Raw genomic sequence first — 53,363 nt, forward strand, 5'->3', positions numbered from 1 at the left:
GTCCGCGGAGCTGGGGGCGGCGAGGGCTGCGGACATGGCGATATCCTAAAGCGCGCCGCGCGGGTGCGCATCAAGGCGATCCCGCGGAGGACGCGGATCACCGCTCCGGTGGGCCGCCGTCGAAGGGATCCGATTGCGATCCGGCGTCGCCGCATGCGTCATCAAGCGTTTCCTCGGCTGGACTCTGCCTCAAGGCGACCGGGATCGCGGCCCTGGCCCAGTGCGGCAAGCTACGGCTGACCAGCTTTGTGTGGTCATTCTCGCGGCTCAAGATCAGCCTGCATCGCTTGCCGCTATTGTCAAACACCAAGCTCCGCTGAGCGATCCGCATGGCGTCTGGCAGGTGCGCCATGCTGCGTGCAAAACGGCGCTCGAGATCGGCGGCGGGAACCGGATGCCCCCCGCGTTTCACGCGCTCAGCTACGCGACTGCGCGATTGTATGATGCTGCCAATCCCTACGAAGACCAGATTGACCTTGAACCCGTGATTGCGGGTCTCGGCCATGAAGGCGCGCTCGCTGCAACCGGCCAGCGTCGTCTCGATGCCGAAGCTCTGGTGGGCATCTCGCAAGGCCTGCCGGCGTTCGATGGCGAGACGGCCCGCCCGGGCCGCCACACTTGGGTCACCACCCCGGCCGCGTGCGATCTCCCGTGCAATGTCGTCCGGACTTACCACTTCGATACGTCCGCACGCATGACGGCGCGCCAGGGTCGATTTGCCGGCGCCGTTCGGCCCGGCAAAAACCCAAAGCTGCGGCGTCATAGATCGCGGATGACTTGGTCGCCCGCCTCGTCGAATCGGACCAGCTCCCGCCGTCCGCCGGGGTATTCTTTCACGAGCAGGCCTTCGGGCGTATCGCCCTCGACGTAGTAGACCGGAAAGCCGGCTTGCAGATGCTCCCGCGCCGCCGCACCATCGTCGTGCCGCGCGTTCTGGAGGTCTCGCCAGAGGCTTTCGCTCGTATCAACGGGCTTCGTGGCTTTTATCGCTGTCATGGAGGGACCCTCCGACCGGATCTGCGACAAGCCTACCACGGAACCGTGAAGCGTGCCCTTGCGAGGTCGCCGAGAGCGCCCCTCAATCCTGCTCGGCGAGAGCGAGATCCAGGCTGGCGAAATCGGCGCCCGGGCCGTTCCACCACACGCTCGGATAGGTGGGCAGCCGGCCCATCACGCCGGCATAGGCGTCTGCCAGAGCCGTATCGATGATCACCAGCGTCGCGCCGGAGCGAGCCAGGCTGTCGGCGAGCGCCGCGCCGCGGCGGCTGCCGTCGAGGGCGAGGACGCGGACCCCGATCCGCGCCAGGCCGAGGCGCATCGCCTCCGCCTGGCTGAGGTCGCGGACCAGGAGGGCGACGGTCTCGCCGGCGCGCAGGCCCTCGGCGAAAGCCCAGTGGGCGACCCGGTTGGGGCAGATCGCCGGGGCGGCGCGCCGGTCGCCCGAGGCGAGGCCGAGCCCGGATCGGAAGCGCCGATTGGGATCACGCGGGCCCGGCGCCGGGACCGGAATGTCTGCGACAGTGGAGTTCACGCCAAACATACGCTGCGAACCGCCTGGATCTGGATAAACGGTGAACCTTGGCGTGACGCGCGCAGGTTAACACTCTGTCTCACGTTCGCAGATCTCCGGAACACTGGCCGTTTTTCAGGGCTCCGGACGGCGGGGACTGCGCCTATGCCGAATCGATGATGAACGGGGCAGAGCGATTTGGAGGCAAATTCGGTCGCATTGGCCTCGGGCGCGGGCCGGCCTATCTCCCGCTCGGAGCGGGCGACCCGGAAGAGGTTGCCCCGACTGAGGAAACGCCCACCCATGCGCCAGATCGCCCCCTACGCGGCCGCCTTCGCTCTCACGCTCGCAGCCCTGCCGGCGCAGGCGCAGATCCGCAACGCGCCGTCCCCGCGAGCCCTGGAATTTGCCGCCTATATCTTCGCGGCCTCGAATGTCTGCGGCTACCGGATCGGCAACGAGGCCTTCGAGGGTCTCCTGGCGAAGCAGAACGTGCGGGTCGACGACGTCCAGCCGCGGGGGCCGTTCGGCAACCGGGTGCAGACGATGTTCACCCTGATGTCGAACCAGATGGCCCAGAACCGCGACCAGGCCTGCATCGCGGTGGCCGGCGAGTACGGGCCGGAGGGTGCGATCACCAAGAACGTCCTGCTGCCGGCCGGTCCGACGACCGGCGCCCCGGCCCCGACGGAGCCCGCCAAGCCCGCGCAGTGATCGTTCAGCCCAGGCGCCACGCGATCGGCGACACCCCGCGCTCGGCCAGCCAGCCATTGGCGCGGCCGAACGGGTCGGATCCCGGGAAATCCCGGGCGCGGTTGAGCGGGGAGGGATGCCCGCTCTCGAACACGCCGTGGCGGCCTGAATCGATCAGCGCCGTCCGGGCGCGGGCCTGGGCGCCCCAGAGCAGGAAGACCGCCGGCTCCGGACGGGCGGAGACCGCGGCGACCGCCTCGTCGGTCAGAGCCGACCAGCCGTAGCGCAGATGCGCGCCGGCCTTTCCGGCCTCGACGGTCAGCGCGCTGTTCAGGAGAAGGACGCCCTGGCGGGCCCAGGGAGTCAGGTCGCCGCCGGCAGCCCGTTCCGAGCCCGCCTCCGCCAGGATCACGCGCAGGGATGCGGGCAGCCGGCCCGAGCCGACATACGAGAAGGCCAGGCCGTTGGCGTCGCCGGGTGTCGGATAGGGGTCCTGCCCCAGGATGACGGCGCGCACCGCCGGCAGCGGCGTCTCTGTCAGCGCGCGGAAGATGTCGGCCGGCGCCGGCAGCACCCGCGCGCCCTCGGCGATCCGGGCATCGACCCGGGCCGCTACGGCGTCGGCCGCACCGCCGGCGAAGAACGGCAGCGCCAGCCACGGCGATCCGGAAGCGCGGAAGGCCGCCAGCGCGGCGGCCACGGGTGTGTCGGTCATCGGGTCTCGCCGGGTCGGACGCTGCGCTCCGCGGTTGCGGGGCACCGGCGCCATGATTAGGGAGAATGGGTCGGCCCCGCGCCAGCGCGTACGGTCCAGCATGTCGCAGCCGGCCTTCGCTGAGCGGGCGGACACCCTACATGGGGCGGACGCGATACCGAACACCCCGGTTCAGGCCCAAGCGCGTGCGCCGGCTGCCGGGTATCCGAAGCCAGAAGAAGGACTCGGCGCGCGGCGCCGGAACGCTGCCATGAACGAACGCGTCGAACCCGCCGCGCTGGCGGATGGCCGGCCCCTCTCGACCCTCGTCCCCGCCGCGGGCGGCCTTCCGGCCGACCACCCGAAGGTGGCCTGGGGCCGCGTCGGCGTGCTGCTGATGAATCTCGGTACCCCCGAGGGCACCAGCTACTGGCCGATGCGCCGCTATCTCAAGGAGTTCCTGTCGGACCGCCGGGTCATCGAGGTGCCCCGGCTGATCTGGTGGCCGCTCCTCAACCTGATCATCCTGACCAAGCGCCCGGGGCCGAAGGGTCGCGACTACGCCAGCGTCTGGAACAACGAGCGGAACGAGGGTCCGCTCAAGACCATCACCCGCGGCCAGAGCGAGCGCCTGCAGGCCGCGATGGGCGATTCCGTCGTGGTCGACTGGGCCATGCGCTACGGCAAGCCGGAGGTGGCTGAACGCCTTCAGGCGCTGCTCGACCAGGGCTGCGACCGGATCCTGCTGGTGCCGCTCTACCCGCAATATGCGGCCGCGACCTCGGCCACCGCCTGCGACCAGGCGTTCCGGGCGTTGATGGACATGCGCTGGCAGCCAACGGTGCGGGTGTCGCCGCCCTATCACGACGACCCGGTCTACATCGCCGCCATGGCCGATTCGATCCGCGAGGGCCTGGCCAAGCTCGACTTCGAGCCCGAGGTGATCCTGACCTCGTTCCACGGCGTGCCGCGCAGCTACCTGCTCAAGGGCGATCCCTATCATTGCCAGTGCCACAAGACCGGACGTCTGATCCGGGAGGCCCTGGGCATGTCGCCCGAGCGGATGCGGGTCACCTTCCAGTCGCGCTTCGGCAACGAGGAATGGCTCAAGCCCTACACCGACGAGACCGTGACGGAGCTGGCGAAATCCGGCGTCAAGCGCATGGCGATCGTGGCCCCCGGCTTCACGGCGGATTGCCTGGAGACGCTGGAGGAGCTCGACGGCGAGAATCGCCACTATTTCGAGGGGAACGGCGGCGAGCGCTTCGCCTACATCCCGTGCCTGAACGATTCCGATCTCGGCATGAAGGTGATCGAGAACGTGGTGCGCCGCGAGCTTCAGGGCTGGGTCTGACGCGAAAGCGCCGCGACGCCGCTTGCGGTCGGGCCCGCCCGGCCTATCATCCTCCGAAGCTGGACGGTTTTCAGATCCGGCGTCGGAGGATCACATGGCGTTCTTCATCGGGATCGCGTGTCCCTGGCTCCTGATCGCGGTGCTCGACCGGATCGCCGAAGGCCGCCGCACGGCCGAGCTCGCCGCGCTGGGCGTCACCGCACCGACGGCCGCCGCCAGGTCCGCCTACCTGCATCCCGACCGGCCGTATTGAGGAATCCGGGCGTCCGGAATCGCCGAACGTCGGAGACTGTGAGAGTTCTCCGGTCGTTCGACCACCCGCCTCGTCATCCTGGGGCCGCGATGCGGAGCCCGGGATCCAGAAACGCAGGCTGAGCAGACCTTCCGCTGTCGGCGGCTCTGGATTCCGGGCTCGCCTGCGGCGCCCCGGAATGACACGGTGATTTATCTTGTCCCCCTCCTAACCGGAGGAGGGGGAAAACCGGTCGCCCCTACCCGATCACGGCTTCTTCGTCTCCGGCGCCGGCTGGGCCGCGGCGGGCGCCGCGTCGGTGCGGTCGATCTTGGCGTCGGCGCGCAGCTTCAGGATTAGGTCCTGCTGGGCCTTGCGGACCAGGTGCTGGTCGATCTGCTCCTTCAGTTCGTCGAAGGTCGGCTGCGGCTTCGTGCGCTTCTCCTCGACCTTGATCACGTGCCAGCCGAACTGGCTCTTGACCGGGTCGGAGACCTGGCCGGGCTTCATCGCGAAGGCGGCGTTGGCGAAGTCCGGGACCATCCGCTCCTTGGTGAACCAGCCGAGATCGCCGCCCTCGGCCTTGGAACCCGGATCCTTCGAAGTCTCGGCGGCGACCTTGGCGAAATCCTCGCCGCCCTTGATCCGCGCGGCGATCTTCTTCGCGTCGCCCTCGTTGTCCACGAGGATATGGCGCGCATGCACCTCCTCCTCGGGCTTCATCAGCTTGACGGTCTGGTCGTAGATCGCGTGCTCGGCCTCGGGGGTGACCGCGCGCTTGGCCTCCTGCTCCAGGTAGTCGTCGAGCAGGAGCTTGTCCCGAAAATAGGCGAGCTTGCGCTTGAACTCCGGCGTGTCGCCGATCTTGGCCGCCTCGGCGGCCTGCGCGCCGACCCGCAGGTCGACCATGTAATCCACCAGCAGGGACTTCTTCTGCGCCTCGTCGACGCCCGGCAGCGACAGGGCCGGATCGTCCGACGCGATGGCCAGGTCGCCCTGCGTGATCGGCTTGCCGTTGACGCTGGCCACCACGGTGTCGGGGCTCGGGGTGGCCGTGTTGGCCGCGGGCGTCGAGGTCTGGGCCGGGGCCACCTGGGGCGCCTGGGCCAGCGCGACACCGGGCATCGCGAGCATCAGGGCGAGCGCGCTCGCGCGCCGGAGGAGGGCGGTGTTCGGCATGCTGGCGTGGTCCTCGGCTGACGTCTCGGCGCCGCCCCGGTGAGGCCGGGCGGCGCGCCGCGGCACAGGTGGCGCGCGTCGCACGAGAAGGCAAGCGCTGCCGTTTCACCCGTCCGGAGCCCGATGGATCGGAGGCTGCCTCTTTCAGGTGCGCCGGCCGATGTTTACCTCTATAAGCCCGGCCAACTCCGCCAAGGCCGGCCCGCCACGTTCACCCGTGGGCGGGCTCGCGCGTCCGCAGGTCAACGATGCTCGGCTCCATCGCCAAGAAGATTTTCGGCTCCTCCAACGACCGGCGCGTCAAGGGCTATCGCCCGCGCGTGGCGCAGATCAACGCGCTGGAACCGGAGATCCAGGCCCTGTCGGACGACGCGCTCCGGGCGCGCACCGACATGCTGAAGGCGGAACTCGCCGCCGGCAAGAGCCTCGACGACATCCTGGTCCCGGCCTTCGCGACGGTGCGCGAGGCGGCCAAGCGCGTGTTCGGCCAGCGCCATTTCGACGTGCAGCTGATCGGCGGCATGGTGCTGCACGAGGGCGGCATCGCCGAGATGAAGACCGGCGAGGGCAAGACCCTGGTGGCGACGCTGCCGGTCTACCTGAACGCCCTCGAGGGCAAGGGCGTCCACGTCGTCACCGTGAACGACTACCTCGCCTCCCGCGACGCGGAGTGGATGGGCCAGCTCTACCGGTTCCTGGGGCTCACCGTCGGCACCATCGTGCACGGGCTCGACGACGAGCAGCGCAAGGCGGCCTATGCCTGCGACATCACCTACGGCACCAACAACGAGTACGGGTTCGACTACCTGCGCGACAACATGAAGTACGAGCTGTCGCAGCTCGCCCAGCGCGGACACAACTTCGCGATCGTCGACGAGGTCGACTCGATCCTGATCGACGAGGCGCGCACGCCGCTGATCATCTCGGGCCCGGTGGACGACCGCTCCGAGCTCTACGTCTCGGTCGACGCGATCATGCCCCGGCTGGTGCGCGAGCATTACGATCTCGACGAGAAGCAGCGCACGGTCTCGCTGACGGAAGCCGGCAACGAGTTCGTCGAGGTGACCCTGCGCGAGGTCGGCCTGCTCAAGGACGGCGACCTCTACGACGCCCACAACGTCAGCCTCGTCCACCACGTGAACCAGGCCCTGCGCGCCCACACGCTGTTCACCCGGGACAAGGACTACATCGTCAAGAACGACGAGGTGGTGATCATCGACGAGTTCACCGGCCGCATGATGCAGGGCCGGCGCTACTCGGAAGGCCTGCACCAGGCGCTCGAGGCCAAGGAGCGGGTGACGATCCAGCCCGAGAACCAGACGCTCGCCTCGATCACCTTCCAGAACTACTTCCGCCTCTACAACAAGCTCGCCGGCATGACCGGCACGGCCTCCACGGAAGCCGACGAGTTCGCCGAGATCTACAAGCTCGACGTGGTCGACATCCCGACCAACAAGGAGGTCGAGCGCGTCGACGAGGACGACGAGGTCTACCGCACGGTCGCCGAGAAGTACGACGGCATCATCGCGGAGATCGACAAGGCGCATAGCCGGCACCAGCCGATCCTGGTCGGCACCGGCTCGATCGAGAAGTCCGAGCACCTGGCCGAGATGCTCAAGAAGCACGGCTACACGCTGCTCGACTATTCCGATCCGAACGCGCTGACCGACGTCTACAAGGCCGCCCGCGAGGGCCGGGTCACCAAGCGCTTCGCCGTGCTGAACGCCCGCTTCCACGAGCAGGAGGCCTACATCGTCGCCGAGGCCGGCGTGCCGGGCGCGATCACCATCGCCACCAACATGGCCGGCCGCGGCACCGACATCAAACTCGGCGGCAACCTCGAGATGCGGATCGAGAAAGAGCTCGGCCACCTGCCGGACGGGCCGGAGCGCGACGCCGCCATCGAGGCGATCAAGGCCGAGATCGCCGACAATCGCGCCAAGGTGCTGGCCTCGGGCGAGCCGGCCGACCCGGCCGCCGGACGCAAGAAGGCCCTGCCGGGCGGCCTCTACATCATCGGCACCGAGCGCCACGAGTCGCGGCGCATCGACAACCAGCTCCGCGGCCGCTCCGGCCGCCAGGGCGATCCCGGCCGCTCGAAGTTCTACCTGTCGCTTCAGGACGACCTGATGCGGATCTTCGGCTCCGACCGCATGGACGGGATGCTGCAGAAGCTCGGCCTGGAGCAGGGTGAGGCGATCATTCACCCCTGGATCAACAAGGCGATCGAGAAGGCGCAGCAGAAGGTCGAAGCGCGCAACTTCGACATGCGCAAGAACGTGCTCAAATACGACAACGTCATGAACGACCAGCGCAAGGTCGTGTTCGAGCAGCGCCGGGACTTCATGGCTCAGGAGAGCGTGCGCGAGACCGTGGACGAGATGCGCGAGGGCGTGATCGACGACCTCGTCGCCCGCTACATCCCGCCGAACGCCTATGCCGAGCAGTGGGACGTCGCCGCCCTGCACGAGCAGGTCCGCGAGGTGCTCAACCTCGACGTCCCGGTGGAGGATTGGGCCAAGGAAGAGGGCATCGCCGACGAGGAGATGCGCGAGCGCCTGCTCAAGGCTGCCGAGACCGCCTATGCCGAGCGGGCCGAGAAGAACGGCACCGAGATCACCGCCTATATCGAGAAGCAGGTCCTGCTCCAGACCCTGGATCACCTGTGGCGGGAGCACCTCGTGACCCTCGACCACCTGCGTCAGGTGATCGGCTGGCGCGGCTTCGCCCAGCGCGATCCGCTCAACGAGTACAAGTCCGAGGCGTTCGACCTCTTCAACAACCTGATCACGGCCCTGCGCGAGCAGGTGACGACGCAGCTCTCCCGCGTCGAGATCGTGCACCAGCAGCCCGACCAGCAGGCCTTCCCGGGCGGCACCCCGGAACTGCCCCCGATGTTCGCCCAGCATCTCGACCCGGTCACCGGCGAGAACGAAATGGATTATGCCGGGCGCGGCTCGGGCAGCGATGGCGGCGGCGGTCCGGCCTACGCCTACGCCGCGCAAGGGCTCGCGGCCGACGGCGCCGTGCTGGAGCGCGATCCGAACGATGCCACCACCTGGGGCCGGGTCGGGCGCAACGAGCCGTGCCCCTGCGGCTCGGGCAAGAAGTACAAGCACTGCCACGGCACGTTCCAGGCCTGAGGCGGCCCGCCCCATGGCCGCCCGCGCCGTCTTCGTCGCCGGCGCCGGCACCGAGATCGGCAAGACCTACGTCACCGCGGCGCTGACCCGGCGCCTGCGGGCGCAGGGTCGGCCGGTGCGGACGCTGAAGCCGCTCGCGAGCGGCGTTCCGCCGCTGAGCGACCCGGCCTTCGCGGAGAGCGACACGGCCCGGCTGCTCGACGCGCAGGGCCTCGGTATCGACGACAAGACGGTCGAGGCCTGCTCACCCTGGCGGTTCGCGGCCCCGCTCGCCCCCGATCAGGCGGCGGTGCTGGAGGGCCGGTCCCTGGCGCTGCCCGACCTCGTCGGCTGGTGCCGGGCGCAGATCGCCCACGGTGACGGAACCCTGATCATCGAGGGTGTCGGCGGGGTCATGAGCCCGGTCACCGAGGCGGCCACCGGGCTCGACTGGCTCAAAGCCCTCGACGTGCCGGCGCTCCTCGTCTCCGGCAGCTATCTCGGCGCGATCAGCCACGCGCTCACCGCCCGCGAGACCCTGCGCCTCCACGGCATCCCGCTCCGCGCCATCGCGGTGAGCGAGAGCGAGGGGGCTCCGGCACCGCTCGCCACCGTGGCCGCGTCGATCACGCGCCATGCCGGCGTGCCGGTCTTCGGCCTGCGGCGCGGCGAAGCCTGCCCCGAGGCGTTGGCCGATCTGGTCTGACCGGGCCTCGTCCGTCGACCGGGCCAATACCTCTACCGTCATTGCGAGCGCAGCGAAGCAATCCAGTGTGGCGCGCGCTCTCAGTTCGTTGCGTATCCCTGGGTTGCTTCGCTCCGCTCGCAATGACGTGAGCGTCGACGACAAGCTCTTCCTCCGCAAACGGATCCGGTCGCGCCGGCTTTCACTTCGCCGGCCGGCGCTCTACCTGTCCGGCCAGGGCGAACGATGTAATCCCGCGGGAGCCGTGCGTTGAGTCAGTCCCTTGCCCCCGCGGCGGCGCCGGGTTCCCAGGCCGGTGCCGGCGACGAGCCCGCGTCCCAGAAGGGCCGGCTCAAGCCGGCGCTGATCTTCGGGGCGCTGGGCGTCGTCTACGGCGATATCGGGACGAGCCCGCTCTACGCCTTCAAGGAGGCCGTGAAGGCGGCGACCGCGGGCGGCGCCGCGGTGCCGGCGGCGGCCACGGGTGCGGTATCGCTGATCCTGTGGGCGCTGATCCTGATCGTGTCGCTGAAATACGCGGTGTTGATCCTGCGCGCCGACAACAAGGGCGAGGGCGGCATCGTCGCCATGCTGGCCTTGCTCGGCGCCCGGCAGGCCCGCCACGGGACCTGGAAGGCGGCGCTGCTGGTGGTCGGGCTGATCGGCGCGGCCCTGCTCTACGGCGATGGCGCGATCACCCCGGCGATCTCGGTGCTGTCGGCCATCGAGGGGTTGAAGGTCGACGCGCCGGCCCTCGGCCGTTTCGTCGTGCCGATCACGATCGCGATCCTGGTCGCGCTGTTTTCGGTGCAGCACAAGGGCGTGGCGGCGATCGGCCGGGTGTTCGGCCCGGTGATGCTGCTGTGGTTCGTGGTGCTGGCGGCGCTGGGGATCGGCGGCATCCTGCACAAGCCGGAGATCCTCGCCGCGGTGAACCCGCTGCGCGCTGTCGACTTCATGCTGCATGCCGGCTGGCACGTGAGCTTCGCCATGCTGGGCGCCGCCTTCCTGGCGGTGACCGGCGGCGAGGCGATGTATGCCGATCTCGGCCATTTCGGCGCCATGCCGATCCGGGCGGCGTGGTTCGTCCTCGTCCTGCCGGCGTTGGTGCTCAACTATTTCGGCCAAGGCGCCCTGCTGCTGGCCTCGCCGGACGCGATCGAGAACCCGTTCTTCCGGCTCTGCCCGGATTGGGGCCATTACCCGCTGATCGCGCTGGCGACGCTCGCCACGATCATCGCCTCGCAGGCAATCATCTCCGGCGTGTTTTCCCTGACCCAGCAATCGGTGCAGCTCGGCTTCCTGCCGGCCATGCGCATCGTCCAGACGGCCAAGGAGGAGCGCGGCCAGATCTACGTCCCGATGGTGAACTGGCTCCTTGCCGCCGCGACCCTGATCGCCGTGGTGATGTTCGGCTCCTCCGACGCGCTCGCCGGGGCCTACGGGATCGCGGTCTCGATGCTGATGGGCATCACCACCCTGCTCGCCGCGCTGATCGCGCTCCGCTGGGGCTACAACCCGATCCTGGTCTTCGCGGTCAACGGCCTGTTCCTCGCCATCGACACGGTGTTCTTCGCGGCCAACAGCGTGAAGATCCTCGAGGGCGGCTGGTTTCCCCTGGTGCTCGCCGGCCTCGTCGCCCTGATGATGCTCACCTGGAAGAAGGGCAACGAGCTGGTCGAGGAGGCCCGGGTCGCCCTGCGCCTGCCGGAGGATGCCTTCCTGGCCGGGCTCCAGCACCGCGAGCTGCTGCGCCTGCCCGGCACCGCGGCCTTCCTGTCGGCGGCCGAGCACGGGATCCCGCTCCACCTGTCGCGCTTCGTCGAGCGCAACCGCGCCCTGATGGAACGGATCCTGATCATCACCGCCCTCTACGAGGAGACCCCGACGGTCCCGGCGGAGCAGCGCGCCCACGTGACGATCCTGGCGCCGGACTTCTACCGGGTGATCCTCCGCTACGGCTTCATGGAAGAGGCCTCGATCCCGGAGGGGCTGGCCTGCGCCGTCGCCTCGCGCCACCTGCCCGCGCACGTCATCGAGGACATGACTGTGTTCGTCGGCCACGAGACCATCATCCCCCGGAGCGACAAGCGCGGGATGGCGCCCTGGCGGGAGAACCTGTTCGCCTTCATGCAGCGCAACGCCGAGCGCACCGGCGCCTTCTTCGGCGTGCCGACGCGGCAGGTGGTCGAGGTCGGCACCGAGATCGAGATCTGAGGCTTCGGAGAGCCGCCGGGAACCGCCGCGCAGACTGGAACGCATAAAGACATGTTTATGTCTTGATTGCTTCGTATCCCGCGAAGTGGTAGAGGCTGGCCCCGAACCGCAACGCGAACACACGGAGCCGCCGACTCATGGCCAAGGATTATATCGTCAAGGACATCGGGCTGGCCGATTACGGCCGCAAGGAGATCTCGATCGCCGAGACGGAGATGCCGGGCCTGATGGCGGTCCGCGAGGAGTACGGCGCTGCGCAGCCCCTGAAGGGCGCCAAGATCGCCGGCTCGCTCCACATGACGATCCAGACCGCGGTGCTGATCGAGACCCTGAAGGCGCTCGGCGCCGACATCCGCTGGGTCTCCTGCAACATCTACTCGACCCAGGACCACGCCGCCGCCGCCATCGCGGCCGCCGGCATCCCGGTCTTCGCCGTGAAGGGCGAGACCCTGGAGGAGTACTGGGACTACACCTCGCGCCTGTTCGATTGGCATGACGGCGGCATGCCGAACATGATCCTCGACGACGGCGGCGACGCCACCATGTTCGTCCATCTCGGCCTGCGCGCCGAGAACGGCGACACCGCCTTCCTCGACAAGCCGGAGAGCGAGGAGGAGGAGATCTTCTTCGCGCTGCTGAAGAAGAAGCTCGCCGAGAAGCCGAAGGGCTGGTTCGCCGGCCTCGCCGACAGCATCAAGGGCGTCTCCGAGGAGACCACCACGGGCGTCCACCGCCTGTACGTGCTGGCCAAGGAGGGCAAGCTGCTCTTCCCGGCGATCAACGTGAACGACTCGGTCACCAAGTCGAAGTTCGACAACCTCTACGGCTGCAAGGAGTCGCTGGTCGACGGCATCCGCCGCGGCACCGATGTCATGATGGCCGGCAAGGTCGCCATGGTCGCCGGCTTCGGCGATGTCGGCAAGGGTTCGGCCGCGTCCCTGCGCAATGCCGGCTGCCGCGTGCTGGTCTCGGAGATCGACCCGATCTGCGCGCTCCAGGCCGCCATGGAGGGCTACGAGGTCGTGACGATGGAGGACGCCGCCCCGCGCGCCGACATCTTCGTCACCGCCACGGGCAACAAGGACATCATCACGATCGATCACATGCGGGCCATGAAGGACCGGGCGATCGTCTGCAATATCGGCCACTTCGACAACGAGATTCAGGTCGCCGGCCTGAAGAACCTGAAGTGGTCCAACATCAAGCCGCAGGTGGACGAGATCACCTTCGCGGACGGTCACCGCATCATCCTCCTCTCGGAGGGGCGCCTGGTGAACCTCGGCAACGCGACCGGTCACCCGTCCTTCGTGATGTCGGCCTCCTTCACCAACCAGACGCTGGCCCAGATTGAGCTCTGGACCAACCCGGGCAAGTACCAGAAGCAGGTCTACACCCTGCCCAAGACCCTCGACGAGAAGGTCGCGGCGCTGCACCTGGAGAAGATCGGCGTGAAGCTCTCGAAGCTGCGCCCCGATCAGGCCGCCTATATCGGCGTGTCCGAGTCCGGGCCGTTCAAGCCCGAGCATTACCGCTACTGAGCCGGCCTCGGCCGGGGATGCTTCCGGTCGACGCCCGTCGAACCGGAAGTTGAATTCCCGACCGACGGGACGGTAGCCGGCGCGGCTTTGACCGCCGCGATCACGAACCAAAAAGGGCCCGGCGCGCTGCGTCGGGCCCTTTCGTTTGTCAACCCATTCCGGGCCCGACACACTGTGTCTTCTAAGTGTCGTTAACGGATGATTGTGAGCCGTCGGCGTATAGCCACGCTTCGTTCCCCTTCCGGGTGGATTCCGCAGCACGTTAAGGTGCGGGCGAATCTTAGATCGGTGGGTCCGCAACGGTTCGGGAGAATCGCCTGCGGGGACGGTGCGTTCTGCGCCGCGCGGTTGCACGCGCATTCGGATCGCCAGGGGTGGGGGCAGGGCTATCATGGGTGTCGGTCGTGCCGCGCACGTTCGAATCTGCGTGGGTGCGCTCACATTGACGGCGGCGAGCGCTGCGCTCGCCGAACTGCCCGAGACCGCGACCGCGCACGCGCCGCGTGAGATGCACGGCGTCGCCGCCCTGGCGATCTTCGGCGGCCTCGTCGCCTTCGCGGTGATTCTCTCACTGCTCCACCTCTACGAGCGCAGTCGCTGGACCCGCCGGGAGCGCGAGCTCGCCGGCGCCCTCGACGTGCTGCGCGGCGCCCATGACCGCGCCGAGATGCTGCTAAACGCCGAGCGCCAGATCATCGTCACCTGGGACCGGCGCAGCGAGCCCGTGGTCGAGGGCGATATCAGCCTAGCGATCTACGGCGAGCGGCCGACCTCCGGCTATGCCCGCCGGGTCCTGGCCTTCGGCACCTGGCTGGTCGCCTCGGATGCCGCCGCCGTCGAGGCCGCGGTCGAGACCCTGCGGGCCCGGGGCACGAGCTTCACGCTGAGCCTGCGCACCCAGACCGGGCGCAGCATCGACGCCCACGGGCAGGCGGTGGCCGGCCGGGCGCTCCTGCGCCTGCGTGAGACCAGCCAGGAGCGCTGCGAGATCGCCGACCTGCGCGCGACCCTGGACGAGACCCGCCGCGGCCTGTCGGCGCTGGCCGGCCTGCTCGACGCGATCCCGCAGCCGGTCTGGCGCCGCAACCGCGAGGGCGGCCTGAGCTGGGTCAACGCCGCCTACGTGGCGGCCGTGGAGGCGGAGAGCCGCGAGGCCACGTTGGACCGCGGCATCGAGCTGTTCGACCGTCCGGCCCGCGAGGCCATCGCCCGGGACGAGGCGGCGCGGGCTGCCGGCCTGTCCCGCAGCGTCCCGCGGCTCTCGGCGGTGATGGCCGGCAGCCGGCGCATGCTCGACGTCTTCGAGACCACCCTGGACAGCGGCCGCGTCGGCATCGCCATCGACGTCTCGGAGCTGGAGAGCGTCCGCGCCGACCTGCAGCGCCAGATGAACGCCAACGTCCGCACCCTCGACCAATTGCCCACCGCGGTGGCGATGTTCGACGTGTCGCAGCGGCTGATCTTCCACAACGCGGCCTATCGCCAGCTCTGGGACCTCGATCAGGCGTTCCTGGACAGCCGACCCTCCGACGGCGAGATCCTCGATCACCTCCGGGCCGAGCGGAAGCTCGAGGAGCATGCCGATTTCCGCGGCTGGAAGCAGGGGGTGCTGGCCGCCTACCGGGCCGCCGAAGCCAACCAGAGCTGGTGGTACCTGCCCGACGGGCGCACGCTCCGGGTTGTCGCCGACCCGAACCCGCAGGGCGGCCTGACCTATCTGTTCGACGACGTCTCCGACAGCCTGAACGCGGAATCCCGCTACAACGCCCTGCGCCGCCTCCAGGCGGAGACGCTCGACACCCTCGCCGAGCCGGTGGCGGTGTTCGGCGCGGACGGGCGCATGACGCTCGCCAACCGGGCGTTCTGCACCGTGTGGCGGCTCGATCCGGCGGCCGTGGAGGAGCGGCCACACGTCGATGCCGTCATCGAATCCTGCCGGTCGCTCGCACCCGCCGAGGAGCCCTGGCTCGACATCCGCGACGCGGTGGTCGGCCTCGAATCCCGCACCGCCCGGTCCTGCCGCCTGGAGGTGGTGGACGGCACCGTCCTCGATTGCGCCGCGCAGCCGCTGCCCGAGGGCGCGACCCTGCTCACCCTGATCGACGTCACCGCGAGCGTGAATGTCGAGCGGGCGCTCACCGAGAAGAACGACGCCCTGGAGAAGGCCGCGCAGCTGCGCGACACCTTCGTGCACCATGTCTCCTACGAGCTGCGCTCGCCGCTCACCAACATCATCGGGTTCACCCAGCTTCTCGGCGACGAGACGGTGGGCGCGCTCAACGACCGGCAGCGCGAATATTCCGACCACATCATGCGCTCCTCGGCGGCGCTGCTCGTGATCATCAACGACATCCTCGACCTCGCCTCGATCGATGCCGGCTCCCTGGAGCTTCAGCGCGAGGAGGTCGACGTCCAGTCCACGATCGAGGCTGCCGTGCGCGGGATCGAGGATCGGCTGGCCGAATCCCACATCACCCTCGCGCTGGACGTGCCGGAGGATATCGGCAGCGTCCACGCGGACGGGAAGCGCGTCCGCCAGATCCTGTTCAACCTGCTGTCCAACGCCGTCGGCTTCTCGGATGCCGGGCAGCGCGTCGAGGTCCGGGCCCGCCGGGAAGCCCACGATCTGGTCCTCAGCGTGCGTGACCACGGCCGCGGCATGCCGCCTGAGATCGCCGATTCGGTCTTCAACCGCTTCGAGAGCCACACCCTGGGGACCCGCCATCGCGGGGTCGGGCTCGGCCTCTCGATCGTGCGGTCCTTCGTCGAACTCCATGGCGGGCGGGTCCATCTGGAGACCGCGCCCGGGGCCGGAACCCAGGTGACCTGTACCTTCCCACTTTTCCCTCTTGAGGGCCCGCGTCTCGATCACCGTGAGGCGGGCCGTCCCTTCACCCTCCAGCCCGCCACCGCAACGCGCAAACCCGGCTTGGCACTCCACTAGCGGGTGCAGCGAACAGGCCCGGCCGTTTCTCCGATCCGGCCCCTGCGGCGGGCTTGATTAATCCCCCGCCCGGGATCAGCAGGGGGCATGTCCGCGCATGATCGTTCCGGCTGGGCCGTCTTCGGCATCGGCGATTTCCGCCTGTTCGGTTCGGCCCGCTTCCTCACGGGCCTCGCCTATCAGATGCAGGCGGTGGCGATCGGCTGGTTCGTCTACGACCTGACCCATTCCGCCCTGGCCTTGGGCCTCGTCGGGCTGGCGGGCTTCCTGCCCGCGGTGGTCTGCGCCCTGATCACCGGCCATGTGGCGGATGCCTATGACCGGCGCCTGGTCGGCGCCGCGGCCTTCGGCCTCCAGAGTCTGGCGAGCTTCGGCCTCCTCGCCTATGCGCTCGCCGGCCTCCAGGCGGTCTGGCCGATCTACGCCCTGGTGATCGTCGTCGGCACCGCCCGGGCCTTCGCCAATCCGGCCCTGCAAGCGCTTCTGCCGACCCTGGTACCGGGCCCGCAATTCGGCTCGGCGATCGCCTGGAACGCCTCGCTCTGGCAGAGCGCCTCGGTGATGGGCCCGGCACTGGGCGGGCTGCTCTACGCCCTCGGGCCGTCGGTCGTGTTCGGCGGCGCGGCGGCGAGCTTCGCCGTCGCCAGCCTGCTGACGGCCCTGATCCGCTTCCGGCCCGCCGCCGTGACCGAGCGGCCGCCGATCACCTGGGCGGCGCTTTCGGCCGGCATCGGCTACATCCGCTCGCAGCCGGTGGTGCTGGGCGCCATCAGCCTCGACCTGTTCACGGTCCTGCTGGGCGGCGCCACCGCGCTCCTGCCGATCTATGCCGGCGAGGTGCTGCATGTCGGGCCCCTGGGCCTCGGGGCGCTGCGGAGCATGCCGGCCTTCGGAGCCGTCGCCACGGCGGTGCTGCTCGCCTATCGCCCGCTCCGGCGCCATGCCGGGGTGCGGATGCTCCGGGCGGCGGCCGTGTTCGGCGCCGCGACGGTCGTGTTCGGCCTCTCGACCTCGCTGCCCCTGTCGATGGCCTGCCTGTTCGTCACCGGCGCCGCCGACATGATCTCGGTCTATGTCCGCCAGACCTTCGTGCAGGGCGAGACGCCGGACGCCATGCGCGGCCGGGTCTCCGCGGTGAACACCGTGTTCATCGGGGCCTCGAACGAGCTCGGCGAGTTCGAATCCGGCCTGCTCGCCGCTGCGATCGGGGCGGTCCCGGCGGTGGTGGCGGGTGGTGCCGCGACGATCGCCGTCGCGCTGCTCTGGGGCCGGTTCTTCCCAGCGCTGCGGGCGCGGGACCGGTTGCTGGTGCAGGGATAGCGGCAGTCCACCCCGTCTCGAGCACGACACGGCATACAACCGGATTTTTCAGGCCTATGGACGGCTCCGGCGAAGCTGCGCTCGATTATCCATTTCGCGCCTCCGATCAATCCGAAAATGGATAATTTGTTTCCAATCATGGACTTAGATGATACGTACCAAGCCCTGAACGTCGGCAGGGACGGGTACGATGCCCTACAGGGAACTCGACGACGAACAGGCCCGGCAACTCATCAACGCCGAGCAGGTCTTCGATGCCTATCGCGCGGCGCGCTCGACCTTGCAGAGCCGCTTCGCCGGTTCGATGGCCTGGAAAACCGTCGATGGGCGCAGCTACCTCTATCGTTTCAAGGATGGCGTCTGGAAATCCCTCGGTCCTCGTTCGGAGGCGACGGAGGCCATCCACCAACGCTTCGTCGATGGCCGTTCGCACGCGAAGATGCGCAGCACCGCGCTCGCACAACGGCTGGACAGGATCGCGGCCGTCAGCCGCGCGCAGCGGCTCGGCCGGATGCCGGTGATCGCCGCCCGGATCCTGCGGGCTCTGTCCGACGCCCGTCTCACGGAACCGGTGGTCGCCACAGTTGGGACCAATGCGCTGTTCGCCTATGAGCGGATGGCCGGCGTCCAGATCGACCAAGCGGTCCTCGAAACAGCCGATTTCGACCTGTTGTACGACGCGCGGGCCAGCCTGAAACTCATCGTCCCGGAAGTGGCGGCATCGGGAGTCGTCGGCCTGCTCCGGAAGGTCGATCATTCCTTCGAGGTCATGGGCAAGCGCGGGTTTCGTGCGGCAAACCGCGACGGCTACATCGTCGATCTGATCACACCCGCTCCGAAAGACCCCATTCGGCCGAGCGAAGCGAGGCAGATCGGGCGCGACCCCGACGACCTCGTCGCCGTCGAGATCGTCGGTCTGGCCTGGCTCGTGAACAGTCCCAAGGTCCGGGTCACGGTGCTCGATCTGCGCGGCTACCCGGCCGAGATGACCGTGCCCGATCCGCGAGCCTTCGCGCTCCACAAAGCATGGCTTTCGGGAAGACCGGATCGCAATCCCGAGAAGCGTCGCCGCGATGGCGCGCAGGCTCGGCTCATTGCGGAACTTGTCGCCCGCTACCTGCCGCATCTCGCCTTCGACGATCCCGCCCTCGGGGCTCTGCCGAAAGCGCTGCGGGATCAAGCCGCGACGCTCACATCTGCCGACACGGGCCGGGAAACGAACGACGCCCTGGAGCCCGACTGGTAGCCGGGCTCCAAGATCCCAAAAGACTCAGCGGCCCGCGAGCAGCGGCGACCAAGTCGGGTCGGAGGCGTAGGAGGGGGTCGGGATCGGCTGCTCCACCTTGCCGGTGATGTCGACCATGAACAGCTTGCCGCCGCCCTGGCCGCCCGGATCGCGGAAGAACAGCACGTACTGGCCGTTCGGCGCGAAAGTCGGGCCCTCGTTGTGGTAGCCCTCGGTGAGGACGCGCTCGCCGGTGCCGTCGGGCTTCGACACGCAGATGGCGAAGCCGCCGTTGCGCTGGCGGGTATAGGCGATCAGGTCGCCGCGCGGGGACCAGGCCGGCTGCGAGGCCGAGCCGGCGCCGAAGGTGATCCGGTGCGGGTTCGAGCCGTCGGCGCCCATCACGTAGACCTGCTGCGAGCCGCCGCGATCCGATTCGAACGCGATCTGCGAACCGTCCGGCGCGTAGGTCGGCGAGGTGTCGATCGCCATGCCGTTGGTGACCGAGTGCTGGGCCTTCGTGGCGATATCCATCGTCACGATGTCAGCGTTGCCGCCCTGCTGCACGCTCATCACCAAGCGGCGGCCGTCCGGCGAGAAGCGCGGGCTGGCGCTCATCGAATCGACGTTGCCCAGCGCCTGGCGGGCGCCGGTCTCGAGGTTGATCACCTGGACGCGGGGCTGGTGCCCGGTGGCCTGGGACATGAAGGCGATGTCCTGCGTGGCCGGCGAGTAGCGCGGCGCGACGATCGAGGTCTCGCCGCTGGTGATCGCCCGGACATTGGCGCCGTCCTGGTCCATCACCATCAGGCGCTTGCGGCGGTTCTCCTTGGGGCCGCTCTCGTCCACGAAGGCGATGCGGCTGTCGAACCAGGGGCCGAGGCCGGTGATCTTGGTGTAGACCGCGTCCGAGATCAGGTGGCCGGTGCGCCGGGCATTGGCGGTGTCGGTGCCGTATTGCTGGCCGGTCATCTGCTGGCCGGAGGTCACGTCCCAGAGGCGGAACTCGACCTTCAGCTTACCCGACGCGTCGCGGGAGACGCGGCCCGTCACGAGACCCTGAACGCCGGTGGCGCGCCACTTCTCGAAATTCGGCGCGGCGTCGAAATTCGGCTGCTCGGGGAAGCGCGCATGGTCGAGGGGCGTGAAGTAGCCGGAGCGGCGCAGGTTGTTGGTCACCACGCCGGAGACGAGGCCGCCGAGGCTCGGGTCGCCGCCGAAATCCGCGATCGCGATCGGCATCGGCTGGAAGCTGCCGCCACCGATGCGCAGCTGCAGCTGTGCCTGGGCCGGAGCCGCGAAGCCGAGGGCGATCGCGAGGAACGCCAGCAGCGCGACCAGGCGCGCGGCGAGGGGCGCCGGAAGAGGCCCGGCGGAGGGAAGGTTCTGCATGGGTCGGATCCGAGTGACGATCAGACGGGGGAGGGGGATGACGGCAGGCTGCGCGGACGGCGACCTCAGGTCGCCGTGAATTCGAACTCCGCGTTGATGGCCTTCCAGTCGTTGTAATACGGCGCGTAGGTGGCCGGAATGTTATACGGCGCGCAGCGGCGCACCGCCCGGAGCGCGGCTTGCGCGATCGACTGGTCCACGGCGCTCGAACCGCCCCGCATGATCCGCGGCTCGGTGCTGAGCGAGCCGTTCGGGTTCAGGCGGATGTCGAGCACCGGCAGGACCACCCCCTGGGCGGCGCCGGGGGGGGCGGAGTAGCAGCGCTCGATCTGCTGCTGCAGCAACCCGACCAGGGCGTCGCGCAGGGACGGCGACAGGCGCTGCGCGGTGCCGGTCGCGGCGCCGAGAGCCGCCACCTTCTGCACCGTGTGGCCGGTCGCGCCGGTGGATTGCGACGGCACCTTCGACGCCAGCATCGAGCGGATGTCGCCCGCGTTGAACTTGTTGGCGAGCTCGGCCTGCTTGCGTGCCTTGGCCTCGCCGTCGGCCTTGGCCTTCGCGTCCGCCATCGCCTTGGCTTTCGCCTTGGCGGCGGCCTCGGCCTTGGCGGCGGCTTCCGCCTTCTCCTGCGCGGCCTTGGCCTCGGCCATCTCCTTCTGCCGCTCGGCTTCCGCCTCGGCCTTGGCTTCGGCGGCCTTCCGGGCCGCTTCCCGGGCGGCCTCGGCCTTGGCGGCATCCGCCTTGGCCTTGGCCTCGGCTTTCGCGGCGGCGGCCTTCGCGGCGGCGGCCGCAGCTTCGGCCTCCTGCCGCTCGATCAGCTTGTCGAGCTGCTCGCGCTTCTCGGCTTCGGCCTTCGCGGCCGCCTTCGCCTCGGCCTTGGCGGCCGCGGCCTTCTCGGCGGCGGCAGCCTTGTCCGCGGCGGCTTTCTCGGCAGCTTTCTCCGCAGCCTTGGCGGCGGCCTTCTCGGCCTCACGCTTCTCCTGGGCGGCCTTGGCGGCTTTGGCCGTCTCCTGCGGATCCGGCTCGGCGCGCAGCGGCATCTCCTCCGCGTTGGCGAGCTTCATCTCGGCCGTGCGGGTCGGAGCGGTCGGCGCGTCGGTCTTGGCGTTCTCGGGCTCGCGATCCTCGACCTTCTCGGCCTGGCGGTCGGCCCGCGGCTGGGCGTTCGGCATCGGCTTGTCGGCCTGGCGCTCGCCCTTGGTGATCTCGGAGAACTGGTTCTCGGTGATCACCTCGACCGGCACGCCCTCCTGCGCCTCGGGCAGGGCCGGAGCCGCCACGCTGAACAGCGCGAAGGCCAGCAGCGCCACGTGGGTGCCGGCGGAGATCCAGACACCCGGTTCCTTGCGGTCGAAGTGGAACTCCACGGTTCAGACCCTACTGATGCTCAGGCTCGGTCACGAGGGCGACCTTCTTGAAGCCGCCGCCGGTCACGATCGCCATCACCTGGGCGACGCGGCCGTAATCGACCCGCTTGTCGCCGCGTACGAACACGCGCTCCTCGGTGCCGGTCTTGGCCGTCTCGAGCAGCTTCGGGATGATTGTGTCGTCGGTCAGCTCGTCCTCGCCGAGGAAGACCTGGCCGGTCTGCCGGATCGAGAGCGTCACCGGCTTCACGTCGGAATTGAGCGGCGACGCCTTGGATTGCGGCAGGTCGAGGGGGACGCCCACCGTCATCATCGGCGCCGCGACCATGAAGATGATCAGCAGCACCAGCACGACGTCGATGAACGGCGTCATGTTGATCTCGTTGATCGGCCCGCCGCGCCGGCCTCTGCGCCGCCGCCGCTTGCCGCCGTGGGATGCACCCGCCGCCATGCTCATGGATCAATCTCCTGGATCGGCCCGGTCAGGCGGCGAGCGAGAGGCGCTCGTCGATCTGGCGGGAGAGGATCGCGGAGAACTCGTCGGCGAAACCCTCCAGCCGCGATTGCGACTTCGAGACCTCGGCCTGGAGCTTGTTGTAGGCGAGGACCGCGGGAATCGCGGCGAACAGGCCGATCGCGGTGGCGAACAGGGCCTCCGCGATGCCGGGCGCCACGACGGCGAGCGAGGTGTTCTTGGAGGCCGCGATCGAGGTGAACGCGGTCATGATGCCCCAGACCGTGCCGAACAGGCCGATATACGGGCCGGCCGAACCGATCGAGGCGAGGAACAGCAGGCGCGATTCGAGCCGCTCGACCTCCCGCTGGATGGTGACGTCGAGCTGCTTCTCGATGCGCTGCGACAGGGACTGGACCTGACGGCCCGAGCCCTCGAACGAGCGCTTCCACTCGCGCATGGCGGCCACGAACACCGCGGCGAGCCCGGTGGCCGGGCGGTCGTTGAACGAGCGGAACAGCTCCTCGAGGGAGCGGCCGGACCAGAACGCATCCTCGAACGCGTCCATCTCGGCCTTGGTACGGCGGAACAGCAGCGTCTTGTCGACGATGATCGACCAGCACCAGATCGAGGCGCTGAGCAGCCCGATCATCACGATCTTCACGACGAAATGGGCTTGCAGGAACAGCCCGAGCAACGTCATGTCGGCGACAGGCGCGGCCTGCATCGCGTCGGCTGGGTTCATCCGTCGAGATCTCCTGCTCCGGATCGCGATGCGCCGGGCGAGGCCCGCGTCCGCCGGATCCGTGAGCGATATCAATGCTATCGCCCGCGAATCTGTCGAAAGTAAGGGCCGTCTTCGCGCCGGGACTCACGGCATCGCGCGGTCTTCGTTAAGGCCGCGACAGGGTTAAGGATCGGTTTCGATCCGGGCGATCCCAAGGCATTCGGAAGTATCGGCCGGGGGGCGCAACGCAAGGCTGGACCTCGCGAAACCGACGCCCTTATTCTCCCGGGGCCAGAGTGCCGCGCGCACCGCGAGTCTCAGTACAGGAAGCGCCATGACCCTGCCCGTCCCGAGCCTCCACGGCCTGCTGCCCGCCGAGCCCGCCCGATTCCTCGGCTGGTCCTGTATCGCCGACCCGGCCATCGCCGGCGCCCTCGCGCGGTCGGGCTTCGACGCCGTGCTCCTCGACCAGCAGCATGGCGCGCACGATTACCATTCGTGCTGCGCGGCGATCACCGAGGTGGCGCTCGCCGGCAAGCCGAGCCTGGTCCGCATCCCGGTGGGCGACTTCGCCATGGCATCGCGGATGCTGGATGCCGGCGCCTCGGGCATCGTCGCGCCGATGATCAACAGCGTGGCCGACGCGCAGGCGCTGGCCGCCGCCACCAAGTACCCGCCGGTCGGTCAGCGGAGCTGGGGGCCGGACCGCGCCATGTGGATGTCGGGTCAGAGCGATGCGACCGAGTTCCTCGCGGGCGCCAACGCCCGGGCGCTGACCATCGCCATGTGCGAGACCGCGGAGGCGATCGACGCGCTGGGGGCGATCCTGGCCCTGCCGGGCATCGACGGCATCCTGGTCGGCCCCGCCGACCTGTCGATCGCCCTGTCCAAGGGCACAACCATCGACCCGGCCGGCGCGGCGGTCACGGCGGCCCTCGGCGAGATCGTGCGCAAGACCCGGGCGGCCGGCAAGCTGCCCTGCGCCTTCTCGCCGTCGCCCCTGCGGGCCCGGGAGATGGTCGCCATGGGCTTCCAGCTGGTCTCGGTCGAGTACGACGCGATGACCATCGTGAACGCCTTCGCCAAGCTCCTGCGCGACACCGACCCGACGCGGGTCGCCTAGGTTTCGCCGGGCGTCAGGAGTCGACGCAGGACCTCCGGCAGGCGAATGGCACGGCCGTCGCGCACGCAGGCGACCGTGACCTCGGCGGCGACCAGGAGCTCGTCGGCCCGGCGGACTTCCTGCGCCAGCTGCATCGAGGCGCCCCGCAGCTGCTGCGTGCGGGTCACGATGGTGAGCTGGTCGTCCATGCGGGCGGGCCGGATGAAGTCCAGCGTCATCCGGCGGACTACGAAGACGAGGCCGCTTGCCTCCCGGTGCAGCTCGGACTGGTCGCCCGCCAAGCCGCGCAGCAATTCGGTCCGGCCCCGCTCCAGGAAGCGCAGGTAGCTCGCGTGGTAGACGAAGCCCGAGAAATCGGTGTCCTCGTAATAGACCCGCACCGCCAGGCGGTGTGGCTTCGTACCGGCAGGGTTCGCTTCGCTCATCGGCGTCGTCTACGGCATGGCGCGGAGGCGGGGAAACCCCGTCGCCGGAACAGTCGCGGCGGCTTGCCGCCCGGCCGGGGGGCCGACATGACGAGGGCCGCTCTGGGGCGGCCCTCGCATGGTCAGGTCTGTGCGGTCGGATCAGCCGCCGATGCGGGCGGCCAGGCTCGCCGAATGGGCGTGCTCGTCGGCGATGTAGGGCAGTGCCTCGCTGGCGAAGCGGCGGCCCTGGGCGCTGTCGCCCGACTTGGCATAGGCGTCGTAGAGCGCCAGGGTCTGGGCGTCGGACCGGGCCTGCTGGTCGATATAGGCGCGATCGAAGGACCGGCCGTTCGGGGCCGACTGCAGCCGGGCCAGACGGGCCTGACCGCGCTTGCCCAGCGCCACGCGACGACCCGGCTCGGTCGGGCTGTTGTCGACGATGCCGACCGCGCCGAGCGCGCCGCCGACGATGCTGGTGCCGAGATTGGCCGCGATGGTCACCGGGGCCAGCACGAAGCCGACCGGGTTGCTCAGATCCGTCTTGATGCCCTGGTTGTCCGACACCACCGTGCCGTTGCGCGACAGGGAGGTGTTCGGCGGCAGCAGCGCGTCGGTGGTGGCCTTACGCTCGACCAGGACGCGGTTGGCGTAGTTGCGGACCCGCGGGTTGCGCGAACGCTGGAGGGCGATGCGGCTCGCCTCGATGCTGGTGGCGTCCGAACGCAGCGCCTCGGCGCGGAAGGCCGGGGTCTCGGTCGCGGCGGCGCCGACATCCTGCTGGTTGGCGAAGGGCTGGATGCGGATCGGGAGCGCGTCCTGCGCGAAAGCCGGCGTCGTGAGCGCAGCAGCGGAAAGGCCGAGGACGGCGAGCGTGAGTGTCTTCATATCGGAAGGTGGTCCTTGGTGTTCTTATTGATGGCTCAAAGATCTCTCGAGATTCCGTGGCCGCGGCCACAGTCCCGCAATCTTGCCAGCGCCACGCGGACTGGGCGCGGTCGCGAGCACAACTGTCGCGTTTCCCCACTGTTCCGCAGGCGGGATCGCTTTTGCGCGATCGGATCCCGGGGCGCGACTACGTAAAAGCTGGGCAATAGCCTCAGCGCATCCGGTGCGAAAACCGTGACCGGACAAGCCTTTGCCGGCTGAGCAGCCGGGCCCGGCCGCGGGCTGGCGACCCGTTATCGATGCGGTTTCCTATGAGGAGGGCGTGAACCAGCCCCGTTCCGACCGCATGGACATTGACGAAAAGCAGGTCAGACGGCGTCGCCGTCATCGAAGAGCAGGTTCTGTTCCCGCTTGGGCTCGGCGAAGCCCATGTGCCGGAAGGCGTGCCGGGTGAGCACCCGGCCGCGCGGGGTGCGCTGCACGAAGCCGCGCTGGATCAGGTAGGGCTCGATGATGTCCTCGATCGCGTCGCGCGGCTCGGACAGGGCGGCGCCGATCGTCTCGATGCCCACCGGTCCGCCGCCGAACGAGGTCGCGATCAGCGTCAGGTACTTGCGATCCATCACGTCGAGGCCGACCGAATCCACGTCGAGCAGCTTCAGCGCCCGGTCGGCGATGGCGCGCGTCACCGTCTCGGCCTCGGCCACCACGGCGAAGTCGCGCACCCGCCGCAGCAGCCGGCCGGCGATGCGCGGCGTGCCGCGCGCGCGCCGGGCGATCTCGTTGGCGCCTTCCGGCGACATGCCGAGCCCGAGCACCCGGGCGCCGCGGGCCACGATCTTCTCGAGCTCGTCGATCTCGTAGAATTCGAGCCGGATCGGGATGCCGAACCGGTCGCGCAGCGGCGTCGTCAGCAGCCCCGCCCGGGTGGTGGCCCCGACCAGCGTGAATTTCGGCAGCTCGATCTTCACCGAGCGGGCCGCCGGGCCTTCGCCGATGATGAGGTCGAGCTGGTAATCCTCCATGGCCGGGTAGAGGATTTCCTCGACCGCCGGGTTGAGGCGGTGGATCTCGTCGATGAAGAGCACGTCGCGCTCTTCGAGATTGGTCAGCTGCGCGGCGAGGTCGCCGGCCTTGGCGATGACCGGGCCCGAGGTCGAGCGGAAGTTGACCCCGAGTTCCCGCGCCACGATCTGGGCCAGCGTGGTCTTGCCGAGGCCCGGCGGCCCGACGAACAGGACGTGATCGAGGGCCTGGCCGGTCATCTTGGCCGCCTCGATGAAGATCTGCATGTTGGCGCGCGCCGCCTTCTGCCCGATGAACTCGGCCAGGCTCAGCGGCCGGATCGTCTGGTCCACGTCCTCGGCGCGCTTCTCCGGCGTCAACAGCACGTTGGTCGGGGGCTTCGGCTTGCTCATGGACCTTCGCTCGTGGACCGGCCCGCCTGACCGCTGATCGAGGGTCTACGGGAGCCGTCGCGTCCGGCCGCTCCTCCTAATACGCGCAGCCGGCGAAGTCTAAGCGCGTCGTGCGGTGCGTGCCGCAGCACACCGTCACGCCCATCGCCGTGGGTCGGGCGCCAAGAACCGTCGCACCGGATGAAACCGAAATGCTGCGCCGCGCATTCCGTTGAGGAATCCCTAAACTCGGCCGCAGGGCGCTGTTTCACCATGATGATCCGATCGACCGCATTGGGCGCGGCCAGCGCCCTCCTGCTTCTGGCCGGCCTGGCGACTGCCGAGGCCGCGCCGGCCCCGAACGAGACCAAGGTGGCCGAGGCCGCCCCGTCGCAGGTTCACCCGGTCGCCGCCGTCGAGCGCGACGACGAGTCCAGCTGCAGCCGGGCGCGTCGGCGCCTGTGGATCGAGGGCGAGGGCTGGGTGGTCCGCCGGATCACGACCTGCCGTTGAGATAGCGCGTCGCCAACCATACGCATTCTGCGCGGCTGGCCGGTCGGAACGGCCGGTGATCGTGTGGGTTCCCCAGGATCGTTCCTGACGTGTTCCCCCGAGTATCGGAGCCGGCCGCATGAGAAACCGGAAAGCCGTCACCCTCGCAGGCTTCCTCTTCGCGGGACCGGCCTGCGCGCAGAGCGTCTATCCCTACGGCCCGGCCGGGGCGGGCGACTTTGCCGGCCCGTTCGTGCGCGGCACCTATATCGGCGCTCCGCTGACCCGGGTGCCGCGGCCGACCGAGATCGTGCCGTCACCCTGGAGCTACGGGACCTACGGGGTCCCGACCGTCACCGGCATCGTGGCCCCGCCCGCACAAATGCCGACGATCACGGTCATCAACGCGACGAACCCCGCACCCCGGTCCACGCGCGAGCGCCGGGCCGAGCGGACGATCGAGAGCGGCCGCACGGCCGGCGCCCAGATCATCACGGTTCAGGTTCCCCGTCGCTGAGCGCGGCGAACCAGGCGGCGTAGGGCGTGTTCCGGACGAGGTGCCGGTTGAGATCGGGGGCGCCGTCGCGCCACCAGACCGGGCCGCGCTCTCCCAAGCCGATCTTCGCCGCGTCGACCTCCGCCCGGGCGGCCTTCATCGCGGCAGCCGCGTCGGGCTCGCCCGCACGCTCGGCGGCCTTGGCCGCCTTCACGGCCCGGCGCGCATCCATCAGCCGGCCGACCAGGGCCTCGCGCCGCTCTGCCGGCAGGTCGGGATTGGCGCGCCGCCAGAGGCGACCGCGGACGACGATATAGCGGAAGTCTGGCGTGGTGATGACCGCGCTCATGCTGGAATTCGGCTCCGGTGTTGGGTCGAAGTTAAGTCTTGTCCGGTAGATACCCGAGACCCGGGCCGGACCATGCCATGCAGATCGTTGTCGTCGATTCGAGCCGTGTCGTCCTGCAGATCATCGCCTCCCTGATCGAGCCGCGCGGTCATGCGGTGCACGCGTTCACGGATTCGGCGCAGGCGCTGCAGTACCTCTCCGCGACGCCCTCCGTCCGCGTCCTGATCACCAGCGTCGAGGTCCGCCCCCTCTGCGGCCTCGAACTCTGCTGGTCCGCGCGGCTCCTGGCGGAAGAACGCCGGCCGCTGCACGTCATCACCATGTCGTCCGCGCGCAACGTCCGCAGCCTCGCCGAGGCCCTCGACAGCGGCGCCGACGACTTCATCGAGAAGCCGCCGAGCGCCGAGGAGCTGAACGCCCGGCTGCGCGCGGCCGAGCGCCTGATCACCCTGCAGGAGGAGCTGATCCGCCTGGCCGAGACCGATCCGCTGACCGGGTCCTATAACCGCCGCGCGTTCTTCGACCGGGCGCGCATCGCCGCCGAGCAGGACGCGCGCCCGGGCCGGATCTCGGCGATCCTGGCCGATATCGACCATTTCAAGCGGATCAACGACGAGCACGGCCACGATGTCGGCGATGTCGCCATCAAGGCCGTGGCCGAGCTGATCGCCGGGGAGGGCATCGGCGGACGCCTCGGCGGCGAGGAATTCGGCATCGTCCTGCCGGGCTGCAGCCTCGCCGAGGCGACCGACCGGGCCGAACGCCTGCGGGAACGCGTCCAGGCCCTGCGTATCCGTGGCAGCAAGCATGCAATCGGCCTGACCTGCAGCTTCGGCGTCAGCACCTGGATCGAGGGCGACGACGTCCACGCCCTGATCAAGCGGGCCGATATCGCGCTCTATGCCGCCAAGAGCGGCGGCCGCAACCGCGTCGTGCCGTACCAGGGCGATGCAGGCTTGGCCGTCGCAAGCTGAGACAGCCAAGCCGCTCCGGTCTGGCACGGCCAGAAGCGGGACGGGGCCAGGCCGCGACCCATATTGGCACACCAATTCGCTGGGCGAAGACAGGAATCGACCGATTACGCGAATATAAAGCTTAATATTCGCCCCAAACTCGTGGAATGGATCTTGGAACTACGCATCCGATCCCGGCCCCTTTGTATCGGCGGGAGACGAAAGGTGCGAGGTCATGAGTACGGCCGTTGGCGTCCTGATCCTGGATGAACCGCAGGACCTGAGCGCGACTGTTCGCGCCACTCTGGAGCATATGCCGGAGTTCCATACGATCGGCGAGGAAGACTTGGGCCGGGCCGATGCCGGCTCCACGGTCGCGTTGATCTTCCTCGACGAGATCCGGCTGGCGGATGGGATCGCGCGCCTCGTCGGCTTGAAGGAGCGGCAGCCGAACCTGCGCACGCTCGTGGCTTTCGGGGCGCTGACCGCCGACGACCTCCGGGCCCTGCTGGCGGCGGGCGCCGATGCCTTCGTGGCGCGGTCGAAGTCGCCGCGGGAGCTGTGTGCGGCCCTGCTCGCCCTGGCCGAGGGATCCGATTGCCTCGTGCCGCCGGACCAGCAAGCCGCCCTGCCGGCGGAGCCGGCCGACAGCCTCGGGCTCACGCCGCGCGAGGCGGAGGTGCTGCGCTTCCTCAGCTCGGGCTTCAGCAACAAGGAGGTGGCCCGGCGCCTGGCGCTCAGCGTCCGGACGGTCGAGACCCACCGGCTCAACCTGCGCCGCAAGACGCAGACCGGGCGGCTGAAGGATCTGGTCTCGCTGGCGCGCCAGCTCGGCCTGGCTCCGGTGGTCGACAGCGAGCAGAACCGGCGCGGCGGCGGGTCCGGCAGCAGCAACCAGTCCCGGCATTGACCGGACCAGCGGGCAGCCCCGGCGGGGCTGCCCCGCTCACGCGACGCCGGCCTGCGCCCCGGCGCGGGTCCGCGCAGCCCCGGACGATCGCGTCTTCCCGCTCGAAGCGGACTTGATCGCGGTCTTGGCGGCCGCTTTGGCCCGGGACGCCGTCCCGCCCGGCTTGCTGCGTTTGCGGGCCGAAGCCGAGGCGGGCTTGACCCGCTTGCCGGCAAGCGCCTCATCCTGCGATGCGGCCAGCCGCGCCTGGAGCAACCCGAGCACCGCCGCCTCCTCGGAGCGGAGCTTGCCGAGATCCTGGCTCAGCTCGGTCTCGACCGCATCCTTGACCTGCAGGAGGAGGTCCCCCTCCAGGTAGCAATCGAGGATCTGGGGGTGGATGTAGCATTTGCGGCAGATCGTCGGCGTGTTGCCGAGGCGCCCCGCGACGCTCTCGATCGCCGCGCGGACGTTGCGCTTGGCCCCCGCCTCGCTGTCGAAGCTCTCGAACTCGCGCAGCGCTAGCGCAGCCAGGACCGTCCCGGCCCAGGTCCGGAAATCCTTGGCGGTGAAATCCTCGCCGGTGATCTCGCGCAGATACGCGTTCACGTCGGACGAGGTGACGTCGCGCTGGACGCCGTCGGCGTCGATATACTGGAACAGCTCCTGGCCGGGCAGGTCCTGGCAGGCCTTCACGATCCGGGCGACGCGCCGGTCCTTGAGCGACACGTCCCAGGTCTTCCCGCTCTTGCCCTTGAACCGGAACGACAGCTCGGCGCCCGCGATCCGGACATGAGGATCGCGCAGGGTGGTCAGGCCGTAGCTCTTGTTGGTGCGGGCGTAATCGTCGTTGCCGACCCGGATCAGCGTGGTCTCGAGCAGGTGGACCACGGTGGCCAGCACCTTCTCGCGGCACAGTCCCGGACGCCTCATGTCGGCATCGACGCGCTGGCGGATCCCCGGCAGGGCATCGGCGAAAGCCATGATGCGCGAGAACTTGTTGGCCTCGCGGGCCTGCCGGAAATCCGGGTGATAGCGGTACTGCTTGCGGCCCTTGGCGTCCCGCCCGGTCGCCTGGATATGGCCGCTGCTGCGCGCGCAGATCCAGACATCGGTATAGGCCGGCGGGATCGCGAGGGCGCGGATCCGAGCGAGCGTCCGCGCGTCCCGCACCGGCGCCCCCTTCGCGTCGAGGTAACGGAAGCCCGTGCCGCTGCGCTTGCGCGTCAGGCCCGGCCGGCGGTCGTCCACATAGACGAGCCCCGCTTCCTCGGCCGCCGCGCGCAGGCTTCCACCGTTCTGGTCCGTCTCGACTTCCGCCATCGCCGCCCCTCCCGGATACGCCGCCGGGGTACCGCCCGGCGAGAAGGCGCAGATCAACCGGCGGCGCCCGACCACCGTTCCGGATCTGCGCATCCGCCGCAGGCCGATCCGCGGCGACGTGCTAGAGGGGGCGGATGGATGCCGAACCCGCCCGCGAAACCGCCCCGATCCCGATGCGGAACCTCGTCTTCGTCGTCACCGAGGATTGGTTCTTCGCCTCGCATTTCCTGCCCATGGCCCGGGCCGCGATCGCCATGGGGCTCGCGGTCACGGTGGTCACCCGGGTGCGGGCGCATCGCCCCGTCATCGAGGCCACCGGCGCGCGCGTCGTTCCGCTGGAGGCGGAGCGGGCGAGCCTCAACCCGATGGCGGCCGGCTACGCGGCCGGGCAGCTCGCCGGGATCCTGAAGGCGCTGAACGCGGACATCGTCCATTGCATCGCCCTGCGGAGCATCCTGGTGGGCGGGACCGCCGCCGCCATGGCCGGCATCCCGGCGCGGGTCTACGCGCTGACCGGCCTCGGGTTGGTCGGCGCCCGCACCGACCGGATCGGACGCGCGGCCCGGCTCGGGCTCCGGGCGCTGATCCGCGGGCCGCTGGCCTCCGGGCGCACCCGCTTCCTGTTCGAGAACCCGGACGATGCGCTGGCGCTGGGCCTCGATCCGTCCGAGCATTCCGTCACGGTGATCGGCGGGGCAGGGGTCGATGGCGACGCCTTCGCGCCGCAGCCGCTGCCGCCGATGCCGCCGCTCAAGGTCGCCGTGGTCGCGCGCATGCTCTGGTCGAAGGGCATCGACGTAGCGGTCGAGGCGACCCGCCTGGCCCGGGGCCGGGGCGCGGCCGTGGAGCTCGCCCTGTTCGGGGCGCCCGACCCGTCGAACCGGCGTTCGATCGACGCGGCGACCCTGCGCGACTGGAGCCGCGACGGCGTCGCCTGGCACGGCCCGACCGAGGACGTCGCGGCCGTCTGGGCGAACCAGCACGTCGCCTGCCTGCCGTCCCGGGGCGGGGAGGGTCTTCCGCGCAGCCTGCTCGAAGCCGCCGCCTGCGGACGGGCGCTCGTCACCACCGATGTGCCCGGCTGCCGCAGCCTCGTGCGCGACGGGATCGAGGGCCTGCTCGTGCCCCCCGGCGACGCCCCGGCCCTGGCCGACGCGCTCGTTCGCCTGAGCGGCGATCCGGCCCTGGTCGCTGGCCTCGGCGCCGCGGCCCGGACCCGGATCGCGACGGGCGGCTTCACCGAATCCGCCGTGACCGATCAGGTCTGCGCCGTGTGGCGCGCGCTGCTGGACGCCTGATCATGCGCGCCCCGGACGATCCGCTCGGCTTCATTCAGGCCCATACGAGGCTGCTGCCGGTTCCCTACGCCCTGGAAATCCAGCTCCACGTCGCCGACGAGGCGACCGAGCTCTGGCAGAAGACCGAGGACGAATTACAGGAGATCGGGCTGCCGCCGCCGTTCTGGGCCTTTGCCTGGGCGGGCGGGCAGGCTCTGGCCCGCTACATCCTCGACAATGTCGAGGTCGCCAACGGGCGCCGGGTGGTGGATTTCGCCTCGGGCTCGGGCCTCGTAGCGATCGCGGCCGCCCGGGCGGGCGCCCGGAGCGTCGTCGCCAGCGACCTCGACCCGTTCGCCGTTGCGGCGATCGGCATCAACGCCGCAGCCAACGGCGTCGCCGCCCAGATCCGGCCGGTCTCGACCGACCTTCTCGGCACGGTGCCGGAGGCCGACCTCGTGCTCGCCGCGGACGTCTTCTACGAGCGCGACCTCGCCGGGGCGGTGACGGCTTGGCTGTCCGATCTGCAGGCGCGCGGGCGCACGGTGCTGATCGGCGATCCGGGGCGGACCTATCTGCCGCGGGGGCGACTCGAATGCCTGGCGACCTACGCGGTGCCGGTCTCGCGCGCCCTGGAAGATGCCGAGATCAAGCAGAGCCACGTCTGGCGGTTGCACGGTTGAGACGGTGGTCCGGCCATGACGCGTCCAATCGCTCCGGCTACGGCATCGAGGCTTCATCCGCGGCCGGAATGCGCTACCTTGCGGCCGGACCGCGATCGACGGGCGCGCGTCGCGACGATGCGCCGTCCGGCGTGCCTTACGGCGGCTGACAGACCAATCCCGCGCCGGGCCCGATCGCGTCGCGATCTGGCACGGCACAAAGCCTTTGTTTCAACGCGCTCGCCGATGCCGAACCGGTATCCCTATCGGCGAGCGCTCTTGGTGAGCGTCGAGTCGTGAGCGTCAAGCCGAGCCTGCCCCGTGTCGTCGCCTTCTCCGGGAGCGCCAAGCGACCTTCGCGAACCCGCGACCTCGTCGCCGCGGTCGGCGCCGAGCTCGGGCGCCTGCGCCGGATCGACCTCACGGTCTACGATCTGATTGATGCGGGGCCGGGTCTCGGCGTGGCGCTGCGCGAGGATCTGCCCTTGCCGGCGGCGCATCTGGTCGCGGCGATCGAGGGGGCGGACGCCCTGATCGTCGGGACGCCGGTCTACCAGGGCGGCTATGCCGGGCTGTTCAAGCACGTGTTCGACTTCGTCGATCCGGCGAAGATGGCGGGCATGCCGGTGGTGCTCACCGCCACGGGCGGCGGCCTGCGCCACGCCCTGGTGGTCGAGCACAGCCTGCGGCCGCTCTTCGGCTTCTTCGCGGCCCACATGGCGCCGACCTCGGTCTATGCCGGCCCCGACGACATGGCCGATGGCCGCATCACCGACGTGCTCGTGGCGGCGCGGCTCGCGACGGCGGCGGTGGAGCTGGCCGCTTTGCTCGACGTGTCCCGGGTGATCAACGCCGGCGCGGCCGCCTGACGCAACACGCCCCCGATCGCTCGGCTGCGCGGGCCGGTTTCGCGAGAATAATCTGGGATCATTCTAAAACTTGATCCGGCTCGGCATTGGTCCGCCGATGGCCATCTGTTTAGCTGCGCGGTGGACGACGCCCATCCGCGAGGGATCATGCCAGGTTCAACCGTCAAGACCGGCAGGCCGGCGCCGCTGCCCGCCACCTACGTCACGGCCTCGGGCCTGCCGCGCTATCACCCGGTCTCGCAGGCGCTGCACTGGGTGACGGCCGCCCTGGCGCTGGCGGTGCTGCCGCTGGCCTGGGTGGCGGTGAGCCTGCCGCCGGCGCCCCTCAAAGGCAACATCTTCGTGCTGCACAAGTCGGTCGGGCTGACGATCCTGGCGATCGTGGTCCTGCGGATCGTCTGGCGCATGGTCCGGCCGGCGCCGCCCGATCCCCAGGCGCCGCGGCTGCTGACCCTGATCGGCCGCGTCAACCATTGGCTGCTCTACGCGATCTTCCTGATCATGCCGGTCAGCGGCTACCTGCTGAGCGCGCTGTCGGGACGGGACACGCCGTATTTCTGGCTGTTCACCATCCCGGGCCTGACCAAGGACGAGGGCCCGCAGAAGATCGCCGAGTCGATCCACCTCGTCGGGCAATGGTTCGTCTACGCGCTCGTGCTCCTGCACATCGCCGGCACGGTCTGGCACCTCGTCATCCGGCGCGACGGCCTGCTGGAGCGGATGCTGCCGGTCCAGGACGGGCGCGGATCCCGATAGCTCAGTCGACCCGGCGCAGCACGAAGGTGGTGCCGACCTCGGGCTCGCGGCGCCAGCGTCCGTCGCCGCTCGGCACGAGGTCGATGGTGTGGCCGCGCTTGGCGGTCAGCGTCATGCGGCCGTTGGCGTAGCGCCAGCGCACCGGATCGAACACCTCCAGGCCGCCGTCATGGCAGCCCGGGACGACGTGGACGCCACCGCCGGCCCCGTCGAGGGTGATCCGGCAGGTGTCGCGCTCCTGAAAGCGGTCGAGAGCGTAGACGCCCGGTGCGGGTCCCGGTCCTGCCGGGGCGGTCGCGGCCGTGGTCCGCTGCAGCTCGGCCGGCACCGCCGGGGCCGTCCGGAGCGGCGACGGCGCGGGTGCGGTCTCGACACCGGCAATGTCGGGCGCCGCCGAGGCGGCCGGACGCATCGCCGCGATATCGAGCGGCACCAGGCTGTAGGTCTCGCCGCCCTCGAGCTTGGCGACCAGGCTGCGCTGGTCGGGCCGCCGGACGAATTCGAGGATCGGGCGGACGTTCCGGTCCACCAGGCGCACGCCCCGGTCGCTGAACAGCCAGCCGGCGATCCCGTTCACGATCGGCAGGGCGCGCCGGCACCCGGCCGGGAAGCTGAGCTTCTGGCCGGCATCGCCGTTCTCGCTCCGCAGGTTCATCACGCAGCGGCGGTTGGTGCCGTCGCGCGACAGGTCCCAGGTCCCGGGCACCTCGCTGAGCCGTTCGGGGAGGCTCGGCGGGGCAGGGGGCGCCGCGGGTGTCGCGATCGGGGGCGCGGCCAGAGTCCCCGGATTCAGCAGGCTCGGCTCGGGCGCCGCCGAAGAGGCCGCGGGATCTTCCTGCGCCGCCGCCGGCCACGGGATCAGGGCCAAAGCGGCGAGCAGCGCGGCCTGTGCGGGTCTCACGCGGGTGGGCTCCAGGGTGTCTCGGAAACGGGGGTCAGCGGGCCACGCCCCTCGAACCACGACACGACATTGTCGACGACGAGTTGGGCCATCGCCGTGCGGGTATGCTCGGAGGCAGAGCCGACATGCGGCAGCAGCACGGTATTGTCGAGGGCCGCGAGGTCCGCCGGCACGTGCGGCTCGTTCTCGAACACGTCGAGCCCGGCCCCCAGGATCGTGCCCGCCTTCAGCGCCGCGATCAGAGCGGTCTCGTCGACCAGGCTGCCCCGGGCGACGTTGATCAGGATCCCCTCGGCGCCCAGAGCCTCAAGGATGGATGCGTCCACCAGGCCGCGGGTGTCGTCGCCGCCGGGCGCGACCACGATCAGGATATGGACCGCCCGCGCCATCCCGATCAGGCTGTCATGGTAGGTGTAGGCCACGTCCGCCTTGCGACTGCGGCCGTGATAATCGACCGCGACGCCGAAGCTCTCGAGCCGATGGGCGATCGCCTTCCCGATCCGGCCGAGCCCCAGGATGCCGACCCGCCGCCCGCGCAACGAGGCGGTCAGCGGGAACGGCGCCTTCGGCCAATGTCCCTCGCGCAGGTAGCGGTCGGCCTGCGGGAGGCGCCGGATCGTCGCCAGAACCAGCCCGACGGCGAGGTCGGCGACCTCGTCGGTGAGTACATCCGGCGTGTTGGTGACCACGATGCCGCGCCGATGCGCCTCGACGGCGTCGACGGCATCGTAGCCCACGCCGAAATTGGCGATCAGCTCGAGCTTCGGCAGCTTGTCCATCAGGGCGGCGTCGACCTGGCCGCCGACGCAGAGCCCCCGGATCCGCGGTCCGATCTCGGCGAGCATCGCCTCCGGGTCCGCGGCGCCCGCGAGCCGGTGCACGGTGAAGCGCCCCTCGAAGGCGGTCTCGACCAGCGGATGCATTGTCTTCAGGAGCAGGATCTCGGGCGGCGCTTCGGGCATCTCACACTCCCTCATTCGCCCGGCCGCCGCTGCGGCCGGCACGGGTTTGATCCGGCATAGGGCCTGCGCCCGGTGCGGCGCCACCCGCCGCCGGCCTCCGGCGGTGACATCCGGGGGCGAAACGCCGAGCGGCCATTTGACAGGAACGAGACTCGCCCCTTCCGAAAACCGCGCGCGATGCCTACTAAGGAACCCGCATTATCGCGAGAGTTTTGCAGCGATCCCATCCGAAGACGAAAACCGATGACCAGCCCGCGCACCCTCTACGACAAGATTTGGGACGACCACGTCGTCGATGTCCAGCCGGATGGCACCAGCCTCCTCTACATCGACCGGCACCTCGTTCACGAAGTGACGAGCCCGCAGGCGTTCGAGGGTCTACGCGTGGCCGGCCGCAAGGTGCGTCATCCCGAGAAGACGCTGGCGGTGGTGGACCACAACGTCCAGACCACCGACCGCTCGAAGGGCATCGACGATCCCGAGAGCCGGACCCAGCTCGAGGCGCTGGCCGAGAACGTGCGCGATTTCGGCATCGAGTTCTACGACGCCCTCGACCGGCGCCAGGGCATCGTCCACATCATCGGTCCGGAGCAGGGCTTCACGCTGCCCGGTCAGACCATCGTGTGCGGCGACTCGCACACCTCGACGCACGGCGCCTTCGGGGCGCTGGCCCACGGCATCGGCACCTCCGAGGTCGAGCACGTGCTCGCCACGCAGACGCTGGTGCAGAAGAAGGCCAAGAACATGCGCGTCACGGTGGACGGCGCGCTGCCGCCCGGCGTGGGCGCCAAGGACATCATCCTGGCGATCATCGGCGAGATCGGCACCGCCGGCGGCACCGGCCACGTGATCGAATATGCCGGCGAGGCGATCCGCGCCCTCTCGATGGAGGGCCGGATGACGATCTGCAACATGTCGATCGAGGGCGGCGCCCGCGCCGGCCTGGTCGCGCCGGACGCCACCACCTACGCCTACGTGAAGGACCGCCCGAAGGCCCCCAAGGGCGCGGCCTTCGACAAGGCGCGCGCCTACTGGGAGAGCCTGCTCACCGACGAGGGCGCGTTCTTCGACCGCGAGGTCCGGCTCGACGCCGCCAGCCTGCCGCCGATCGTCAGCTGGGGCACGAGCCCGGAAGACGTGATCTCGGTGCGCGGCCGCGTGCCGGATCCGGCCGCGATCGCCGACGAGAACAAGCGGCAATCGAAGGAGAAGGCGCTGGCCTATATGGGCCTGACGCCGGGCACGCCGATCACCGACATCACCCTGGACCGGGTGTTCATCGGTTCCTGCACCAACGGCCGGATCGAGGATCTGCGAGTCGTCGCCCAGATGGTCGAGGGTCGCAAGGTGCACGAGAGCGTCTCGGCCATGGTGGTCCCGGGCTCCGGCCTGGTGAAGGCGCAGGCGGAAGCCGAGGGCATCGACCGGGTGCTGAAGGCGGCGGGCTTCGACTGGCGCGAGCCGGGCTGCTCCATGTGCCTGGGGATGAACGCCGACCGGCTCAACCCGCTGGAGCGCTGCGCCTCGACGTCGAACCGGAACTTCGAGGGCCGCCAGGGCCATCGCGGACGCACGCACCTGGTCTCGCCGGCCATGGCGGCGGCGGCGGCCGTGGCCGGCCGGTTCGTCGACATCCGGGACTGGCCGCGCGGTTGAGGCCATAAAGGCTGAAATCGCGATTGACGGACACCGTCGGTCCGAATAAACGAAGCCGTCGCCGGCCGAGGCCGGCGGCGAGCCCAGGTGGCGGAATTGGTAGACGCGCTGGTTTCAGGTACCAGTCTTGCAAGAGGTGAAGGTTCGAGTCCTTTCCTGGGCACCATCAGCCGCCTAAAGCGCTGATCCGCACAATACGTTCTCCCTGACTTTACGAATGACCGGATCCGAGAGCCGGTCGAAGTCGCCCTCCGGTCCGCGTTGACCGATACGGCGCAATCACCCCCTTCGATACAAGCTTCGCGCGACCGAGCCCTGTTACGGCAGGATTGCGCGCTGTATTCCCACGGTGCCCGCGTCGGGCGGATGGCATGCCCCTGCGGCGGCATGCTCCCGATCCCCGGCGGACCGGAAGGAGAATCCCCGGATGACGAAATTCTCCGCGACGCTCGCGGCCGCCCTGCTCATGGCGGCGTCCCCCGGAATCGGGGCCGAGAATCAGCCCCCGGCCCATACGGACGAGGGCGATCTCGCCGAGAAGATCGTCGGAACCTGGGAGCTCGTCTCCTACAAGGTCGAGGACAAGGAGACCGGGGCGCTCATCGACGCGATGGGCAGCGCCCCGCGGGGCCGGGTGATCTTCACCCAGGATGGATGGGTCGCGTTCAACCTCGAAGGCACGGACCGCCGACCCGCGGAAACCGATGCCGACCGCGCAGCCCTCATGAAGACCCTGGTCGCCTATATCGGCCGGTACCGGATCGAGGGCGACCAGTGGATCACCCATGTCCAGACCGCCTGGGCGCCGGAATGGGTCAACACCGAGCAGCGCCGTTCGATCACGCTGCACGGGGACGAGGCGGACGTGATGACGCCCTGGCGGATCATGCCCAACTGGGATGCCGGCCGGCTGTCCCGCAGCATCATCCGGTTCCGGCGCGCCCGCTAGCGACCGGGCGGGCGGGCGCCGGCATGCCACGCGCGCACGCCCCGCATGTCCGGGCCGAGCACAGGCCGGGTGATTGTCCGACACCGCAGATTGTCCTTTCAGACCTCATCCTCTAAGAGGCGGGCAACAAGCCGCCGCGCCAGATCGGCCGGCGTCTTTCCACCATCGGCGGTCGCCGATCATCGTGCGATCTCCGTATCCGGTCCTGGCTCTCTATTCGGTGCGGCCGCTCCGAACTCGGCCGCGGGTTGATAACAGACGTTTCCATTCGGCCTAGAGCTTCCGGCCTCTGATTTTGTCAGTGCTCGGGGCGCTTGATCGGCCGCTAGACAAAAAACGATCGCACAAGATCGATCGATCACGCGTCGCGTGCCGCACCATCTGCGGGGGAACGTTCTGGAAGGCTGGACGCGCGGGGCTCCCGGCGCGTCGCTCCGACGCCTTCTGTACCGGGAAGTGCCAGACGCGCCTGCCCGGTCCGCAACCGTGAGATTTGGCGATGCGTGCCGACGATAAGAACAAGCCCCGGTCCGAGCGCTCGCCGCAGGACACGCTCGCCTTCAGCCGGCGGCAGCTTCTCGGAACGGCGGCGACCGGGCTCGCCGTGGCCGCGCTTCCCGGCAGCCTGGCTTTCGCCGACGGCGCCGACGGCAAAGTCGACGTGCTGCTGATCGGCGGCGGCATCATGAGCGCCACCCTCGGCGTGTGGCTCAACCAGCTGGAGCCGACCTGGTCGATCCAGATGGTCGAGCGCCTGGACCAGGTCGCCCTGGAGAGCTCGAACGGCTGGAACAATGCCGGCACCGGCCATTCCGCCCTCGCGGAGCTGAACTACACCCCCGAGAAGAAGAACGGTCAGGTCGAGATCGCCAAGGCGGTGGAGATCAACGAGGCCTTCCAGGTCACGCGCCAGTTCCTGGCCTCGTTGGTCAAGTCCGGGGTGCTGAAGAACCCCCATTCCTTCATCAACTACACCCCGCACATGAGCTTCGTCTGGGGCGACGACAACATCGCCTACCTGAGGAAGCGCTGGGAGGCCCTGAAGGCCAGCCCGCTGTTCGCCGGCATGGAATATTCCACCGATCCGGAGCAGCTCAAGAAATGGGTGCCCCTGATGATGGAGGGGCGCGACCCGAACCAGAAGGTCGCCGCCACCTGGTCGCCGCTCGGCACCGATGTCGAGTGGGGTGAGGTCACCCGCCAATACGTCGCGTATCTGCAGGGCCAGCCGACCTTCAAGCTGAACCTCTCCACCGAGGTCGAGGGCATCACCAAGAACGCGGACGGCTCCTGGCGTGTCACCTCCCGCAACACCAAGGATGGGTCGCGGCGCAGCGTCGACGCCAAGTTCGTGTTCATCGGCGCCGGCGGCGGTGCCCTGCACCTGCTCCAGAAGTCGGGCATCCCGGAGGGCGATGACTATGCCGGCTTCCCGGTCGGCGGCTCGTTCCTCATCAACGAGAACCCGGACGTGGCGACGCTGCACCTCGCCAAGGCCTACGGCAAGGCGTCGGTGGGCTCGCCGCCGATGTCGGTGCCGCACCTCGACACCCGCGTGCTCGGCGGCAAGCGCGTGATCCTGTTCGGCCCGTTCGCGACCTTCTCGACCAAGTTCCTGAAGGAGGGCTCGTATCTCGACCTCCTCAGCTCGACCACGACCAGCAACATCTGGCCGATGGTCCGGGTCGGCGTCGACGAGTTCCCGCTTGTCGAGTACCTGGCCGGCCAGCTCATGCTGTCGGACGACGACCGGATCGCGGCCCTTCGCGAGTACTTCCCGAAGGCCAAGAAGGAGGAGTGGCGCCTCTGGCAGGCGGGTCAGCGCGTGCAGATCATCAAGCGCGACAAGGACAAGGGCGGCGTGCTGAAGCTCGGCACCGAGATCGTCAACGCCAAGGACGGCAGCATCGCCGCCCTGCTCGGCGCCTCGCCGGGCGCCTCGACGGCGGCGCCGATCATGCTGCAGGTGCTCGAGAAGGTGTTCGCCAAGAACGTCGCGACGCCCGAATGGCAGGCCAAGATCAAGCAGATCGTCCCGAGCTACGGCACCAAGCTCAACGACGATCCGGATCGGGTCGCCGAGGAATGGGCCTATACCAGCGAGCAGCTGCAGCTGCCGGCCCCGCCGCAGATCGACAAGGCGGTGCTCAAGGCCGTCCCGACCAGCGGCAACGTGCTCAACAGCAGCAACACGCCGGTTCCGGCGCCGGTCCACGACCTGGCTCCCTGAGAACCGTCGCGATCCCGGGTCTCGCGCATCCGCGAGGCTCGGGATCGGCCTGTCAGGCGGATCGAACCGCGGCCGCGGCGCCGGCGAGGTGGAGCCAGCCGAAATCCACCGGATAGCCGAGGCCGTGGAGCATCTTCACCCGCTTCCACGAGGCTGCGCGCGCCGAGGCCTCGTTCTGTCCCGCCTCGATCTCCGCGGCTTCCATCTCCTGAAGTTCCCGGGTCAGCTCCTCGCGCAGCCCCGCCGCCTTCATGGCGCCGAGCGCTGCCGTGAAGGCCTGTTCGGTGACCCGCACCTGATCGCAAATCTGACGCACGCTCATCAGTCCTGAGCCCTCTCGCGCTGCCGTTTGACTGCCGTCCTGCAGTCACGACGACCTAGCATCCGCGATGGCGACAGGAGATGTACGTCTTTCGTGCAGGCAGGTTCACTGTTCGATGCCGCAAAGCGCATCGCCTACCGCAGCGGGAGTGAGCCGAGGCGCTGCGCGACGCGGGATGGGCGGCGCCAGCGCCGCTTGCGCCCGAACCGCCTGCGCGGGTCCAGGATGCCGGATGCCAAATCATCCTTCTGGATGATCCGCGGTTGCACGGCGGCTCCGATCGCGACCAGCGCGGCCGATCCGACCAGGGCGATGATCGCGGCACCCCAGAAGAGACTCTCGAACATCTGGCTCTCCCGATCGATCTATCCTCTTATAGGCACGATGTCTGATCTAAATTGCGGCAAAACCTGGGCAACGCGGATTATTTTGCACATTCATCAGTATCCGTCGGCCTCGCCTGACGGATCGTGCATGGCCGGGTGTTCCGATCACACCGGGCAGCCGCCCGGTACCGGGAGCCTGCGCATCTCGGAGACGGACGCCCGGCTCACATCGGCAATGCCGGTTGTATGATTTACGAAGCGTTCATCTTGCAGGTGTCCCCTGGAGCGGCCGGAAGCCGCTCAAGACCTCCGGCGAACCGTGCTTTCTTCGACGGGCCGAGGCCCAGTCCGCAGGACCGACCGCGAAACAGGGATACGCAAGCGATGCCGCGCGAGATCGAGACCACGACCCAAGAGCCGATCATGGAGCTGTGGCGGATCCTGGCGCTCGCGCTGATCGTCGCCGCCGGGATGCTGTTCGTCCACCTGATCGTGCCGGCCGAGGCCGAAGCCGCCGGTCAGGCGGGCGGCGCCGTCACGACCACCGGGTAGCCGGCCCCCGGCACCGCCCGCGCCGCCCGTCAGGGGAGCGGCGGCCATAACGCACCCGGGTCCAGGGAGAACACGGCGTCGGCGAACTCCGTCGGCGTCAGCCCGATCAGCAGGATGGCCGCCAGGATGGCGGCCGCGGGGAGCAGGACGTTCGCGACGCGCTCGGGATCGATCCGCGCCGAGCGCAGCACCATGCAACCGGCGGTGAAGGTCGCCGCCTCCGTCAGCGGCAGCAGTTGCGCCAGACTCACGCGCGGACATCCGGACCCGGCCGCCTAATCGGCTCCCGCCGTTCGCAGGCCCGCGGAATCCAGCGCGGCCGTGGCGGCCCGGATATCGCGCCGCGCCTGCGCGATGGCCGCCGCCTTCGCATCGCCCTGCGCGTTGAGCGCTTCCAGGAAGGCGATCCAGTCCGCCCGCGCCTGGCTCGGGATCTTTTCATCGAGCGTCTGCCGCAGCTGGGCGACCCGGCCATCCGGCGTCGCCGCCGCGGGCGCCGCCTGATCGGTATCGTAGACCCCCACCGCGCACATCTGGTCGCCGGCCCTGGTGTAATAGGTGGTCTTCGACTCCTCGACTGTGCTGCCCGGCTTCGGGAACAGGTAATGGATCACCGCGATCTGACCGGGCTTGGCCGTCCCGAGCATGGTCTGGATGAAGTGGTTGCCGGTCCTGTCGTGCAGGTCGCGGACGTCGTGACCCTTCAGGATCGGGTTGGGGTGGGCGGTCATGATCCCGTCCGGCCCGACACAGAACACGTAGGTGTCGGCGGTGCGGAAGCCGCGCGTCCCCGCGGTGAAGTCGGCCAACGCCCCGGCGGGGTCGGCCCGCAGCGCTTGGGCGACGCGCCCGAGCATCCAGGACGCGAAACCGTTCGGGCTCGGGTCATCGCAGGCGGTCGGGGCCTCGCCGTCGCCGCACGCCAGAGCTGAGCCGGGCGGCTGCGCGATGCCCATCAGTGTTGCAACAAGCAGCGCCGTTCGCAGAGCCATACGACTCCCCAGAAATCAATACATCCGCTCGGCCGAACCGATCAAAGACCGTGTCGGCAGATTATGCAAGAGCGGATTATTGATTTCGCGCGCCGAACAGGCAGGATCTGCCCGCCGGCAACCCGTCCGCGACCGGCTACTGCATCGTGAGCGGCATCGCCTCGACGGCGATCTCGCCGATCCCCCGGGCGGCCAGGGATGCGCGCAGCGGTGCGGACAGCGAGATGCCGGCCGTGAAGGCGCCGTGCACGGATCCGTCATGGTCCGCGTTCCGCCGGGCCGGGCCGATCAGCTGGACGACGCGGCGGGCGATGGCCGGAGCCGGGTCGATCCAGGTCACCGGCCAGGGCGCGAGGGCTTCGAGGCGCGCCAGCAGCAGCGGATAATGGGTGCAGGCGAGGCAGACCACGTCGGTGCGCCGTCCGTCGGGATCGGTGACGAAGCAGGGGGCGATCTCGGCCGCCAGGGCCGCGTCGTCGATCGGCGTGCCGGCGAGCTCGGCCTCGGCAAAGCCGGCGAGGTTCGGCGAGCCGACCAGGGTGACCGCGCAGGACCCGGCATAGGTCGCGATCAGGTCGTGGGTGTAGGAGCGCGCCACCGTGCCGGGGGTGGCCAGCAGGGAGATCAGGCCCGAGCGCGTCGCCGCGGCGGCCGGCTTGATCGGCGGCACCACGCCGACGAACGGCGTCGCGAAGCGCTGGCGCAGGGCCGGCAGGACCAGGGTCGAGGCGGTGTTGCAGGCGATCACGACGAGGTCGGGCCGGTGCGTCTCGAGAAGCTGCTCCATGACGGCCAGCACCCGGGCGACCAGGGCGGCCTCGGCGAGCCGGCCATACGGAAAGGCGGCGTCGTCAGCGGCGTAGACGTAGCGCCCATCGGGGCGGGCCCGGCGCACGGCATCCAGGACGGTGAGGCCGCCGAGACCCGAGTCGAAGACCAGGATGGTCGGCTCGGGCGAGACGTGGAATGCCGCGGCGGACAGGCTGGCCCCGGCCATCAGATCGATCCGCATGGAAATTCTGGACTCCGCACTCAGCGCCTCGAATCTCGGTGCCGAGGGTTAAGGCCTCCTCACTGCGGCGCAAGAAAGACCCGCGACCTTTCGTTCTCCCCGTTAACCCCCGGGCCCGCGGCTGCGAAGGGGCCGGTGAGCCCGAGCGCAGGCGGATTCGCCAGCGGAGGTTGTCTGACCTCGGCAGGGACATATCTTCTGCGACCAAGCCTGGCGCCGACAAGACGGTTCCAGGAGACGCATCAATAGGGGAAGATCCGCATGGCAGCGACGGCGGCACTCCGCTCCGGCGACACGCGCGCGCAAACTGCAGCGGCGTTCCCGCCGCCCCCCGTGACGGCCCGGCCGGTCGACCGGGCCGCCTGGATCGCCGCCTACCGGCATGTCCGCAGCGAGACCGAGCGCAGGGCCGCGCCGCTCTCGGCGGAGGACCAGCAGGTCCAGTCGATGGCCGATGCCAGCCCGACCAAGTGGCACCGGGCGCATGTGACGTGGTTCTTCGAGCAGTTCCTGCTGCGCGAGCACCTGCCGGGCTACGCCATCTACGACGAGCGCCTGCACTACCTGTTCAACTCGTATTACGTGGCGGCCGGCCCGCGGCAACCGCGCATCCAGCGGGGCATGATCACCCGCCCGACCATGGCCGAGGTGAGCGCCTACCGGGCGCATGTCGACCGGGCGGTCGAATCGCTGCTCGGCCAGGCCGCCGAAAGCGCCCTGGAGGCGGTCCTGCCGATCCTGGAGATCGGGCTCTATCACGAGCAGCAGCACCAGGAGCTTCTGCTCACCGACATCCTGCACGCCTTCGCGCAGAACCCGCTCGGGCCGGTCTACGAGTCCGCGTGGCGCTTTCCGGCGGCTTCGGGGCAGAGCGGCCAGGCCCAGCTCCCCCGCGGCATCGCCTGGATCGGGCACGAGGGCGACGGCTTCTCGTTCGACAACGAGTCGCCCCGCCACGAGGCGCTGATCCTGCCGGGCCGGATCGACAAGGCGCTGGTGACCAACCGCGAATGGCTCGCCTTCATAGAGGCCGGGGGCTACGCCAAGCCCGAGCTGTGGCTCTCGGACGGCTGGTATGCCGGCCAGGCCGAGGGCTGGGAGGCGCCGGGCTACTGGCGCCGGGACGGGGAGGGCTGGGCGACGATGACCCTCGGCGGCATCCGGCCCGTGGAGCTCGACGCGCCAGTCACCCACATTAGCTACTACGAAGCGGACGCCTATGCCCGCTGGGCCGGCCGGACCCTGCCGACCGAGTTCGAATGGGAGGTCGCGGCCCGGGACGGTGCCCTGCCGGACGCGTTCGGCCTGGTCTGGCAATGGACCCGCAGCGCCTACGCGGCCTATCCGGGCTACCGGCCGTTGCCGGGGGCCCTGGGCGAATACAACGGCAAGTTCATGGTCAGCCAGTTCGTGCTGCGCGGCTCGTCCGTCGCCACGCCCGAAGGCCATGCGAGGCTGCCCTACCGCAACTTCTTCTATCCGCATCAGCGCTGGCAGTTCACCGGCCTGCGCCTCGCCGACGCCGCCTGACGCGCCCCGGAGCCTCCCTTGACCGTCAAGCCCAACTTTTCCGACGCGACCCCGGTCGCCCTGGACACACCCGAACTCGCCTTCCTCGCCGACGTGCAGGACGGCCTCGCGAAGACGCAGAAGGCGCTGTCGCCGAAATACTTCTACGATTCCGCCGGGTCCGACCTGTTCGAGGCGATCACGCGGCTGCCGGAATATTACCCGACCCGCACCGAGATCGGCATCCTCGATCGCAGCGGCCCGGAGATGGCCGCTTTGCTGCCGGCCCGGGCCGCGCTGGTCGAATTCGGCAGCGGCTCGACCAACAAGCTGCGGCGCCTGCTGCGCCACCTCGACAAGCTCGCCGCCTACGTGCCGGTGGACGTCTCCGGCGAGTTCCTGCGGTCCCAGGCGGAGGTGCTGAGCGGCGATTTTCCGCATCTGCGGGTCGAGCCGGTGGTGGCCGATTTCACCCGCGACTTCGATCTGCCCGAGAGCCTCGCCGGCATGCCCCGGGCCGGTTTCTTCCCGGGCTCGACCATCGGGAATTTCGAGCCGAGCGAGGCTGAGGAGCTGCTGCGTCGGTTCGGGCGGATCCTCGGGGAAGGGGCGCACATGATCGTGGGCGTCGACCTCGTGAAGGACGCCGCGATCCTGGAGCGGGCCTACGACGATTCCGCGGGCGTCACCGCGGCCTTCAACCTCAACCTGCTGACCCGGATCAACCGGGAACTCGCCGGACGCTTCGATCTCGACGCCTTCTCCCATCGCGCCGTGTTCAACGCGGACGCGTCGCGGATCGAGATGCATCTCGTCTCGGACGGCGCGCAGGAGGTGGCGATCGGGTCCGAGACCTTCGCGTTCGCGGCCGGCGAGACGATTCACACCGAGAGCAGCTACAAGTACACGGTCGAGACCTTCCGGGCGCTCGTGGAGCGGGCCGGCTGGACCTGGGTCCAGGTCTGGACCGACCCGGAGGGGTTGTTCTCGGTCCACGCGCTCCGGCAAGACTGACATCGGCGCCGCGAACCGGCGCGTGGGTGAGGACGCCCGGATGCGTTTCAGCCCACGCTGGTTCTATCTCGTGGCCCCGGGGCTCGGCGCCCTGGCCGGCCTGCTCTACGGATCGATCTTTCCGGTCGGTCCGCTGCTCGGCTCGGCGATCCGCGGCGCGATCATCGGCACGCCGATCCTGCTCTACGAGCGCCGGCTCCTGTGGCCGCGGATGCGCGAGCGGGTGCGCCATCTCGCGACGCCGCTGTTCCTGCTCGCCACCGTGGCGCTCTACATCGCGATGATTGTCGTCGGCAACGCGCTCGCGAGCACGGTGCTGAACCGCCTGTTCCGCTTCATGTACAGCGAGCGGAACGCGATGCTGATGTCGCAATCGGGCCTGCTCTACGCGCTCGCGATCTCGGCCGTGGTGGTTTTCGTGTTCCGCGTGCGCGACCTGATCGGCCCGGGCGTCTTCGCCAACCTGCTGATCGGCCGCTACCATCGTCCGATCAGCGAGGAGCGGATCTTCCTGTTCCTCGACGTGACTGGCTCGACCCGCTTCGCCGACCGCCACGGCGACCAAGCGGCGCAGGCCTATCTCGGGCAGGTGTTCAACGCCCTGGCGCTGCCGGTCTCGCACGCGCGGGGCTCGATCGACGATTATATCGGCGACATGGCCCTGGTCACCTGGACGATCGAGCGGGGCATCCGGGATGCGGCCTGCCTGCGTTGCGTCTTCGATTTCGCCGCCCGGCTCGCCGCCGAATCCGAGGCCTGGACCCAGCGCTTCGGGCAGGTCCCGGAATTCCGCGCCGCCCTGCATTGCGGGTCGGTGGTCACGGCCGAGGTCGGGCTCGAGCGTCACAAGATCGCGTATTTCGGCGATGTCGTGAACACCACCGCCCGGCTGGAGAGCCTGTCGAAGAGCCTCGGCGTGCACGTCCTCGTCTCGGCCGATCTCCTCAACCGGATCGGCCCTTTGCCGCCCGACCTGATCGCCGAGGATCTCGGCGCCCATTCGCTGCGGGGCCGGGACGCGCCCCTGGCGGTGGCGGCGATCCGTAAGCGGGACTAGACGCCCAGCACCTTCAACACGTCACGCGCCGCACGCGCGCCGTCGAGGGTGGCGCCGCCCACCGTCATCGCACCGCCGCCGGCCAAGGCCTCGCCGGCGAAGAACACCCGCTCGCCGACCGGATCGCGCAGGCGGTCACGGGCCTCCGCGTGGCCGGGCGCGACGATCGAATACGAGCCGCGGGCATGGGGATCCGTCCACCAGCCGGCGAGCCGTCCGGCCTGGACCGCACCCTGCGCCTTCGACCCCAGGATCGAACCGAGCCGCTCGGTGGCGAGCGCAATGGCCGCCGGCTCGCCCGCCCGGCACAGGTCCCGGGCGAGGTCCCCGCCGAGATTGGCCACCGCGATGGCGCGGCCGAACGGGCCCATCTCGAAATACAAGGTCGGGCCGCCGGTGAACACCGACACCGCATCGCCCAGGGCCGCCGGGTCGACCTTCGCGGGGTCGAGGCGCAGACCGATCTTGGTGTAGGCGCCCATGTGAAGGCCATCCAGCGCCGCCTCCGCGGGATCGGGCAGGCGCGGCGTGAACCTGATCGCACCGGCTTTCAGCACCCCCACCGGCGCCGTGACGATCACGGCCGCCGCCGCGAGGGTGCCGTCCGCGGTCTCGATCCGGACGATCCTGTCCGACCAGTCGATCGCCCGGACCGGACAGCCGAGCCGCACCGGCAGATCGGCGAAGTGCCGCGCCACGAGGTCGCCGTAGCCGTCGATCCAGAGGTCGGTGCCGGACCAGAGCCGATCGTAATCCACCGCCGAGACCCGCTCGGGATCCTCGCCGAGCGACAGTCGGCTCAGCCCGGCCGCCGCCAGCTCGGCGTTCGGGCCGCCGGCCCGGGCCGCCTCGGCCAGCGAGGTGTCGCCGCCCTTCGGCGCCAGCAGGGCGTCGAGTCCGGAGAAGCCGGCGCGCCGGCTGGCATTCTCGGCCTCGGTCGCCGGCCTTCCATTGATGGTCAGCGTGCGCGCCCAGCCGCCTTCCTGCGCGAAGCGCACGCCGGCAGCCCGCGCCACCGGCGCCCAGGGATTGCGCTCGGCCCAGTGGATGTACTCGGCACCGGCATCGAAGCGGCAATCCGGGCCGAGCGACCGATCGGTGAAGGCGCGGCCGCCGATCCGGTCCCGCGCCTCGATCAGCAGGAAATCCTGTCCGGCCGCCCGCAGCGCCGATGCCGCCGCCAACCCGGCCGCGCCGGCCCCGATGACGACCACGGTTCCGCCCCGCGCCGCCGCCCGCAGGGCCGGTGCCGCCAGAACGGCCGAGGCCAGGATCGTGCGTCGGGTCGGACTCATGGCGTACCCGCTCGGATGCTGTTTTTGACCGGGACCCGTCCCAGGGCGGGCGGGCCGCCCGCGCCGATCCCGGATGCGCTAGCCGCGCGCGCCCTGCGTACCGGAGCGCTTCTCCATCATGGTCTTGACCTGCATCAGCTGGTCCCAGACCTGGCCCGGCGAGGTCCCGAAGAAGTCGAAGCCGGCATTCACACCGAGATAGATCCCGACGCAGATCAGCGGCACCAGCACCCAGGCCAGAACCTCCTCACCGCGGCGACGCCGTTGGCGGCGCCGACGGCGCTCCTCGCGCCGGGTCAGCTTCTGGGCAGGCGCAGGATGCGTGACGGGGGATAGAGGCCCCTCGTGCAGGTCTTCTGTCATCAGGCGCCCCCTCACCGCGGCGCGTTCGCGTCGCGGCGGTCATAGACCGGCAGGCCGTTGTCCGGAAGCCTGCCGGCCGGCGTGCGCGCCCTTATGCGCGGACGAGTGGCACCTTCGGCACGGTGCGGACGCCGCCGCCCGAGCCGCCACCACCCCCGCCGCCCTTGTCGTCCTTCGGCGTCTTCTTGCGCGTGGCCGCGCGGGGCTTGGCCCGCTTGTGCCGCTTGGCCGCGTTGGTGACGTCCGCCTCCGGCTTCGGCGTGACCGGTCCGGCCGGGAAGTCGAAGCCGAGGCTGTCCTTGGCGCCGGCCTTGGCTTCCTCATCCTCGGGCTTGCGCACCACCACCCGGACGGCACCGCCATCCTTGAGCTTGCCGAACAGGACCTCGTCGGCGAGCGGCGTCTTGATGGTCGACTGGATCAGCCGCGCCATCGGGCGGGCGCCCATCGCGTCGTCGTAGCCATGCTCCACGAGCCAGGCCCGAGCCTCGTCCGAGAGCTCGATCGTGACGTTGCGGTCGGCGAGCTGCGCCTCGAGCTGGAGGACGAACTTGTCGACGACCTTGGCCACAACCTCCTTCGGCAGGTGACCGAACGAGATGATCGCGTCGAGGCGGTTGCGGAATTCCGGCGCGAACAGCCGGTTGATCGCCTCGACGTCGTCGCCCGTCCGCTTGGCCTGGGTGAAGCCGTAGGCCGATTTCGCCAGGTCCGAGGCGCCCGCGTTCGACGTCATGATGATGATGACGTTGCGGAAATCGACCTGCTTGCCGTTGTGGTCGGTGAGCTTGCCGTGGTCCATCACCTGCAACAGGATGTTGAAGAGGTCCGGGTGGGCCTTCTCGATCTCGTCGAGCAGCAGCACGCAATGCGGGTGCTGGTCGATCCCGTCGGTGAGCAGGCCGCCCTGGTCGAAGCCGACATAGCCGGGGGGCGCGCCGATCAGGCGGCTGACCGTGTGGCGCTCCATGTATTCCGACATGTCGAACCGCAGCATCTCGACGCCCAGCGACGCGGCGAGCTGCTTGGCGGCCTCGGTCTTGCCGACGCCGGTCGGCCCCGCGAACAGGTACGAGCCGATCGGCTTGTCCGGGTCGCGCAGGCCGGCGCGCGCCAGCTTGATCGCCGAGGTCAGCGCCTCGATGGCGCTCGGCTGGCCGTAGACCACCCGCTTCAGGTTCTCGGTGAGGTGCTGGAGCACCACCGCGTCGTCCTTCGACACGGTCTTGGGCGGGATGCGGGCCATCGTGGCGATGGTCGCCTCGATCTCCTTGATCCCGATGGTGCGCTTGCGGCGCGCCTCCGGCACCAGCATCTGCGAGGCGCCGGTCTCGTCGATCACGTCGATCGCCTTGTCGGGCAGCTTGCGGTCGTTGATGTAGCGGGCCGACAGCTCCACCGCGGCCTTCACGGCCTCGGTCGTGTACTTGAGCTTGTGGAACTCCTCGAAATACGGGCGCAGGCCCTTCACGATCTCGATCGTGTCCGGGATCGACGGCTCGTTGACGTCGATCTTCTGGAAGCGGCGCACCAGGGCGCGGTCCTTCTCGAAGTACTGGCGGTACTCCTTGTAGGTGGTCGAGCCGATGCAGCGCAGGGTGCCCGAGGCCAGCGCCGGCTTGAGCAGGTTCGACGCGTCCATGGCGCCGCCCGAGGTCGCACCGGCGCCGATCACCGTGTGGATCTCGTCGATGAACATGATCGCGTTCGGGTGCGCCTCGATCTCCTTCATCACCTGCTTGAGGCGCTCCTCGAAGTCGCCCCGGTAGCGGGTGCCGGCCAGCAGCGTGCCCATGTCGAGGGAGAACACGGTGGCGTCCGCCAAAACCTCCGGCACCTCGTGCTGGATGATCTTGCGGGCGAGCCCTTCCGCGATCGCGGTCTTGCCGACGCCGGGGTCGCCCACCAGCAGCGGGTTGTTCTTCTGGCGGCGGCAGAGCACCTGGATCGTGCGCTCGACCTCGGAATGGCGGCCGATCAGCGGGTCGATCTTGCCGTCCCGGGCCTTCTTGTTGAGGTTGACGCAGTAGGCGTCCAGCGCGTCGCCCTTCTTCTTCGCGCCGCCGCGGGGATCGCCCTCGTCGCTCGGGCGCTCGGCGGCGCCTTCCTCCTCGGCACCGCGCACGGGCTTCGCCTCGGACGCGCCGGGGCGCTTGGCGATGCCGTGGCTGATGTAGTTCACCGCGTCGTAGCGGGTCATGTCCTGCTCTTGCAGGAAGTAGGCGGCGTGGCTCTCGCGCTCGGCGAAGATCGCCACCAGCACGTTGGCGCCGGTGACCTCCTCGCGGCCTGAGGACTGGACATGGATCACCGCGCGCTGGATCACGCGCTGGAAGCCGGCCGTCGGCTTGGCGTCCTGGCGTCCGTCGCCGGTCAGGTTCGAGAGCTCGGTGTCGACGTAGTCGACCAGGCTGCGCTTGAGCGTGTCGATCTCGACGTTGCAGGCGCGCATGACAGCGGCCGCATCCTGGTCATCCACAAGGGCGAGCAGGAGATGCTCCAGCGTCGCGTATTCGTGCCGTCGCTCGCCAGCGAGCGCCAGGGCTCGGTGGAGGGCTTGTTCTAGGCTGCGTGAGAAGCTTGGCAAAGCTGGCCTCTGTGTGGGTGCCTACCGCGAACGGCGCCTATTTCTTTTCCATAACGCACTGGAGAGGATGTTGGTGTTTGCGCGCGAAGTCCATGACCTGCGTCACCTTGGTCTCCGCCACCTCGTAGGTGAAGACCCCACACTCACCGACCCCGTTCTGATGCACGTGCATCATGATGTGGTAGGCGTCCTCGTGGCTCTTGTTGAAGAAACGTTCGACCACCAGCACGACGAATTCCATCGGCGTATAGTCGTCGTTCAGAAGGAGTACCCGGTACAGGCTCGGCTTCTTGGTCTTCGGCTTGGTGCGGGTGATGATCGCGGTGTTGGACCGGTCGTCGCCGCCCGGGGCGCGCGAACCGGAGGCCGTGATCGCCAAGCACGCCGGCCGTTGAAGCGTCGTCGATATCGCGGTGCCCTGCAGGGGGACCTGTGTCATGTGCGTCGAACCGATCCCTCGATTGGAGCGGGCGTCGCCGGCCCCCAATACCGATCCTGTCACGACCCTGCCGGGAGCGGCGTCTGGGCCAGCGGACATTAATCTACAGACCGTGAGGCCACTTCGCCAGACGCCTGCGCGCACTTGTCCGCCCCGCAAAGCTTGCGCCACGCGCATCGCCCTCGCACCGCCGGGCGAAGGGGAGGGCGACGGGCTCGCCTGATCGGACCGGCCGCGGGCGTCAGGCATGTCCCGGCTCGGCCATGGCGGCGGTGGCCGGCTCCGCGCATCTCTCCCTCCCCCCTCTGCGGGGGAGGGTACCCTGCGCAGCAGGGGGGGAGAGCGACTGTCTGTCGGGTCAAGGGGCGATTGCGAGGTCGCGTCGGATATCGCGGGCCTTTGCGTTGAGGCGCACGAGCAGCTTGCGGGCGAGCGCGACGCGGATGAGCTTTTTGGGCTTTCCGGCCTGGCTCAACCGATGGTGGAGGTCGGCGAAGTCAGGCTCGTACCGGCGCACGATCTCGGCGACGACGAACAGGACGCCGCGCACGCCCGCGCGGCCGCCGCGCACCGGGCGCTTGCCGGCGCGCCGGCCGCTGTCGTTGGCGATGGGCGCCAGCCCGGCGAGCTTGGCCACGGCCTTGTTGGACAGGGTGCCGATCTCGG

The 53,363-nt window shown here is 69.5% G+C and carries 53 protein-coding genes and 1 tRNA gene (1 of these 54 only partly in view); 27 read left to right on the forward strand and 27 right to left on the reverse strand.

Annotated elements, in window-relative coordinates:
• The 4 genes from BMZ47_RS12565 to BMZ47_RS12580 all read right to left on the reverse strand — a co-directional run.
• Positions 1–36, reverse strand: the 5' portion of a protein-coding gene (locus BMZ47_RS12565; RefSeq protein ID WP_091862549.1) for an enoyl-CoA hydratase. The gene continues 771 nt to the left of window position 1, outside the view; 36 of the gene's 807 nt are visible here — the first part of the coding sequence; the start codon lies at positions 34–36; its stop codon lies off the left edge, out of view.
• 61 nt (positions 37–97) lie between these two features.
• Positions 98–829: an ATPase gene (locus tag BMZ47_RS12570; RefSeq protein ID WP_425285064.1), complete on the reverse strand. Its 732-nt coding sequence runs from the start codon at positions 827–829 to the stop codon at positions 98–100.
• The gene (locus tag BMZ47_RS12575; RefSeq protein WP_091862554.1) at positions 760–996 is read right to left on the reverse strand and encodes a hypothetical protein; all 237 of its coding nucleotides are present in this window, start codon (positions 994–996) and stop codon (positions 760–762) included. The genes BMZ47_RS12570 and BMZ47_RS12575 overlap by 70 nt, the downstream gene beginning before the upstream one ends.
• 82 nt (positions 997–1,078) lie before the next feature.
• Complete coding sequence (locus tag BMZ47_RS12580) at positions 1,079–1,540, reverse strand: AMP-dependent synthetase (RefSeq protein WP_091862557.1); 462 nt, start codon at positions 1,538–1,540, stop codon at positions 1,079–1,081.
• Between the two features lie 273 nt (positions 1,541–1,813).
• Here BMZ47_RS12580 and BMZ47_RS12585 point away from each other — a divergent pair, with 273 nt between their 5' ends.
• Entirely contained in the window at positions 1,814–2,224 is a 411-nt protein-coding gene (locus BMZ47_RS12585) for a hypothetical protein (RefSeq protein ID WP_091862560.1), read from the forward strand.
• 4 nt (positions 2,225–2,228) lie between these two features.
• Here BMZ47_RS12585 and BMZ47_RS12590 read toward each other — a convergent pair whose 3' ends face one another.
• Entirely contained in the window at positions 2,229–2,918 is a 690-nt protein-coding gene (locus BMZ47_RS12590; protein WP_007566822.1) for a uracil-DNA glycosylase, read from the reverse strand.
• 250 nt (positions 2,919–3,168) lie between these two features.
• Here BMZ47_RS12590 and hemH point away from each other — a divergent pair, with 250 nt between their 5' ends.
• Together hemH and BMZ47_RS28565 are read left to right on the forward strand one after the other, a co-directional pair.
• Positions 3,169–4,251 (forward strand): ferrochelatase, encoded by a 1,083-nt coding sequence (gene hemH, locus BMZ47_RS12595; RefSeq protein WP_091862563.1) that lies wholly within the window; start codon positions 3,169–3,171, stop codon positions 4,249–4,251.
• A gap of 94 nt (positions 4,252–4,345) precedes the next feature.
• Positions 4,346–4,504, forward strand: a complete 159-nt coding sequence (locus BMZ47_RS28565) for a hypothetical protein (protein WP_163006024.1) — start codon at positions 4,346–4,348, stop codon at positions 4,502–4,504.
• A gap of 246 nt (positions 4,505–4,750) precedes the next feature.
• On the opposite strand, the gene BMZ47_RS12600 is transcribed toward BMZ47_RS28565, so the two are convergent.
• Complete coding sequence (locus BMZ47_RS12600; RefSeq protein ID WP_091862566.1) at positions 4,751–5,662, reverse strand: peptidylprolyl isomerase; 912 nt, start codon at positions 5,660–5,662, stop codon at positions 4,751–4,753.
• A 248-nt stretch (positions 5,663–5,910) separates the two neighbouring features.
• Between BMZ47_RS12600 and secA the strand changes: the two genes are divergently transcribed.
• From secA to BMZ47_RS12635, 7 genes are all read left to right on the forward strand, one after another.
• On the forward strand, positions 5,911–8,805 hold the full coding sequence (gene secA, locus BMZ47_RS12605) for a preprotein translocase subunit SecA (protein ID WP_091862569.1): 2,895 nt from the start codon (positions 5,911–5,913) through the stop codon (positions 8,803–8,805).
• 13 nt (positions 8,806–8,818) lie between these two features.
• Complete coding sequence (gene bioD / locus BMZ47_RS12610) at positions 8,819–9,490, forward strand: dethiobiotin synthase (protein ID WP_091862572.1); 672 nt, start codon at positions 8,819–8,821, stop codon at positions 9,488–9,490.
• Positions 9,491–9,739: 249 nt separating this feature from the next.
• Positions 9,740–11,686: a potassium transporter Kup gene (locus BMZ47_RS12615; protein WP_091862575.1), complete on the forward strand. Its 1,947-nt coding sequence runs from the start codon at positions 9,740–9,742 to the stop codon at positions 11,684–11,686.
• A 137-nt stretch (positions 11,687–11,823) separates the two neighbouring features.
• Entirely contained in the window at positions 11,824–13,224 is a 1,401-nt protein-coding gene (gene ahcY, locus BMZ47_RS12620; protein WP_007566841.1) for an adenosylhomocysteinase, read from the forward strand.
• 391 nt (positions 13,225–13,615) lie between these two features.
• Positions 13,616–16,168: a sensor histidine kinase gene (locus tag BMZ47_RS12625; protein WP_091862577.1), complete on the forward strand. Its 2,553-nt coding sequence runs from the start codon at positions 13,616–13,618 to the stop codon at positions 16,166–16,168.
• Between the two features lie 87 nt (positions 16,169–16,255).
• The gene (locus BMZ47_RS12630) at positions 16,256–17,488 is read left to right on the forward strand and encodes an MFS transporter (protein ID WP_091862579.1); all 1,233 of its coding nucleotides are present in this window, start codon (positions 16,256–16,258) and stop codon (positions 17,486–17,488) included.
• A gap of 190 nt (positions 17,489–17,678) precedes the next feature.
• A complete protein-coding gene (locus BMZ47_RS12635; protein ID WP_091862583.1) occupies positions 17,679–18,734 on the forward strand; it encodes a GSU2403 family nucleotidyltransferase fold protein in 1,056 nt (351 codons plus the stop codon).
• Between the two features lie 24 nt (positions 18,735–18,758).
• On the opposite strand, the gene tolB is transcribed toward BMZ47_RS12635, so the two are convergent.
• The 4 genes from tolB to tolQ form a co-directional block, all read right to left on the reverse strand.
• Complete coding sequence (gene tolB, locus BMZ47_RS12640) at positions 18,759–20,105, reverse strand: Tol-Pal system beta propeller repeat protein TolB (RefSeq protein WP_091862586.1); 1,347 nt, start codon at positions 20,103–20,105, stop codon at positions 18,759–18,761.
• A gap of 65 nt (positions 20,106–20,170) precedes the next feature.
• Positions 20,171–21,472 carry a cell envelope integrity protein TolA gene (tolA, locus tag BMZ47_RS12645; protein ID WP_091862589.1) on the reverse strand — a complete coding sequence of 434 codons (1,302 nt, stop codon included), beginning with the start codon at positions 21,470–21,472 and terminating at the stop codon, positions 20,171–20,173.
• Positions 21,473–21,482: 10 nt separating this feature from the next.
• Positions 21,483–21,929 carry an ExbD/TolR family protein gene (locus tag BMZ47_RS12650; protein WP_007566852.1) on the reverse strand — a complete coding sequence of 149 codons (447 nt, stop codon included), beginning with the start codon at positions 21,927–21,929 and terminating at the stop codon, positions 21,483–21,485.
• Positions 21,930–21,954: 25 nt separating this feature from the next.
• Complete coding sequence (gene tolQ, locus BMZ47_RS12655; protein ID WP_007566854.1) at positions 21,955–22,671, reverse strand: protein TolQ; 717 nt, start codon at positions 22,669–22,671, stop codon at positions 21,955–21,957.
• Positions 22,672–22,987: 316 nt separating this feature from the next.
• Here tolQ and BMZ47_RS12660 point away from each other — a divergent pair, with 316 nt between their 5' ends.
• A complete protein-coding gene (locus tag BMZ47_RS12660) occupies positions 22,988–23,776 on the forward strand; it encodes an HpcH/HpaI aldolase family protein (RefSeq protein ID WP_091862592.1) in 789 nt (262 codons plus the stop codon).
• Here BMZ47_RS12660 and ybgC read toward each other — a convergent pair.
• The 3 genes from ybgC to ruvB form a co-directional block, all read right to left on the reverse strand.
• Positions 23,773–24,201: a tol-pal system-associated acyl-CoA thioesterase gene (ybgC, locus tag BMZ47_RS12665; RefSeq protein WP_091862594.1), complete on the reverse strand. Its 429-nt coding sequence runs from the start codon at positions 24,199–24,201 to the stop codon at positions 23,773–23,775. The two genes, BMZ47_RS12660 and ybgC, sit on opposite strands and share 4 nt — an antisense overlap.
• A 141-nt stretch (positions 24,202–24,342) precedes the next feature.
• Positions 24,343–25,068: a DUF4142 domain-containing protein gene (locus tag BMZ47_RS12670; RefSeq protein ID WP_091862597.1), complete on the reverse strand. Its 726-nt coding sequence runs from the start codon at positions 25,066–25,068 to the stop codon at positions 24,343–24,345.
• Between the two features lie 368 nt (positions 25,069–25,436).
• A complete protein-coding gene (gene ruvB, locus BMZ47_RS12675) occupies positions 25,437–26,486 on the reverse strand; it encodes a Holliday junction branch migration DNA helicase RuvB (RefSeq protein WP_007566861.1) in 1,050 nt (349 codons plus the stop codon).
• Between the two features lie 252 nt (positions 26,487–26,738).
• Here ruvB and BMZ47_RS12680 point away from each other — a divergent pair, with 252 nt between their 5' ends.
• A complete protein-coding gene (locus tag BMZ47_RS12680) occupies positions 26,739–26,978 on the forward strand; it encodes a hypothetical protein (protein ID WP_091862600.1) in 240 nt (79 codons plus the stop codon).
• A 118-nt stretch (positions 26,979–27,096) separates the two neighbouring features.
• Positions 27,097–27,474, forward strand: a complete 378-nt coding sequence (locus tag BMZ47_RS12685; RefSeq protein WP_091862604.1) for a hypothetical protein — start codon at positions 27,097–27,099, stop codon at positions 27,472–27,474.
• On the opposite strand, the gene BMZ47_RS12690 is transcribed toward BMZ47_RS12685, so the two are convergent.
• Complete coding sequence (locus BMZ47_RS12690) at positions 27,449–27,802, reverse strand: hypothetical protein (protein WP_091862607.1); 354 nt, start codon at positions 27,800–27,802, stop codon at positions 27,449–27,451. The genes BMZ47_RS12685 and BMZ47_RS12690 overlap by 26 nt on opposite strands.
• 77 nt (positions 27,803–27,879) lie before the next feature.
• Here BMZ47_RS12690 and BMZ47_RS12695 point away from each other — a divergent pair, with 77 nt between their 5' ends.
• Together BMZ47_RS12695 and BMZ47_RS12700 are read left to right on the forward strand one after the other, a co-directional pair.
• Entirely contained in the window at positions 27,880–28,776 is an 897-nt protein-coding gene (locus tag BMZ47_RS12695) for a GGDEF domain-containing protein (RefSeq protein ID WP_091862610.1), read from the forward strand.
• Between the two features lie 214 nt (positions 28,777–28,990).
• Entirely contained in the window at positions 28,991–29,665 is a 675-nt protein-coding gene (locus tag BMZ47_RS12700; protein ID WP_091862612.1) for a LuxR C-terminal-related transcriptional regulator, read from the forward strand.
• A 36-nt stretch (positions 29,666–29,701) separates the two neighbouring features.
• On the opposite strand, the gene BMZ47_RS12705 is transcribed toward BMZ47_RS12700, so the two are convergent.
• Positions 29,702–30,967, reverse strand: coding sequence for a DNA topoisomerase IB (locus BMZ47_RS12705; protein ID WP_091862675.1), 1,266 nt, complete (start codon positions 30,965–30,967; stop codon positions 29,702–29,704).
• Positions 30,968–31,101: 134 nt separating this feature from the next.
• Here BMZ47_RS12705 and BMZ47_RS12710 point away from each other — a divergent pair, with 134 nt between their 5' ends.
• The 4 genes from BMZ47_RS12710 to BMZ47_RS12725 all read left to right on the forward strand — a co-directional run bounded on the left by BMZ47_RS12710 (position 31,102) and on the right by BMZ47_RS12725 (position 34,531).
• On the forward strand, positions 31,102–32,265 hold the full coding sequence (locus BMZ47_RS12710; RefSeq protein ID WP_091862615.1) for a glycosyltransferase family 4 protein: 1,164 nt from the start codon (positions 31,102–31,104) through the stop codon (positions 32,263–32,265).
• Positions 32,266–32,267: 2 nt separating this feature from the next.
• Positions 32,268–32,927, forward strand: coding sequence for a class I SAM-dependent methyltransferase (locus BMZ47_RS12715; protein ID WP_091862618.1), 660 nt, complete (start codon positions 32,268–32,270; stop codon positions 32,925–32,927).
• Between the two features lie 275 nt (positions 32,928–33,202).
• Positions 33,203–33,775 carry an NAD(P)H-dependent oxidoreductase gene (locus BMZ47_RS12720; protein ID WP_244536808.1) on the forward strand — a complete coding sequence of 191 codons (573 nt, stop codon included), beginning with the start codon at positions 33,203–33,205 and terminating at the stop codon, positions 33,773–33,775.
• 147 nt (positions 33,776–33,922) lie between these two features.
• The gene (locus BMZ47_RS12725) at positions 33,923–34,531 is read left to right on the forward strand and encodes a cytochrome b (RefSeq protein ID WP_091862682.1); all 609 of its coding nucleotides are present in this window, start codon (positions 33,923–33,925) and stop codon (positions 34,529–34,531) included.
• 1 nt (position 34,532) lies between these two features.
• Here BMZ47_RS12725 and BMZ47_RS12730 read toward each other — a convergent pair whose 3' ends face one another.
• Together BMZ47_RS12730 and BMZ47_RS12735 are read right to left on the reverse strand one after the other, a co-directional pair.
• Positions 34,533–35,432 (reverse strand): AprI/Inh family metalloprotease inhibitor, encoded by a 900-nt coding sequence (locus BMZ47_RS12730; RefSeq protein WP_091862621.1) that lies wholly within the window; start codon positions 35,430–35,432, stop codon positions 34,533–34,535.
• Entirely contained in the window at positions 35,429–36,394 is a 966-nt protein-coding gene (locus tag BMZ47_RS12735) for a 2-hydroxyacid dehydrogenase (RefSeq protein WP_091862624.1), read from the reverse strand. The genes BMZ47_RS12730 and BMZ47_RS12735 overlap by 4 nt, the downstream gene beginning before the upstream one ends.
• Before the next feature lie 243 nt (positions 36,395–36,637).
• Here BMZ47_RS12735 and leuC point away from each other — a divergent pair, with 243 nt between their 5' ends.
• The 4 genes from leuC (at position 36,638) to mqo (ending at position 41,229) form a co-directional block, all read left to right on the forward strand.
• Positions 36,638–38,050, forward strand: a complete 1,413-nt coding sequence (leuC, locus tag BMZ47_RS12740; RefSeq protein WP_007566885.1) for a 3-isopropylmalate dehydratase large subunit — start codon at positions 36,638–36,640, stop codon at positions 38,048–38,050.
• A gap of 81 nt (positions 38,051–38,131) precedes the next feature.
• Positions 38,132–38,216 (forward strand) — tRNA-Leu (locus BMZ47_RS12745).
• Positions 38,217–38,477: 261 nt separating this feature from the next.
• Entirely contained in the window at positions 38,478–38,999 is a 522-nt protein-coding gene (locus BMZ47_RS12750) for a lipocalin-like domain-containing protein (protein WP_091862627.1), read from the forward strand.
• Between the two features lie 499 nt (positions 39,000–39,498).
• The gene (gene mqo, locus BMZ47_RS12755; protein WP_091862630.1) at positions 39,499–41,229 is read left to right on the forward strand and encodes a malate dehydrogenase (quinone); all 1,731 of its coding nucleotides are present in this window, start codon (positions 39,499–39,501) and stop codon (positions 41,227–41,229) included.
• A 52-nt stretch (positions 41,230–41,281) separates the two neighbouring features.
• Here the strand turns inward: mqo and BMZ47_RS12760 are convergent, their stop codons facing one another.
• Complete coding sequence (locus BMZ47_RS12760; protein ID WP_007566890.1) at positions 41,282–41,551, reverse strand: hypothetical protein; 270 nt, start codon at positions 41,549–41,551, stop codon at positions 41,282–41,284.
• Positions 41,552–41,685: 134 nt separating this feature from the next.
• Positions 41,686–41,898, reverse strand: coding sequence for a hypothetical protein (locus BMZ47_RS12765; protein WP_007566892.1), 213 nt, complete (start codon positions 41,896–41,898; stop codon positions 41,686–41,688).
• A gap of 363 nt (positions 41,899–42,261) precedes the next feature.
• On the opposite strand from BMZ47_RS12765, the gene BMZ47_RS28570 reads away from it, so the two are divergent.
• Positions 42,262–42,429 (forward strand): hypothetical protein, encoded by a 168-nt coding sequence (locus BMZ47_RS28570; protein WP_167369039.1) that lies wholly within the window; start codon positions 42,262–42,264, stop codon positions 42,427–42,429.
• A 29-nt stretch (positions 42,430–42,458) separates the two neighbouring features.
• On the opposite strand, the gene BMZ47_RS12770 is transcribed toward BMZ47_RS28570, so the two are convergent.
• From BMZ47_RS12770 to murI, 3 genes are all read right to left on the reverse strand, one after another.
• Positions 42,459–42,680, reverse strand: a complete 222-nt coding sequence (locus BMZ47_RS12770) for a hypothetical protein (protein WP_091862633.1) — start codon at positions 42,678–42,680, stop codon at positions 42,459–42,461.
• 24 nt (positions 42,681–42,704) lie between these two features.
• The gene (locus BMZ47_RS12775) at positions 42,705–43,421 is read right to left on the reverse strand and encodes a cache domain-containing protein (protein WP_091862635.1); all 717 of its coding nucleotides are present in this window, start codon (positions 43,419–43,421) and stop codon (positions 42,705–42,707) included.
• 136 nt (positions 43,422–43,557) lie between these two features.
• Complete coding sequence (murI, locus tag BMZ47_RS12780; protein WP_091862641.1) at positions 43,558–44,433, reverse strand: glutamate racemase; 876 nt, start codon at positions 44,431–44,433, stop codon at positions 43,558–43,560.
• Between the two features lie 261 nt (positions 44,434–44,694).
• Between murI and egtB the strand changes: the two genes are divergently transcribed.
• Genes egtB through BMZ47_RS12795 form a run of 3 tightly spaced genes read left to right on the forward strand, consistent with a single transcriptional unit; the run spans position 44,695 to position 48,013 of the window.
• On the forward strand, positions 44,695–45,963 hold the full coding sequence (gene egtB, locus BMZ47_RS12785; protein ID WP_091862643.1) for an ergothioneine biosynthesis protein EgtB: 1,269 nt from the start codon (positions 44,695–44,697) through the stop codon (positions 45,961–45,963).
• Positions 45,964–45,981: 18 nt separating this feature from the next.
• The gene (gene egtD, locus BMZ47_RS12790; protein ID WP_091862646.1) at positions 45,982–46,956 is read left to right on the forward strand and encodes an L-histidine N(alpha)-methyltransferase; all 975 of its coding nucleotides are present in this window, start codon (positions 45,982–45,984) and stop codon (positions 46,954–46,956) included.
• 40 nt (positions 46,957–46,996) lie between these two features.
• A complete protein-coding gene (locus tag BMZ47_RS12795; protein ID WP_091862649.1) occupies positions 46,997–48,013 on the forward strand; it encodes an adenylate/guanylate cyclase domain-containing protein in 1,017 nt (338 codons plus the stop codon).
• Here BMZ47_RS12795 and BMZ47_RS12800 read toward each other — a convergent pair.
• From BMZ47_RS12800 to BMZ47_RS12820, 5 genes are all read right to left on the reverse strand, one after another.
• Positions 48,010–49,308 (reverse strand): flavin monoamine oxidase family protein, encoded by a 1,299-nt coding sequence (locus tag BMZ47_RS12800; RefSeq protein ID WP_091862652.1) that lies wholly within the window; start codon positions 49,306–49,308, stop codon positions 48,010–48,012. The genes BMZ47_RS12795 and BMZ47_RS12800 overlap by 4 nt on opposite strands.
• A 78-nt stretch (positions 49,309–49,386) precedes the next feature.
• Positions 49,387–49,671, reverse strand: a complete 285-nt coding sequence (locus tag BMZ47_RS12805; protein ID WP_007566909.1) for a hypothetical protein — start codon at positions 49,669–49,671, stop codon at positions 49,387–49,389.
• Between the two features lie 91 nt (positions 49,672–49,762).
• Complete coding sequence (gene clpA, locus BMZ47_RS12810) at positions 49,763–52,258, reverse strand: ATP-dependent Clp protease ATP-binding subunit ClpA (RefSeq protein ID WP_007566911.1); 2,496 nt, start codon at positions 52,256–52,258, stop codon at positions 49,763–49,765.
• Between the two features lie 37 nt (positions 52,259–52,295).
• Entirely contained in the window at positions 52,296–52,697 is a 402-nt protein-coding gene (gene clpS, locus BMZ47_RS12815) for an ATP-dependent Clp protease adapter ClpS (protein ID WP_208601045.1), read from the reverse strand.
• A gap of 358 nt (positions 52,698–53,055) precedes the next feature.
• The coding region (locus BMZ47_RS12820) for a transposase (RefSeq protein WP_139220976.1) at positions 53,056–53,363 on the reverse strand (308 nt) is incomplete at its 5' end.

Source organism: Methylobacterium brachiatum (assembly GCF_900113845.1).
Lineage (GTDB): Bacteria > Pseudomonadota > Alphaproteobacteria > Rhizobiales > Beijerinckiaceae > Methylobacterium > Methylobacterium brachiatum.

What these genes read in the sequence shown, in the direction of transcription:
- BMZ47_RS12580 (WP_091862557.1), bottom strand. Translation starts at nt 1,540, where the DNA reads ATGTTTGGCGTGAACTCCACTGTCGCAGACATTCCGGTCCCGGCGCCG.
- BMZ47_RS12635 (WP_091862583.1), top strand. Translation starts at nt 17,679, where the DNA reads ATGCCCTACAGGGAACTCGACGACGAACAGGCCCGGCAACTCATCAAC.
- BMZ47_RS12715 (WP_091862618.1), top strand. Translation starts at nt 32,268, where the DNA reads ATGCGCGCCCCGGACGATCCGCTCGGCTTCATTCAGGCCCATACGAGG.
- BMZ47_RS12705 (WP_091862675.1), bottom strand. Translation starts at nt 30,967, where the DNA reads ATGGCGGAAGTCGAGACGGACCAGAACGGTGGAAGCCTGCGCGCGGCG.
- hemH (WP_091862563.1), top strand. Translation starts at nt 3,169, where the DNA reads ATGAACGAACGCGTCGAACCCGCCGCGCTGGCGGATGGCCGGCCCCTC.
- BMZ47_RS12680 (WP_091862600.1), top strand. Translation starts at nt 26,739, where the DNA reads ATGATGATCCGATCGACCGCATTGGGCGCGGCCAGCGCCCTCCTGCTT.
- clpS (WP_208601045.1), bottom strand. Translation starts at nt 52,697, where the DNA reads ATGACACAGGTCCCCCTGCAGGGCACCGCGATATCGACGACGCTTCAA.
- BMZ47_RS12700 (WP_091862612.1), top strand. Translation starts at nt 28,991, where the DNA reads ATGAGTACGGCCGTTGGCGTCCTGATCCTGGATGAACCGCAGGACCTG.
- BMZ47_RS12670 (WP_091862597.1), bottom strand. Translation starts at nt 25,068, where the DNA reads ATGAAGACACTCACGCTCGCCGTCCTCGGCCTTTCCGCTGCTGCGCTC.
- BMZ47_RS12630 (WP_091862579.1), top strand. Translation starts at nt 16,256, where the DNA reads ATGTCCGCGCATGATCGTTCCGGCTGGGCCGTCTTCGGCATCGGCGAT.
- BMZ47_RS12765 (WP_007566892.1), bottom strand. Translation starts at nt 41,898, where the DNA reads ATGTTCGAGAGTCTCTTCTGGGGTGCCGCGATCATCGCCCTGGTCGGA.
- BMZ47_RS12625 (WP_091862577.1), top strand. Translation starts at nt 13,616, where the DNA reads ATGGGTGTCGGTCGTGCCGCGCACGTTCGAATCTGCGTGGGTGCGCTC.
- tolB (WP_091862586.1), bottom strand. Translation starts at nt 20,105, where the DNA reads ATGCAGAACCTTCCCTCCGCCGGGCCTCTTCCGGCGCCCCTCGCCGCG.
- tolQ (WP_007566854.1), bottom strand. Translation starts at nt 22,671, where the DNA reads ATGAACCCAGCCGACGCGATGCAGGCCGCGCCTGTCGCCGACATGACG.
- BMZ47_RS12795 (WP_091862649.1), top strand. Translation starts at nt 46,997, where the DNA reads ATGCGTTTCAGCCCACGCTGGTTCTATCTCGTGGCCCCGGGGCTCGGC.
- BMZ47_RS12660 (WP_091862592.1), top strand. Translation starts at nt 22,988, where the DNA reads ATGACCCTGCCCGTCCCGAGCCTCCACGGCCTGCTGCCCGCCGAGCCC.
- BMZ47_RS12585 (WP_091862560.1), top strand. Translation starts at nt 1,814, where the DNA reads ATGCGCCAGATCGCCCCCTACGCGGCCGCCTTCGCTCTCACGCTCGCA.
- ruvB (WP_007566861.1), bottom strand. Translation starts at nt 26,486, where the DNA reads ATGAGCAAGCCGAAGCCCCCGACCAACGTGCTGTTGACGCCGGAGAAG.
- ahcY (WP_007566841.1), top strand. Translation starts at nt 11,824, where the DNA reads ATGGCCAAGGATTATATCGTCAAGGACATCGGGCTGGCCGATTACGGC.
- murI (WP_091862641.1), bottom strand. Translation starts at nt 44,433, where the DNA reads ATGCGGATCGATCTGATGGCCGGGGCCAGCCTGTCCGCCGCGGCATTC.
- BMZ47_RS12685 (WP_091862604.1), top strand. Translation starts at nt 27,097, where the DNA reads ATGAGAAACCGGAAAGCCGTCACCCTCGCAGGCTTCCTCTTCGCGGGA.
- BMZ47_RS12710 (WP_091862615.1), top strand. Translation starts at nt 31,102, where the DNA reads ATGGATGCCGAACCCGCCCGCGAAACCGCCCCGATCCCGATGCGGAAC.
- egtB (WP_091862643.1), top strand. Translation starts at nt 44,695, where the DNA reads ATGGCAGCGACGGCGGCACTCCGCTCCGGCGACACGCGCGCGCAAACT.
- BMZ47_RS12695 (WP_091862610.1), top strand. Translation starts at nt 27,880, where the DNA reads ATGCAGATCGTTGTCGTCGATTCGAGCCGTGTCGTCCTGCAGATCATC.
- BMZ47_RS12805 (WP_007566909.1), bottom strand. Translation starts at nt 49,671, where the DNA reads ATGACAGAAGACCTGCACGAGGGGCCTCTATCCCCCGTCACGCATCCT.
- secA (WP_091862569.1), top strand. Translation starts at nt 5,911, where the DNA reads ATGCTCGGCTCCATCGCCAAGAAGATTTTCGGCTCCTCCAACGACCGG.
- bioD (WP_091862572.1), top strand. Translation starts at nt 8,819, where the DNA reads ATGGCCGCCCGCGCCGTCTTCGTCGCCGGCGCCGGCACCGAGATCGGC.
- BMZ47_RS12735 (WP_091862624.1), bottom strand. Translation starts at nt 36,394, where the DNA reads ATGCCCGAAGCGCCGCCCGAGATCCTGCTCCTGAAGACAATGCATCCG.
- ybgC (WP_091862594.1), bottom strand. Translation starts at nt 24,201, where the DNA reads ATGAGCGAAGCGAACCCTGCCGGTACGAAGCCACACCGCCTGGCGGTG.
- BMZ47_RS12590 (WP_007566822.1), bottom strand. Translation starts at nt 2,918, where the DNA reads ATGACCGACACACCCGTGGCCGCCGCGCTGGCGGCCTTCCGCGCTTCC.
- BMZ47_RS12600 (WP_091862566.1), bottom strand. Translation starts at nt 5,662, where the DNA reads ATGCCGAACACCGCCCTCCTCCGGCGCGCGAGCGCGCTCGCCCTGATG.
- BMZ47_RS28565 (WP_163006024.1), top strand. Translation starts at nt 4,346, where the DNA reads ATGGCGTTCTTCATCGGGATCGCGTGTCCCTGGCTCCTGATCGCGGTG.
- BMZ47_RS12725 (WP_091862682.1), top strand. Translation starts at nt 33,923, where the DNA reads ATGCCAGGTTCAACCGTCAAGACCGGCAGGCCGGCGCCGCTGCCCGCC.
- BMZ47_RS12750 (WP_091862627.1), top strand. Translation starts at nt 38,478, where the DNA reads ATGACGAAATTCTCCGCGACGCTCGCGGCCGCCCTGCTCATGGCGGCG.
- BMZ47_RS12775 (WP_091862635.1), bottom strand. Translation starts at nt 43,421, where the DNA reads ATGGCTCTGCGAACGGCGCTGCTTGTTGCAACACTGATGGGCATCGCG.
- leuC (WP_007566885.1), top strand. Translation starts at nt 36,638, where the DNA reads ATGACCAGCCCGCGCACCCTCTACGACAAGATTTGGGACGACCACGTC.
- BMZ47_RS12690 (WP_091862607.1), bottom strand. Translation starts at nt 27,802, where the DNA reads ATGAGCGCGGTCATCACCACGCCAGACTTCCGCTATATCGTCGTCCGC.
- mqo (WP_091862630.1), top strand. Translation starts at nt 39,499, where the DNA reads ATGCGTGCCGACGATAAGAACAAGCCCCGGTCCGAGCGCTCGCCGCAG.
- BMZ47_RS12650 (WP_007566852.1), bottom strand. Translation starts at nt 21,929, where the DNA reads ATGAGCATGGCGGCGGGTGCATCCCACGGCGGCAAGCGGCGGCGGCGC.
- BMZ47_RS28570 (WP_167369039.1), top strand. Translation starts at nt 42,262, where the DNA reads ATGCCGCGCGAGATCGAGACCACGACCCAAGAGCCGATCATGGAGCTG.
- BMZ47_RS12760 (WP_007566890.1), bottom strand. Translation starts at nt 41,551, where the DNA reads ATGAGCGTGCGTCAGATTTGCGATCAGGTGCGGGTCACCGAACAGGCC.
- BMZ47_RS12575 (WP_091862554.1), bottom strand. Translation starts at nt 996, where the DNA reads ATGACAGCGATAAAAGCCACGAAGCCCGTTGATACGAGCGAAAGCCTC.
- BMZ47_RS12800 (WP_091862652.1), bottom strand. Translation starts at nt 49,308, where the DNA reads ATGAGTCCGACCCGACGCACGATCCTGGCCTCGGCCGTTCTGGCGGCA.